At 63.3% G+C, this 57,348-nt stretch carries 49 protein-coding genes and 1 pseudogene (1 of these 50 only partly in view); 27 read left to right on the forward strand and 23 right to left on the reverse strand.

Going from position 1 to position 57,348, the window contains the following annotated elements; genetic code table 11:
* Window positions 1-504: 504 nt before the first annotated feature.
* Window positions 505-1,704: a tyrosine--tRNA ligase gene (tyrS, locus tag PSEMO_RS02415; protein WP_075801568.1), complete on the reverse strand. Its 1,200-nt coding sequence runs from the start codon at window positions 1,702-1,704 to the stop codon at window positions 505-507.
* A 210-nt stretch (window positions 1,705-1,914) separates the two neighbouring features.
* Between tyrS and PSEMO_RS02420 the strand changes: the two genes are divergently transcribed.
* Both PSEMO_RS02420 and PSEMO_RS02425 read left to right on the forward strand, forming a co-directional pair.
* Window positions 1,915-3,342: a peptidoglycan DD-metalloendopeptidase family protein gene (locus tag PSEMO_RS02420; RefSeq protein WP_075801569.1), complete on the forward strand. Its 1,428-nt coding sequence runs from the start codon at window positions 1,915-1,917 to the stop codon at window positions 3,340-3,342.
* A 3-nt stretch (window positions 3,343-3,345) separates the two neighbouring features.
* Window positions 3,346-4,437 carry an anhydro-N-acetylmuramic acid kinase gene (locus PSEMO_RS02425; RefSeq protein ID WP_075801570.1) on the forward strand — a complete coding sequence of 364 codons (1,092 nt, stop codon included), beginning with the start codon at window positions 3,346-3,348 and terminating at the stop codon, window positions 4,435-4,437.
* Window positions 4,438-4,511: 74 nt separating this feature from the next.
* Here PSEMO_RS02425 and erpA read toward each other — a convergent pair whose 3' ends face one another.
* Entirely contained in the window at window positions 4,512-4,862 is a 351-nt protein-coding gene (gene erpA, locus PSEMO_RS02430) for an iron-sulfur cluster insertion protein ErpA (RefSeq protein ID WP_075801571.1), read from the reverse strand.
* Window positions 4,863-5,006: 144 nt separating this feature from the next.
* Window positions 5,007-6,041 (reverse strand): N-acetyl-gamma-glutamyl-phosphate reductase, encoded by a 1,035-nt coding sequence (gene argC, locus PSEMO_RS02435; RefSeq protein ID WP_075801572.1) that lies wholly within the window; start codon window positions 6,039-6,041, stop codon window positions 5,007-5,009.
* 141 nt (window positions 6,042-6,182) lie between these two features.
* Between argC and hemJ the strand changes: the two genes are divergently transcribed.
* The 6 genes from hemJ (at window position 6,183) to PSEMO_RS02465 (ending at window position 10,586) form a co-directional block, all read left to right on the forward strand.
* Complete coding sequence (gene hemJ / locus PSEMO_RS02440; protein WP_178391957.1) at window positions 6,183-6,605, forward strand: protoporphyrinogen oxidase HemJ; 423 nt, start codon at window positions 6,183-6,185, stop codon at window positions 6,603-6,605.
* Window positions 6,606-6,634: 29 nt separating this feature from the next.
* The gene (locus tag PSEMO_RS02445) at window positions 6,635-7,591 is read left to right on the forward strand and encodes an NAD(P)H-dependent flavin oxidoreductase (RefSeq protein WP_075801574.1); all 957 of its coding nucleotides are present in this window, start codon (window positions 6,635-6,637) and stop codon (window positions 7,589-7,591) included.
* A gap of 49 nt (window positions 7,592-7,640) precedes the next feature.
* The gene (locus tag PSEMO_RS02450) at window positions 7,641-8,414 is read left to right on the forward strand and encodes an SDR family NAD(P)-dependent oxidoreductase (RefSeq protein ID WP_075801575.1); all 774 of its coding nucleotides are present in this window, start codon (window positions 7,641-7,643) and stop codon (window positions 8,412-8,414) included.
* Between the two features lie 73 nt (window positions 8,415-8,487).
* The gene (locus tag PSEMO_RS02455; RefSeq protein WP_075801576.1) at window positions 8,488-8,826 is read left to right on the forward strand and encodes a histidine triad nucleotide-binding protein; all 339 of its coding nucleotides are present in this window, start codon (window positions 8,488-8,490) and stop codon (window positions 8,824-8,826) included.
* A gap of 65 nt (window positions 8,827-8,891) precedes the next feature.
* Entirely contained in the window at window positions 8,892-9,539 is a 648-nt protein-coding gene (gene coq7 / locus PSEMO_RS02460; RefSeq protein WP_075801577.1) for a 2-polyprenyl-3-methyl-6-methoxy-1,4-benzoquinone monooxygenase, read from the forward strand.
* A 6-nt stretch (window positions 9,540-9,545) separates the two neighbouring features.
* Window positions 9,546-10,586 carry a DUF2157 domain-containing protein gene (locus tag PSEMO_RS02465; protein WP_075801578.1) on the forward strand — a complete coding sequence of 347 codons (1,041 nt, stop codon included), beginning with the start codon at window positions 9,546-9,548 and terminating at the stop codon, window positions 10,584-10,586.
* A 4-nt stretch (window positions 10,587-10,590) separates the two neighbouring features.
* On the opposite strand, the gene PSEMO_RS02470 is transcribed toward PSEMO_RS02465, so the two are convergent.
* Window positions 10,591-11,013: an OsmC family protein gene (locus PSEMO_RS02470; protein ID WP_075801579.1), complete on the reverse strand. Its 423-nt coding sequence runs from the start codon at window positions 11,011-11,013 to the stop codon at window positions 10,591-10,593.
* A 191-nt stretch (window positions 11,014-11,204) separates the two neighbouring features.
* On the opposite strand from PSEMO_RS02470, the gene crp reads away from it, so the two are divergent.
* Window positions 11,205-11,849: a cAMP-activated global transcriptional regulator CRP gene (gene crp / locus PSEMO_RS02475; protein WP_075801580.1), complete on the forward strand. Its 645-nt coding sequence runs from the start codon at window positions 11,205-11,207 to the stop codon at window positions 11,847-11,849.
* On the opposite strand, the gene PSEMO_RS02480 is transcribed toward crp, so the two are convergent.
* The 4 genes from PSEMO_RS02480 to PSEMO_RS02495 form a co-directional block, all read right to left on the reverse strand.
* Complete coding sequence (locus PSEMO_RS02480; protein WP_075801581.1) at window positions 11,846-12,550, reverse strand: lipoate--protein ligase family protein; 705 nt, start codon at window positions 12,548-12,550, stop codon at window positions 11,846-11,848. The genes crp and PSEMO_RS02480 overlap by 4 nt on opposite strands.
* 161 nt (window positions 12,551-12,711) lie before the next feature.
* Window positions 12,712-13,527 carry an indole-3-glycerol phosphate synthase TrpC gene (gene trpC, locus PSEMO_RS02485; RefSeq protein WP_075801582.1) on the reverse strand — a complete coding sequence of 272 codons (816 nt, stop codon included), beginning with the start codon at window positions 13,525-13,527 and terminating at the stop codon, window positions 12,712-12,714.
* Entirely contained in the window at window positions 13,524-14,573 is a 1,050-nt protein-coding gene (gene trpD / locus PSEMO_RS02490; RefSeq protein ID WP_075801583.1) for an anthranilate phosphoribosyltransferase, read from the reverse strand. Before trpD ends, trpC begins: the two co-directional genes overlap by 4 nt.
* 9 nt (window positions 14,574-14,582) lie before the next feature.
* Entirely contained in the window at window positions 14,583-15,176 is a 594-nt protein-coding gene (locus tag PSEMO_RS02495) for an aminodeoxychorismate/anthranilate synthase component II (RefSeq protein ID WP_075801584.1), read from the reverse strand.
* 365 nt (window positions 15,177-15,541) lie between these two features.
* Here PSEMO_RS02495 and estP point away from each other — a divergent pair, with 365 nt between their 5' ends.
* Window positions 15,542-17,446, forward strand: a complete 1,905-nt coding sequence (gene estP / locus PSEMO_RS02500) for an esterase EstP (RefSeq protein WP_075801585.1) — start codon at window positions 15,542-15,544, stop codon at window positions 17,444-17,446.
* Window positions 17,447-17,561: 115 nt separating this feature from the next.
* Here estP and trpE read toward each other — a convergent pair whose 3' ends face one another.
* The 9 genes and pseudogenes from trpE to PSEMO_RS02545 all read right to left on the reverse strand — a co-directional run bounded on the left by trpE (window position 17,562) and on the right by PSEMO_RS02545 (window position 28,465).
* Window positions 17,562-19,043, reverse strand: coding sequence for an anthranilate synthase component I (gene trpE / locus PSEMO_RS02505; RefSeq protein WP_075801586.1), 1,482 nt, complete (start codon window positions 19,041-19,043; stop codon window positions 17,562-17,564).
* Window positions 19,044-19,115: 72 nt separating this feature from the next.
* Window positions 19,116-19,932 (reverse strand): annotated as a pseudogene (locus PSEMO_RS02510) (phosphoglycolate phosphatase).
* A complete protein-coding gene (gene rpe / locus PSEMO_RS02515) occupies window positions 19,929-20,603 on the reverse strand; it encodes a ribulose-phosphate 3-epimerase (protein WP_075801587.1) in 675 nt (224 codons plus the stop codon). The pseudogene PSEMO_RS02510 and the gene rpe overlap by 4 nt, the downstream one beginning before the upstream one ends.
* Window positions 20,604-20,801: 198 nt before the next feature.
* Window positions 20,802-21,629, reverse strand: coding sequence for an ABC transporter permease (locus tag PSEMO_RS02520; protein ID WP_075801588.1), 828 nt, complete (start codon window positions 21,627-21,629; stop codon window positions 20,802-20,804).
* Window positions 21,630-21,640: 11 nt separating this feature from the next.
* A complete protein-coding gene (locus PSEMO_RS02525; RefSeq protein WP_075801589.1) occupies window positions 21,641-22,888 on the reverse strand; it encodes an ABC transporter permease in 1,248 nt (415 codons plus the stop codon).
* Between the two features lie 66 nt (window positions 22,889-22,954).
* Window positions 22,955-23,989: an ABC transporter substrate-binding protein gene (locus PSEMO_RS02530; protein WP_075801590.1), complete on the reverse strand. Its 1,035-nt coding sequence runs from the start codon at window positions 23,987-23,989 to the stop codon at window positions 22,955-22,957.
* Between the two features lie 40 nt (window positions 23,990-24,029).
* On the reverse strand, window positions 24,030-25,154 hold the full coding sequence (locus PSEMO_RS02535; protein WP_009404264.1) for an ABC transporter ATP-binding protein: 1,125 nt from the start codon (window positions 25,152-25,154) through the stop codon (window positions 24,030-24,032).
* A 281-nt stretch (window positions 25,155-25,435) separates the two neighbouring features.
* Window positions 25,436-26,065: a response regulator gene (locus PSEMO_RS02540; protein ID WP_075801591.1), complete on the reverse strand. Its 630-nt coding sequence runs from the start codon at window positions 26,063-26,065 to the stop codon at window positions 25,436-25,438.
* A gap of 15 nt (window positions 26,066-26,080) precedes the next feature.
* A complete protein-coding gene (locus tag PSEMO_RS02545) occupies window positions 26,081-28,465 on the reverse strand; it encodes a PAS domain-containing sensor histidine kinase (protein ID WP_075801592.1) in 2,385 nt (794 codons plus the stop codon).
* A 95-nt stretch (window positions 28,466-28,560) separates the two neighbouring features.
* On the opposite strand from PSEMO_RS02545, the gene PSEMO_RS02550 reads away from it, so the two are divergent.
* Entirely contained in the window at window positions 28,561-29,553 is a 993-nt protein-coding gene (locus PSEMO_RS02550) for an alpha/beta hydrolase family protein (protein WP_075801593.1), read from the forward strand.
* Here PSEMO_RS02550 and PSEMO_RS02555 read toward each other — a convergent pair.
* The 3 genes from PSEMO_RS02555 to PSEMO_RS02565 are packed head-to-tail and all read right to left on the reverse strand — an operon-like array spanning window position 29,550 to window position 31,994.
* Window positions 29,550-30,311, reverse strand: a complete 762-nt coding sequence (locus tag PSEMO_RS02555) for a TerB family tellurite resistance protein (protein WP_075801594.1) — start codon at window positions 30,309-30,311, stop codon at window positions 29,550-29,552. The genes PSEMO_RS02550 and PSEMO_RS02555 overlap by 4 nt on opposite strands.
* Before the next feature lies 1 nt (window position 30,312).
* On the reverse strand, window positions 30,313-30,984 hold the full coding sequence (gene murU / locus PSEMO_RS02560; protein ID WP_075801595.1) for an N-acetylmuramate alpha-1-phosphate uridylyltransferase MurU: 672 nt from the start codon (window positions 30,982-30,984) through the stop codon (window positions 30,313-30,315).
* A complete protein-coding gene (locus PSEMO_RS02565) occupies window positions 30,981-31,994 on the reverse strand; it encodes an aminoglycoside phosphotransferase family protein (protein WP_075801596.1) in 1,014 nt (337 codons plus the stop codon). Before PSEMO_RS02565 ends, murU begins: the two co-directional genes overlap by 4 nt.
* 250 nt (window positions 31,995-32,244) lie before the next feature.
* Here PSEMO_RS02565 and PSEMO_RS02570 point away from each other — a divergent pair, with 250 nt between their 5' ends.
* From PSEMO_RS02570 to PSEMO_RS02620, 11 genes are all read left to right on the forward strand, one after another.
* Window positions 32,245-35,067 (forward strand): LPS-assembly protein LptD, encoded by a 2,823-nt coding sequence (locus tag PSEMO_RS02570; protein ID WP_075801597.1) that lies wholly within the window; start codon window positions 32,245-32,247, stop codon window positions 35,065-35,067.
* A complete protein-coding gene (gene surA, locus PSEMO_RS02575; protein ID WP_075801598.1) occupies window positions 35,048-36,364 on the forward strand; it encodes a peptidylprolyl isomerase SurA in 1,317 nt (438 codons plus the stop codon). The genes PSEMO_RS02570 and surA overlap by 20 nt, the downstream gene beginning before the upstream one ends.
* Window positions 36,361-37,350 (forward strand): 4-hydroxythreonine-4-phosphate dehydrogenase PdxA, encoded by a 990-nt coding sequence (gene pdxA / locus PSEMO_RS02580; protein WP_075801599.1) that lies wholly within the window; start codon window positions 36,361-36,363, stop codon window positions 37,348-37,350. The genes surA and pdxA overlap by 4 nt, the downstream gene beginning before the upstream one ends.
* The gene (gene rsmA, locus PSEMO_RS02585; RefSeq protein ID WP_075801600.1) at window positions 37,347-38,153 is read left to right on the forward strand and encodes a 16S rRNA (adenine(1518)-N(6)/adenine(1519)-N(6))-dimethyltransferase RsmA; all 807 of its coding nucleotides are present in this window, start codon (window positions 37,347-37,349) and stop codon (window positions 38,151-38,153) included. The genes pdxA and rsmA overlap by 4 nt, the downstream gene beginning before the upstream one ends.
* Window positions 38,154-38,255: 102 nt before the next feature.
* Window positions 38,256-38,636: a Co2+/Mg2+ efflux protein ApaG gene (gene apaG / locus PSEMO_RS02590; RefSeq protein ID WP_075801601.1), complete on the forward strand. Its 381-nt coding sequence runs from the start codon at window positions 38,256-38,258 to the stop codon at window positions 38,634-38,636.
* Window positions 38,636-39,496 carry a symmetrical bis(5'-nucleosyl)-tetraphosphatase gene (locus tag PSEMO_RS02595; protein WP_075801602.1) on the forward strand — a complete coding sequence of 287 codons (861 nt, stop codon included), beginning with the start codon at window positions 38,636-38,638 and terminating at the stop codon, window positions 39,494-39,496. The genes apaG and PSEMO_RS02595 overlap by 1 nt, the downstream gene beginning before the upstream one ends.
* 32 nt (window positions 39,497-39,528) lie before the next feature.
* Window positions 39,529-39,858 carry a thiosulfate sulfurtransferase GlpE gene (glpE, locus tag PSEMO_RS02600; protein WP_075801603.1) on the forward strand — a complete coding sequence of 110 codons (330 nt, stop codon included), beginning with the start codon at window positions 39,529-39,531 and terminating at the stop codon, window positions 39,856-39,858.
* Window positions 39,859-40,139: 281 nt separating this feature from the next.
* A complete protein-coding gene (locus PSEMO_RS02605; protein WP_075801604.1) occupies window positions 40,140-42,062 on the forward strand; it encodes a PrkA family serine protein kinase in 1,923 nt (640 codons plus the stop codon).
* 141 nt (window positions 42,063-42,203) lie between these two features.
* The gene (locus PSEMO_RS02610) at window positions 42,204-43,478 is read left to right on the forward strand and encodes a YeaH/YhbH family protein (RefSeq protein WP_075801605.1); all 1,275 of its coding nucleotides are present in this window, start codon (window positions 42,204-42,206) and stop codon (window positions 43,476-43,478) included.
* Window positions 43,475-45,037 carry a SpoVR family protein gene (locus PSEMO_RS02615; protein WP_075801606.1) on the forward strand — a complete coding sequence of 521 codons (1,563 nt, stop codon included), beginning with the start codon at window positions 43,475-43,477 and terminating at the stop codon, window positions 45,035-45,037. Before PSEMO_RS02610 ends, PSEMO_RS02615 begins: the two co-directional genes overlap by 4 nt.
* A gap of 60 nt (window positions 45,038-45,097) precedes the next feature.
* Window positions 45,098-46,327, forward strand: coding sequence for a multifunctional CCA addition/repair protein (locus PSEMO_RS02620; protein WP_075801607.1), 1,230 nt, complete (start codon window positions 45,098-45,100; stop codon window positions 46,325-46,327).
* A gap of 73 nt (window positions 46,328-46,400) precedes the next feature.
* Here PSEMO_RS02620 and folK read toward each other — a convergent pair whose 3' ends face one another.
* Together folK and folB are read right to left on the reverse strand one after the other, a co-directional pair.
* Complete coding sequence (gene folK, locus PSEMO_RS02625) at window positions 46,401-46,916, reverse strand: 2-amino-4-hydroxy-6-hydroxymethyldihydropteridine diphosphokinase (protein WP_075801608.1); 516 nt, start codon at window positions 46,914-46,916, stop codon at window positions 46,401-46,403.
* Window positions 46,907-47,263: a dihydroneopterin aldolase gene (folB, locus tag PSEMO_RS02630; protein WP_075801609.1), complete on the reverse strand. Its 357-nt coding sequence runs from the start codon at window positions 47,261-47,263 to the stop codon at window positions 46,907-46,909. The genes folK and folB overlap by 10 nt, the downstream gene beginning before the upstream one ends.
* A gap of 75 nt (window positions 47,264-47,338) precedes the next feature.
* Between folB and plsY the strand changes: the two genes are divergently transcribed.
* Window positions 47,339-47,908, forward strand: a complete 570-nt coding sequence (gene plsY, locus PSEMO_RS02635; protein ID WP_075801610.1) for a glycerol-3-phosphate 1-O-acyltransferase PlsY — start codon at window positions 47,339-47,341, stop codon at window positions 47,906-47,908.
* Here plsY and tsaD read toward each other — a convergent pair.
* Window positions 47,905-48,930 carry a tRNA (adenosine(37)-N6)-threonylcarbamoyltransferase complex transferase subunit TsaD gene (tsaD, locus tag PSEMO_RS02640; RefSeq protein ID WP_075801611.1) on the reverse strand — a complete coding sequence of 342 codons (1,026 nt, stop codon included), beginning with the start codon at window positions 48,928-48,930 and terminating at the stop codon, window positions 47,905-47,907. The two genes, plsY and tsaD, sit on opposite strands and share 4 nt — an antisense overlap.
* A 202-nt stretch (window positions 48,931-49,132) precedes the next feature.
* Between tsaD and rpsU the strand changes: the two genes are divergently transcribed.
* From rpsU to PSEMO_RS02660, 4 genes are all read left to right on the forward strand, one after another.
* A complete protein-coding gene (rpsU, locus tag PSEMO_RS02645) occupies window positions 49,133-49,348 on the forward strand; it encodes a 30S ribosomal protein S21 (protein WP_002551877.1) in 216 nt (71 codons plus the stop codon).
* A gap of 323 nt (window positions 49,349-49,671) precedes the next feature.
* Window positions 49,672-51,666, forward strand: coding sequence for a DNA primase (gene dnaG / locus PSEMO_RS02650; RefSeq protein WP_075801612.1), 1,995 nt, complete (start codon window positions 49,672-49,674; stop codon window positions 51,664-51,666).
* Between the two features lie 67 nt (window positions 51,667-51,733).
* Window positions 51,734-53,581, forward strand: a complete 1,848-nt coding sequence (gene rpoD, locus PSEMO_RS02655) for an RNA polymerase sigma factor RpoD (protein WP_075801613.1) — start codon at window positions 51,734-51,736, stop codon at window positions 53,579-53,581.
* A gap of 125 nt (window positions 53,582-53,706) precedes the next feature.
* Window positions 53,707-57,348: the 5' portion of a bifunctional diguanylate cyclase/phosphodiesterase gene (locus tag PSEMO_RS02660; protein WP_075801614.1), read on the forward strand. It continues 102 nt past the right edge of the window; 3,642 of the gene's 3,744 nt are visible here — the first part of the coding sequence; it begins with the start codon at window positions 53,707-53,709; its stop codon lies beyond the right edge, outside the window.

Consider the following 57,348-nt stretch of genomic DNA (forward strand, 5'->3'; position numbering starts at 1 on the left):
ACTATTTCGATTTCTCGTATAGTCACTTGTGATGCTGATAATCTTTCTGACTATCAGTCCATTATCACAAGCACCCACACGAATTGCTTGATTCAGTTGTTAAAGAGCGGTGGTTGAAGTCTTTCGCCTCAACCGAGGCGCGCATTCTACGCTTTCCTCAGATCCTGTCAAGCGTTTATTTTGAAGTTTTTCAGAATTTCTCGTTCAACTTCAACCACTTGACTCGCTGCGATCTCTCGTTAGCGGGAGGCGAATTCTACAGCGTTACAACCTGCTGTCAACCACCTTTTTCAACCGCTTTCGGAGAAGACCGAAACACTTCCTACACTCTCCAGAACATCTAACTCATTGAATCTCAAGGAGTTTTCCGTTCCGACTGCGCCGGAAGTGGGGCGAATTATAGAGAGATAAAACGGGGCGTCAAGGGCTGATTTGAAACTTTTTCAAAACAGCCCTGAAACACGCCTGAAACAGCACTGACACCTATATAAGGAAAAGGCTTCCTTATTCAGCCTTCAGGGTGATCCGCGCAAAGGCCTTCTTGCCTGCCTGGCAGACGTGAGTCTTGCCAATAGCGAAGACGAAGCCACGATCGACAACTTCGCCGTCGACGCGAACACCACCGGACGCCAGCAGGTCACGCGCCGCTGCGGAGTTCTTCACCAGGCCCGCCTTGTTCAGCACCGCCGAGATCGGCATGTCTTCCGCGGCAACCACCTCGACCTCTGGCAGGTCTTCCGGCAGCTCGCCTTCCTTCATACGGTTACCGGCCGCACGGTGCGCATTGGCCGCTGCGTCTTCACCATGGAAGCGAGCAACGATCTCCTCGGCCAGCTTGATCTTGATGTCGCGGGGGTTGGCACCGGCAGCCACCTCGGCGCGGAAGCCATCGATCTCTTCCATGGAGCGGAAGCTGAGCAGCTCGAAGTAACGCCACATCAGCGTGTCAGGAATCGACACCAGCTTGCTGTACATCACACCCGGTGCTTCTTGGATGCCGACGTAGTTGCCCAGGGACTTGGACATCTTCTTCACGCCATCCAGGCCTTCCAGCAGCGGCATGGTCACGATGTTCTGCGCTTCCTGGCCATAGCTGCGCTGCAGCTCGCGCCCCATCAGCAGGTTGAACTTCTGGTCGGTACCGCCCAGCTCGACATCCGCCTTCAGCGCCACCGAGTCGTAGCCCTGCACCAGCGGGTAGAGGAACTCGTGGATGGCGATCGGCTGGTTGGTGGTGTAGCGCTTGTCGAAGTCATCACGCTCGAGCATGCGCGCCACGGTGTACTGCGACGCCAGGCGAATGAAGTCGGCCGGGGTCAGCTTGTCCATCCAGGTGGAGTTGAAAGCGACCTCGGTCTTGGCCGGGTCGAGAATCTTGAAGACCTGCTGTTTATAGGTCTCGGCGTTATCCAGCACCTGCTCGCGGGTCAGCGGCGGACGAGTCGCGCTCTTGCCGCTCGGGTCGCCGATCATGCCGGTGAAGTCACCGATCAGGAAGATCACCTGGTGCCCCAGATCCTGGAACTGACGCAGCTTGTTGATCAGCACCGTGTGCCCCAGGTGCAGGTCAGGCGCGGTCGGATCGAAACCCGCCTTGATGCGCAGCGGCTGGCCACGCTTGAGTTTCTCGACCAGTTCGGACTCGACCAGTACCTCTTCCGCACCACGCTTGATCAGCGCTAGCTGCTCTTCAACCGACTTCATACACAGACCCGCAGGCTCAGATTCAAAGGGCCCCAACCATACAAGATCAGCCATCAATTACAAGATCCGGGGCCGGATGTGACCCATGACCGGGTTGATGACGTCTGCGCGCTTGCTTTGAAGGGGATTTGGTTATATTTTATACAGTTATTTCATCTTCATCATGTCATTCATCTTTTCCTTTTCATCCTTTTCAAAGTTATTTCATCCATGACCAACGAACCGACTAAAGCGCCTCCGCTTTATCCGAAGAGCCACCTGTTGGCCGCGAGCGGCATTGCCGCCCTCCTCAGCCTGGCCTTGCTGGTATTCCCTTCCAGCGAAGTAGAAGCCAAACGAACCACCCTCAACCTCGAACTGGAAACCCCGGCCGAGCAGCTCAAGGCCGAACCGGAACAGCCACTGGCAGCAGAAGAAAACACTGCTTCGCCATTCGCCCAGATCGACAACGCCGAACCTCAGTCCGAGGGCACTGCCAAGACCGAACCTGCCGAGAAGGCAGCCGAAGTCGCCGAAGCCGAGCCGGCCAAGCAGCCCGGTCATCGCGAAGTGGTAGTTGCCAAGGGCGATACCCTGTCCACCCTCTTCGCCAAGCTCGGCCTGCCCGCCAGTGCCGTGCACGAAGTACTGGCCAGTAACAAGCAGGCCAAACAGTTCAGCCAGTTGAAGAACGGCCAGGTACTGCAGATCGAACTGGACAAGGACGGCCAACTGGCCAGCCTGCACAGCAAGGTCAGCGACCTGGAGACCATCCGCCTGACCAAGGCCGCCAGCGGCTACGCCTTCAACCGCGAAGTGACCAAGCCAGTCACCCGCTCCGCCTACGTGCACGGCGTGATCAAGAGTTCGCTGTCGGCCTCGGCCCAGCGCGCCGGCATGTCCCACAGCATGACCATGGACATGGCCAATATCTTCGGCTACGACATCGACTTCGCCCAGGACATCCGCCAGGGTGACGAATTCGACGTGATCTACGAGCAGAAGATGGTCGACGGCAAGGTGGTCGGCACCGGCAATATCCTCTCGGCACGCTTCACCAACCGCGGCAAGACCTACAGCGCGGTGCGCTACACCAACAAGGCCGGCAGCACCAGCTACTACACCGCCGACGGCAACAGCATGCGCAAGGCGTTCATCCGTACCCCGGTGGACTTCGCCCGCATCAGCTCGCGCTTCTCCGCCGGCCGCAAGCACCCGATCCTGAACAAGATCCGCGCACACAAGGGCGTGGACTACGCGGCACCACGCGGTACGCCGATCAAGGCCGCCGGTGACGGCAAGGTCCTGCTCGCCGGACGTCGCGGTGGCTACGGCAACACCGTGATCATCCAGCACGGCAGCACCTACCAGACCCTCTACGGGCACATGCAGGGCTTCGCCAAGGGCGTGAAGACCGGCAGCACCGTTAAGCAAGGCCAGGTCATCGGCTATATCGGTACCACCGGCCTGTCCACCGGCCCACACCTGCACTACGAGTTCCAGGTCAACGGTGTGCACGTCGATCCGTTGGGCCAGAAACTGCCAATGGCCGACCCGATCGCCAAGGCCGAACGCCAGCGCTTCATGCAGCTCAGCCAGCCACTGGTTGCGCGCATGGACCAGGAAAAGGCCACCATGCTGGCCTCGAACAAGCGCTGACCCATGGCCCTTTACCTGGGTGTGATGTCCGGTACCAGCCTCGATGGGCTGGACATCGCCTTGATCGACAACGAGCCGCGAGTCTCTCTACTCGCTTCCCACTACATTCCCATGCCCGAAGCGCTGCGCCTGGCCATGCTCGGCCTGTGCGCCAGCGGTCCGGACGAGATCGCCCGGGCCGCCCTGGCGGAAGCCGAATGGGTTCGCCTCGCGGCGCAGGGTATCCAGCAGTTGCTCGACACCCAGGGCCTTCGCTCTGAACACATCCGCGCCATCGGCAGCCACGGCCAGACCATCCGCCACGAACCCACTCGCGGCTTCACCGTGCAGATTGGCAACCCGGCCCTGCTTGCCGAGCTGACGGGCATTACCGTGGTCGGTGATTTCCGCCGTCGCGATGTCGCTGCGGGTGGCCAGGGCGCACCGCTGGTGCCGGCCTTCCATGACGCGCTGTTCAACGCCGAGGGCGAGCGCCTCGCCGTGCTTAACGTCGGCGGATTCAGCAATCTCAGCCTGATCGAGCAGGACAAGCCGGTCGCCGGCTTCGACTGCGGCCCGGGCAACGTGCTGCTGGATGCATGGATCAATGAGAAGCAGGGCCGCGGCTACGATGCCAATGGCGCCTGGGCCGCCAGCGGCAAGGTGCTGCCGACGCTGCTGGGCAGTCTGCTCAGCGATCCGTTCTTCGCCGGCACCGGCCCCAAGAGCACCGGGCGCGAACTGTTCAACCTGCCCTGGCTGCAGCATCACCTGAGCACCCAGCCGGCCTGCGCCGACGAGGATGTCCAGGCCACCCTGCTGGAACTGACCGCCCTGAGTATCGTCGACTCGCTGAAGAAGGCCCAGGAAGACACCCAGGTTCTGCTGGTCTGCGGCGGTGGCGCCCACAACGGCACGTTGATGGCGCGACTGGCCAGCCTGCTGCCCGGCGCACGGGTCAGCAGCACCATGGCGCTTGGCGTCGATCCGGACTGGGTCGAAGCCATGGCCTTCGCCTGGTTGGCACACTGCTGCCTCGAAGGCATCGCCGGCAATCGCCCCAGCGTCACCGGCGCCCGCGGCCTGCGGGTGCTGGGCGCCATCTACCCGGCATAAACCGCAGAAAGCAGAACGCCGCGCATAAGCGCGGCGTTTTGTTTAAAGCCCTTTCTCGAGAAAGGTGTGACGAATCAGATCGAGAACGAGGAACCGCAACCACAAGTGGTCGTGGCATTCGGGTTCTTGATCACGAAACGCGAACCTTCCAGGCCTTCCTGGTAATCCACTTCGGCTCCTGCCAGGTACTGGTAGCTCATCGGATCGACCACCAGGGCGACGCCTTCGCGTTCGACGATGGTGTCGTCTTCCGCGATGTCTTCATCGAAGGTGAAGCCGTACTGGAAGCCCGAGCAGCCACCGCCCGTCACGAAAACCCGCAACTTCAGGCGATCATTGCCCTCTTCGTCAACCAGGGTCTTCACCTTGTGCGCGGCGTTGTGCGTGAACTGCAGGGCCGAAGGGGTGAAGGATTCGACGCTCATGCTGAATATCTCCCGGCGCTATACCGCCATCGTGCGTGATGGCGCGCATTATCCGCTTCCCCGAGAAAATCGGTCAACTATAGAAGCGGTATCAGGCTACAAGCGGAAAGTATAAGTCCCGCTTGCAGCCTGACAGGCCGGTGCTTACGGCAGCAGGCCGGCGTGGGACAGGCCCAGGCGCTCGTCCAGGCCGAAGAGGATGTTGAGGTTCTGTACCGCCTGGCCGGACGCGCCCTTCACCAGGTTGTCGATAACCGACAGCACCACCACCAGATCACCGCCCTGTGGACGGTGCACGGCGATACGGCAGACGTTGGCACCACGCACGCTGCGGGTTTCCGGGTGACTACCAGCCGGCATAACGTCCACGAACGGCTCGTTGGCGTAGCGCTTCTCGAACAGCGCCTGCAGGTCGACCGAGGTGTCGGCGACGGTCGCGTACAGCGTCGAGTGGATGCCACGGATCATCGGGGTCAGGTGCGGCACGAAGGTCAGGCCGACGTCGCCACCGGCGGCGCGGCGCAGGCCCTGGCGGATTTCCGGCAGGTGACGGTGACCTTTGACGGCATAGGCCTTCATGCTCTCGCCCGCTTCGCAGAACAGCGAACCGACGCTGGCACCACGACCGGCACCGCTGACGCCGGACTTGCAGTCGGCGATCAGGCGCGAGTTATCGGCGATACCCGCTTCCAGCAGCGGCAGGAAGCCCAGCTGGGTGGCAGTCGGGTAGCAACCCGGCACGGCGATCAGGCGCGCCTGGCGGATCTGCTCGCGATTGACTTCCGGCAGGCCGTAGACCGCGTCCTTCAGCAGCTCGGGAGCGCCGTGCGGCTGGCCGTACCACTTGGCCCACTCATCGGCGTCCTGCAGGCGGAAGTCGGCGGACAGGTCGATGACCTTGGTGCCGGCAGCCAGCAACTCGCCGGCCAGGGCGTGGGCAACGCCGTGCGGGGTGGCGAAGAACACCACGTCGCAGGCGGCCAGGGTCTTGGTGTCCGGCACGCTGAAGGCGAGGTTGTCGTAGTGGCCTCGCAGGTTCGGGTACATGTCGGCTACAGGCAGGCCCGCTTCCGAGCGCGAAGTGATGACTGCGACTTCAGCCTGAGGATGCTGTGCCAGCAGACGCAGCAACTCGACACCGGTGTAACCCGTGCCGCCAACGATACCGACCTTGACCATTAACTGCCCCCTATCAACGAACCGACTGGAAAACCAGTGATGATAGGGGCCTGTGGTTACAGCTACAACCGTTGAGATGACGGTGGCGGCGCCTAACCACTACTATCTGACGACCGTGAACCGCCAAGGACTAAAAACATGCTGTATCTCTGGATCAAAGCCCTGCATATCGTCAGCGTCGTCTGCTGGTTTGCCGGCCTCTTCTACCTGCCGCGCCTGTTCGTCTATCACGCCGACAGCAAGGACCAGATCAGCCGCGACCGCTTCGTGATCATGGAGCGCAAGCTGTACCGCTTCATCATGGGCCCGGCGATGATCGCCGCGTTCGTCTTCGGTATCTGGATGCTCTACCTGACCCCCGGCTGGCTGAGCCAGGGCTGGCTGCACGCCAAGCTGACCCTGGTCTTCCTGCTCACCGGCTACCATCACATGTGCGGCGCCAACGTGAAACGCTTCGCCCGCGGCGAGAACAACCGCAGCCATACCTACTTCCGCTGGTTCAACGAAGTGCCGGTGCTGTTCCTGCTGCTCATCGTAATTCTGGTGGTGGTCAAACCGTTCTGATCGTAAACCCGTCAACGCGAGAATCCGTCATGTCATTGCCCGAACTGCTTGAACGACGCTTGCGCCTGCCCGTGGTGGCAGCGCCGATGTTCCTGATCTCGAACCCGCAACTGGTCCTGGCCTGTTGCCGCAATGGCGTGATGGGCAGCTTCCCCGCGCTGAACCAGCGCGACACCGCAGGCTTCAAGGCCTGGCTGGAGGAAATCGAGACCGGCCTGGCCGATCTGGCCAATCCTGCGCCCTATGCGGTGAACCTGATCGTCCACCAGAGCAATCCACGCCTGCAGGCCGACCTTGCGGTCTGCATCGAGCACAAGGTACCGGTGGTGATCACCAGCCTCGGCGCGGTGAAGGAAGTGGTGGACGCCGTGCACAGCTACGGTGGCCTGGTGTTCCATGATGTCACCACCCGCCGGCATGCCGAGAAAGCCGCCCAGGCCGGGGTCGATGGTCTGATCGCGGTAGCAGCCGGCGCCGGCGGCCACGCCGGGACCTGGAGCCCGTTCGCCCTGGTCGCCGAGATCCGCCAGTTCTTCGACAAGACCCTACTCCTCGCCGGCTGCCTCAACCGCGGCCATGAGATTGTCGCCGCGCAACTGCTCGGCGCCGACCTCGCCTATCTCGGCACCCATTTCATCGCCAGCCTGGAAAGCCAGGCTTCCCCCGAATACAAAGCCATGCTGCTGGAGGCCAAGGCAGCCGATATCGTCCATACCCCGGTAGTCTCCGGCGTTCCCGCCAGCTTCATGCGCCAGAGTCTGGAAAAGGCCGGCTACGACCTGGCCAGCCTGGCGAAGGGCGGCGAGATCCAGCTCAAGCCGATCCACGAGGAAGCCAAGGCCTGGAAAACCGTGTGGTCGGCCGGCCAGGGCGTGGGCGCCATCGACCAGCAATTGCCGGTGGAGCAACTGATCGCCCGCCTCGACGCGGAATACCGCGAGGCCCTGAAAAAAGCCGGCCAACTGGGCAGCCACTGGCCCCGCTAACCAGTAGACTAGGCGCCCTTTCGAACCCTCCCCGCCATTGGAGACGCGCATGACCCGTTACGCCATGATCACCGGTGCCTCCAGCGGTCTGGGCCTGGCACTGGCCGAAGCATTGGCACGGCGGGGACGCAACCTGATCCTGGTGGCCCGCCAGCGCGAAATGCTGGAGCCGGTCGCCATCGAACTGACCCAGCGCTTCGGCGTGGAAGTCCTGTTCCGCGCCTGCGATCTCGGCGAGCCGCTGCGCTTGTCCGGCTTCCTGCTGGAACTGGAAGAAGGCGAGCGGCAGATCGACCTGCTGGTGAACTGCGCCGGGATCCGTTCCTACGGACACTTCCTCGCCCAGGAATGGGGCGACGAGCAGGACCTTATCGAAGTCAACATCCTCGCCCTCACCCGCCTCTGCCATGCTCTGGGCAATGCCATGGCGGTGCAGGGCGGCGGGCAGATCCTCAATGTCGCCTCGCTGGCCGCCTTCGCACCGGGCCCGTGGATGAGCAGCTATGCCGCGAGCAAGGCCTACGTCCTGCATTTCTCCGAAGGCCTGCGCGAAGAACTCAAGCAGACCGGCATCAAGGTCTCGGTACTCTGCCCTGGCCCGGTGCGCTCGGCCAACCGGCGCATCCCGCGCCTGGAAAAGGGCAAGCGCTGCCTGAGCCCGGAAGAAGTCGCGCTCTATACGGTCCGCGCCCTGGACCGCAACAGGGCGATCATCATCCCCGGCCGGCGCAACCGCTGGCTGGCCCGCGCGCCGCGCCTGCTGACCCGCTGGATCAGCCGCAAGCTGGCCGGCGCCATCAACCGCGCCTACTGCCCGCGCTGAATCGAATCGCCACTGGGCGGCGGCGTGCCGGCTGAGTACACTCAGGCCCGACCACCACCATGGAGCAAGCGTTGTGGAGACTATTTTCACCAAGATCATCAACCGGGAAATCCCGGCGAAGATCATCTACGAAGACGACCAGGTCCTGGCGTTCCACGATATCGCCCCCCAGGCACCGGTACATTTCCTGGTCATCCCGAAAAAACCGATCCGCACCCTCAACGACCTCGCCGAGGAAGACAAGGGCCTGGCCGGACATATCCTGTTCACCGCCCAGCGCCTGGCCAAGGAACTGGGTTGCGAGGACGGCTTCCGCGTCGTGATGAACTGCAACGAGCTGGGCGGCCAGACCGTGTACCACATCCATATGCACGTGCTCGGCCAGCGTCAGATGAACTGGCCACCGGGCTGATCCAGCGCAAGCCCTGTCACGGGGTTTGAGTTAAACTGTCGGGCACATTCTTGCGGAGGTGCCCGATGGCTACCGAACGTCAATACTCGCCGCTCGACCGCTTGTTGCTGCAGGCCGACACCGCCATGCGCACCTTGCTGCCCTTCAGTGGCCAGCCTACCCGTCCTTCCCCTGCGATCATCCAGCCCGAAGCCGAGCTCGACGACAAGCAGACCCGCCATATCGCCGGCCTGATGCGTATCAACCACACCGGTGAAGTCTGCGCCCAGGCGCTCTACCAAGGTCAGGCCCTGACCGCCAAGCTGCCGGAAGTGCGCAAGGCGATGGAACAGGCCGCCGATGAAGAGATCGACCATCTGGTCTGGTGCGAACAGCGCATCCGCCAGTTGGGCAGTTCGCCAAGCGTGCTGAATCCGCTGTTCTACGGCATGTCCTTCGGGATCGGCGCGGTGGCTGGGCTGATCAGCGACAAGGTCAGCCTGGGCTTCGTCGCCGCCACCGAGCATCAGGTGTGCAAGCACCTCGACGAGCACCTGGAGCAGATCCCGCCGGAAGACGAGAAGTCCCGGGCGATCCTCGAGCAGATGCGCATCGACGAAGAGCATCACGCCGACATGGCCCTGGAGGCTGGCGGCTTCCGCTTCCCGGCGCCGGTCAAGTTCGGCATGAGCCTGATGGCGAAGGTCATGACCAAAAGTACCTACCGCATCTGACCTGCCATGACCGGGCGCTTCGAAGCCAGGGACCTGGCCCGCGCAGTTGACGCGGGCCTGCTGACTGCCGAGCAGGAACAGGCGCTCCTTCAGTTTTTGCGCGAGCAACCGGCACAGCGCCCGAGCTTCCAGCTTGCCCATGTCGCTTTCTACCTCGGCGCCTTGCTGATCATGGGCGCCATGGGCTGGCTGCTCAGCGAAGCCTGGATGCGGATCGGCGACACCGCGTTGCTGGTGGTCGCCCTCGCCTACATCACCCTGCTGACCTTCGCCGGCCTGGCCATGCAGCGCCGTGGCCAGTTGATTCCCGGCGGTGTACTGGCCGCGGTGGCGGTGAGCATCGTGCCATTGGCGGTGTTCGCCCTCGAGCGCCTGACCGGCCTCTGGCCGCTGGACGACAGCCAGGGCGACTACCACGACTATTACCGCTACGTGCAGGGCGGCTGGTTGTTGATGGAAGTGGCGACGGTCTGCGCCGGCCTGCTGATGCTGCGCCTGATTCCCTTCCCGTTCATCGTCATGCCGATCGCCGTGGCGCTGTGGTTCATGTCCATGGACCTGAGCGAGTGGTTCCACGGCGACACCTTCACCTGGGAGCAACGCCAGGAGGTCTCGTTGTGGTTCGGGCTGGGGCTGTTGCTGGTGGTCCTGCTGATCGACGGCCGTACCCGCGAGGACTATGCGTTCTGGGGTTATCTGGCCGGACTGCTGGCGTTCTGGGGCGGGCTGACCTCGATGAACAGCGACAGCGAACTGGGCAAGGCCCTGTACTGCCTGATCAACGTCGGCCTGATGCTGGTGGCGGTGTTGCTGCGCCGACCGATGTTCATGGTCTTCGGTGCGCTGGGTGTGGCGGCCTATCTCGGCTACCTGTCATACGAGGTGTTCGCCGAGTCGCTGCTGTTCCCGGTGGTTCTGAGCCTGATCGGCCTGGCGGTGATCGGCCTCGGCCTGCTCTACCAGAAACACCGTGAACACCTCAGCGACCGACTGCGCGCCGCACTGCCGGCCAGCCTGACGGACTGGCTGCCGGCACTACGGCGCTGAGGGATCAGCCGAGCTCGACGATCTCGTAGTCGTGGGTGATTTCCACACCGGCACGGCCCAGCATGATCGAGGCCGAGCAGTACTTCTCCGCCGACAGTTCGACCGCCCGCTTGACCTGGGCTTCCTTCAGGCCACGCCCCTTGACCACGAAGTGCAGGTGGATCTTGGTGAACACCTTCGGATCTTCGTTGGCGCGCTCGGCTTCAAGGAAGGCCTCGCAGCTTTCAACGGCCTGACGGGATTTGCGCAGGATGCTGACCACGTCGAAGTTGCTGCAGCCACCCAGGCCCAGCAAGAGCATTTCCATCGGGCGAACACCCAGGTTGCGGCCACCGGCCTCGGGCGGGCCGTCCATCACCACGACGTGGCCGCTACCCGACTCACCCAGGAACATCGCCTCGCCGGCCCACTGAATACGCGCCTTCATAACCGGTTTCCCCTCGCTAGAAAAAATGGCTGCCAGCTTAGTCCCTACGGGCGAAAGCGAAAAGGCTTAAGCGCTTGAGTAAATATGCCGATAACCCTGCATCGTCTGATAAACTGACGCCAATTTGATGGCGTTTTGCACCCATCCCAAAACTATAAATACTCACGGACCGCGTATTTCGGGGCTTAACCATGGTTGCCGCAACACTTCCAGCCAAGATCAAGAACGTCGACAAGCTGCTCGCGCATTGCCAGCGCCGCCGCTTCCCGGCCAAGAGCAACATTCTCAGTGCCGGCGATACCGCCGAAACCCTGTCGTTCATCGTCAAGGGCTCGGTGACCATCCTGATCGAAGGCGACGATGGTCGGGAAATGATCATCGCCTACCTCAACAGCGGCGATTTCTTCGGTGAACTCGGACTCTTCGAACCTGCCGGCAAGGAACAGCAGCGCAGCGCCTGGGTGCGGGCGAAGAGCGAATGTGAAGTGGCGGAAATCAGCTACGAGAAATTCCGCGAACTGGCACGCCAGGACCAGGACATTCTCTATGCCCTCGGCAGCCAGATGGCCCAGCGCCTGCGCAACACCACACGCAAGGTCGGCGACCTGGCCTTCTTCGACGTGACTGGCCGGGTGGCCCGCTGCCTGCTGGAGCTGTGCAAGCAGCCGGACGCCATGACCCACCCGGACGGCATGCAGATCAAGATCACCCGTCAGGAAATCGGGCGTATCGTCGGTTGTTCGCGGGAGATGGTCGGTCGCGTTCTCAAGGATCTCGAAGAACGCAACCTGGTGCACGTGAAGGGCAAGACCATGGTGGTCTTCGGCACCCGTTAATCCTTCGGAATGGCCTCGATGGTCCGGGCGTAGGCCTGGGCCAGACGCTCCAGCAGCGGCGCCTCGGGCACCACCTCGTGCAGCGCGATATGGCTGTCGGCCAGGCAACGCTGCTCCAGTTCGCAGCATTCGTTGAAACGGTTGACTGCCGCGACCATCGACTCGCGCTCGTTATCCAGCAGCAGCGCGCCATGCACCAATACCACCGGACGCTTGCCACCCAGGCCCTGGCGCCAGCGCTGGGCGGTGCCGACCAGTTTGCGGCCATTGAGATTGACGTTGTAGCGGCCGTCGCAGAAGGCGCCTTCGATTTCGCCTACCGAGGCCATTCCACCCCATTCCTTCAGTACATCGCACAAGGGCAGGCACAGGCGCTCGTAGGCGTTTTCGATACGGCTGTGGTCGCCTTCGCTGCGAGGGGCGACGTAGACCAGAGCGATGTTGATCACTGCCGGGGATTGCGGGACGGGCTCGCCGCCGGTTTCGCGCAACAGGATTGGCCAGCCGCCGATCGCCAGTTCGCCACAGGCGGCTTCGAAGCCTTCCAGGCGACTCATGCGGCGGGGCATTACCAACGCCCGGTCGGTGGGGCGCCAGAACAGCAGGCCATGTTCCTGTTCGCCCTTGCACACGGCCGCCAGCAGATCCTGCTCGGCATGCAGGCCGGCTTCGACGGTAACGGCTACGGGTTGTTCGCTCATGTGGTTTCCCTTTCTGATGGCCTCATCGCTGGCAAGCCAGCTCCCACAGGTACGGTGCATGCAGTACCTGTGGGAGCTGGCTTGCCAGCGATGAGGCCGAAACAGACAACATCATTGTCCAGCCTGAAATAAAAAGCCGGCAAACGCCGGCTTCGAATCGATCAGTCGGGCACGCCCCCGGGGAAGAACAGGCGCTGCAGCTCCACACCCGGCTCCTCGGCACGCATGAACGCTTCGCCAACGAGGAAAGAATAGACCTCGTTGATTTCCATCAGCTCGACATCCGCCCGATTGAGGATGCCGCTTTCGGTGATTGCCAGACGATCGCGAGGAATGCGCGGCAGCAGGTCGAGTGTGGTTTCCAGGCTGACTTCGAAAGTGTGCAGGTTGCGGTTGTTGACCCCGACCAGCGGCGTATCGAGCGTTTTCAGCGCACGCTCCAGTTCGTCGCCGTCGTGCACTTCCACCAGCACGTCGAGACCGACGCTCTTGGCGGTTGCCGCCAGCTCGGCCATCTTCACGTCGTCCAGGGCGGAGACAATCAGCAGCACGCAGTCGGCGCCCAGGGCACGGGCTTCGACGATCTGGTACGGATCGATCATGAAGTCCTTGCGGATCACCGGCAGCTTCACCGCCGCCCGGGCCTGCTGCAGGTAGGCATCCGCGCCCTGGAAGTAATCGACGTCGGTCAGCACCGACAGGCAGGTCGCACCACCCTTTTCGTAGCTGACGGCGATTTCCGCCGGCACGAAGTTCTCGCGGATCACGCCCTTGCTCGGCGACGCCTTCTTGATCTCGGCAATCACCGCCGGCTGCTTGCGCCTGGCCTGCTCGATCAGCGCATTGGCAAAGCCACGCGGCGCATCGGCGGCAGCCGCCAGACGCTCCAGCTCGGCAAGGCTGACCCGGGCGCTGCGCTCGGCGACTTCCTCGACCTTGCGGGCGAGGATCTTTTCCAGAACCGTCGGAACACTCATCCTTCATTCTCCAGCTTGAATACCGCAGTAAAGGCGCCCAGCTCTTCCATCTTTTCCCGAGCAAGGCCGGTGTGCAACGCGTCATGGGCCAGCTCGACACCTTGCTTGAGGCTCATGGCCAGGTCCGCCGCGTAGAGCGCAGCACCCGCATTGAGGACGATCATCTCGGCCGCCTTCTGCCCGTTCTCGGTCTTGCGCCGGCCGATGGCATCGCGGATCAGCGCCAGCGATTCCTCCGGACCGTTGACTGCCAGGCCATGCAGGCTCTGGCTCTTCATGCCGAGGTCTTCCGGCTCGACCCAGTACTCGGTGATCTCGCCGTTCTTCAGTTCGGCAACGAAGGTCGGCGCGGCGAGACTGAATTCGTCGAGGCCATCCTTGGAGTGCACCACCAGCACATGCTTGCTGCCCAGGCGCTGCAGCACTTCCGCCAACGGACGGCACAGGGCCTGGGTGAACACGCCGACGACCTGGTGCTTTACACCAGCCGGATTCGTAAGCGGGCCGAGCATGTTGAACAGGGTCCGCAGACCCAGGTCGCGGCGCGGGCCGGCAGCGTATTTCATGGCGCGGTGGTGGGTCTGGGCGAACATGAAGCCGATGCCCACGCTGTCGATGCAGCGGGCAACCTGGACCGGCGTCAGGTTCAGGTAGATGCCGGCCGCTTCCAAAAGGTCGGCACTGCCGCTCTTGCCGGATACCGCGCGGTTGCCATGCTTGGCCACGGTGCAGCCAGCCGCCGCGACGACGAAGGCCGAGCCAGTGGAGACGTTGAAGATATTGGCGCCGTCGCCGCCGGTGCCGACGATGTCGACCACGCCGTCGAGGGTATTGAGTTCGACCTTGTCCGCCAGCTCACGCATGACCGACACCGCACCGGTGATCTCGTCGATGCTCTCGCTCTTCATGCGCATGCCCATCAGGAAGGCGCCGATCTGCGCCTCCGTGCACTGACCGGTCATGATCTCGCGCATCACGTCGCGCATTTCCTCGGTGGACAGGTCCAGGTGGCCGACGATCCGGCCCAGGGCAGTCTTGATATCCATGCTCAGTCCTTAACGGCGGCCGCCGGTCTGCTTGAGGAAGTTGGCGAACAGCGCGTGGCCCTGCTCGGTGAGGATCGACTCGGGGTGGAACTGTACACCTTCGATGTTCAGGGTCTTGTGACGCAGGCCCATGATTTCGTCGACGGAACCGTCCTCGAAGGCGGTCCAGGCGGTCATTTCCAGGCAATCCGGCAGGGTTTCGCGCTTGACCACCAGGGAGTGGTAGCGGGTCACGGTCAGCGGATTTTTGAGGCCGGCGAACACGCCTTTGTCTTCGTGGACGACCGGGCTGGTCTTGCCGTGCATCACCTGGCGGGCACGCACGACGTCACCGCCGAAGGCCTGGCCAATGGACTGGTGGCCCAGGCACACGCCGAGGATCGGCAGCTTGCCGGCGAAATGGTGGATGGCAGCGATGGACACGCCGGCTTCGGTCGGGGTGCACGGGCCCGGGGAGACGACAATGCGCTCCGGCTGCAGGGCTTCGATCTGTTCGATGGTCAGTTCGTCGTTGCGAATGACCTTGACCTCTGCACCCAGCTCGCCGAAGTACTGGACGACGTTGTAGGTGAAGGAATCGTAGTTGTCGATCATCAGTAACATCTGGGCTCAACCTCTTGAATACTGACTTTGAATGGTCGCCTTCCCGACTGCTGACAGGCAGTTCCACCCCCGCCAGTCGTTTCGAACTGTTGCAGAGGTATGTGGAAACGTTTCAGAAAGGCAAAAAACAACGGGCCGGAAAACCGGCGGAGATAAAGTCAGGCGCGCCAACGCCAACGGGCGTGGGCCTTGATAACGCGCATCAAGAGTTTGCTGACGATCAACACGGGGTAGGTCTCGTTCATACGTTTCGGCACAGTAGCTTACGGAAACAATCACTGCAATATGGGCAGGTCAGTAAGCGATGGATTTGCTACCTTCAATCGGCGCAATGCCCAAAAACAACGACAAGAAGGACTCTTGCGATGAGAAAACGCCGTTATCTACGTCAATCGGCCGCGTGCCTGCTGGCTATCGCCTGCTCCAGTGCCATGGCTGCTCCCTCGCCCTACTCCACCATGATCGTCTTCGGCGACAGCCTCGCTGACGCCGGGCAGTTCCCCGACCCGACCACCCCCGGATCAAGCCAGCGCTACACCAACCGCAACGCGGATGGCAGCTTCGCCCCGGTGTCCTCGATGATTCTCGGTGGCTACCTGGGCGTTCCCGCGGACCAGTTGAACGCCTCCACTTCGGCAGTGAATGCCGCGCTCGGAATCCCTGATGGCAACAACTGGGCGACCGGGGGCTACCGGACCGACCAGGTCTTCGAATCCATCACCGGTGAGTCTCTGGTGGTGATCCCACCCGGCAATCCCGGTGCTGGCACCGTGCTGCGCAAGCGCCCGGGTTACCTGGCCGGCGGGCGCATGGCCGACCCGAACGCGCTCTACTACCTCACCGGGGGCGGCAACGATTTTCTCCAGGGACTGGTGACCTCACCTGCCGCCGCCGCAACCTCGGCCACCCAGCTGGCCGCCAGCGCCCAGGCCCTGCAACAGGCCGGTGCGCGCTACATCATGGTCTGGCTGCTGCCCGACCTCGGCCTGACCCCGGCGCTCAATGGCACGCCGCTGCAAGGTCCGAGCTCGCAGCTCAGCGCGGTCTTCAACCAGACCCTGGTCAGCCAGCTGGCGCAGATCGATGCCGAAATCATTCCGCTGAACATTCCCCTGCTGTTCAACGAAGCGCTGGCAGCGCCGACCCAGTTCGGCCTGGCCGCCGACCAGAACCTGCTGCAGACCTGCTACAGCGGCAACGGCTGCACGCAAAACCCGGTGTATGGCGCCAACGGCACCAACCCGGACGCCAGCAAGCTGCTGTTCAACGACTCGGTGCACCCGACCATCGCCGGCCAGCGGATGATCGCCGACTACGGCTATTCCATCCTCTCCGCACCGTGGGAACTGACCCTGTTGCCGGAAATGGCCTACGGCACCCTGAACGCCCACCAAAGCGAACTGCGCAACCAGTGGCAGGCCGACTGGCAAGCCGTCGGGCAATGGCAGGCGATTGTCGCGGCCAGCGGCCAGAATCTGGATTTCGACAGCCAGAGCGGCTCGGCCAGCGCCGACGGCCACGGCTACAGCCTGACGGTGGGCGGCAGCTATCGTCTTGACGAGAACTGGCGTGTCGGTATCGCCGGCGGCTTCTACCGGCAGAAGCTGGAAGCCGGCCTGCAGGACTCCGACTACCGCCTGAACAGCTACCTCGCCACCCTCTTCGCCCAGTTCAACCACGGCCGCTGGTGGGCCGACGCCGCGCTGACTGGCGGCAAGCTCGACTATGACGACCTGCAGCGCACCTTCGCCCTCGGGCCGAACGACCGCAGCGAGAAAGGCGACACCGATGGCGACCTGGTCGCCGTATCCGCGCGTCTTGGCTTCGACCTGGCGGAACCGGGCAGCCCGTGGCATCTGTCGCCATTTGTCAGCGCCGATTACGCACGGATCAGGGTGGATGGCTACAGCGAGGAAGGCTCACGCGCCACGGCGCTGACCTTCGATGACCAGACGCGTGATTCGCGGCGACTGGGCCTGGGTCTGCAGGGGAAATTCCAGGTGACGCCAGCGACGCTTGCGTTCGGCGAGGTGGCCAAGGAGCACGAGTTCGAGGATGACCGGCAGGACCTGACCCTGCATCTCAACAGCCTGCCGGGGAATGAGTTCACCCTGACCGGGTATACGCCGCATAGCAGCCTGACACGGATGAGTGTGGGGGTCAGCCATGAGCTGGCGCCGGGACTGGCATTGCGCGGGAGCTACAACCGGGTCACCAGTGACGAGCTGACCCAGCAGGGGGTCAATCTGGCCTTGAGCCTGGAGTTCTAGGCTGAAGAGGCCATGTTGTAGCTGATGGCCTCATCGCTGGCAAGCCAGCTCCCACAGGGTTCAGCGGCGTCGCGAACACTGTGGGAGCTGGCTTGCCAGCGATCAGGGCCAACACTTATTTCTGTGGGGTCTGCTCAGCCAGCGCCACTGCCCGGAACATGGCCCGGCGCTTGTTGATGGTTTCTTCCCACTCCAGCGCCGGCACCGAGTCGGCGACAATGCCGCCACCGGCCTGCACATGCAGCTCGCCGTCCTTGATCACCGCGGTACGGATGGCAATCGCGGTGTCTATGTTGCCGTTCCAGGCGAAGTAACCCACCGCCCCACCGTAGACCCCACGCTTGACCGGCTCGAGCTCGTCGATGATCTCCATCGCGCGAATCTTCGGCGCACCCGACAGGGTGCCCGCCGGCAGGATGGCGCGCAGGGCGTCCATCGCGGTCAGGCCGCTCTTCAGTTGCCCGGTGACGTTGGAAACGATGTGCATGACGTTGGAATAACGCTCGATCACCATCTTCTCGGTGAGCTTCACCGAGCCCACTTCCGAGACCCGACCGGTGTCGTTGCGGCCCAGGTCGATCAGCATCAGGTGCTCGGCGATCTCTTTCTCGTCCGAGAGCAGGTCTTCTTCCAGCGCCCGGTCGGCTTCCTCGGTAGCACCACGCGGCCGGGTACCGGCGATCGGCCTTACGGTGACCAGGTTGTCCTCGACCCGCACCAGCACTTCCGGCGAACTGCCCACCACGTGGAAGTCACCGAAGTTGAAGAAGTACATGTACGGCGTCGGATTGAAGCAGCGCAGGGCACGGTACAGGTCGATCGGCGCCGCCTTGAAGTCGATGGACATGCGCTGCGACGGGACCACCTGCATGCAGTCACCGGCGAGGATGTACTCCTTGATGGTGTCCACCGCACGCTCGTAGTCCGCCTGGGTGAAACTGGAGCGGAACGCCGGCTCGGCAGCCTGCAGGCCGGTGAAGTCGAGACCGCGGCGCGGGGTGATCGGCTGGCGCAGTTGCTCCAGCAGGTCCTGCAGGCGGGCCTGGCCTTGCTCGTAGGCATTGTCCTGCGCCGGGTCGGCGAGAACGATGGCGTGCATCTTGCCGGCCAGGTTGTCGAACACCACCACGGCGTCGGACACCATCAGCAGGATATCCGGCACGCCCAGCGGATCCGGGTTCGGGCACTTGCCGAGGCGCTTCTCGACGTAGCGCACGCAGTCGTAGCCGAAGTAACCGACCAGGCCACCGTTGAAGCGCGGCAGACCGGCGATGGTCGGCACCTTGTAGCGCTCCTTGAAGGTCTCGACGAAGGCCAGCGGGTCTTCCACGTCATGGCACTCGGTCTCGACGCCGTCGACGGTGATCCGTACCTGATGATCATGCACCCGCAGCACGGTGCGGCATGGCAGGCCGATGATCGAGTAACGCCCCCACTTCTCGCCGCCCTGCACGGACTCGAGCAGGTAGGAGTTGGGCTGGTCGGCCAGTTTCAGGTAGATCGACAGCGGCGTGTCGAAGTCGGCCAGGGTTTCGCAGGCCAGGGGAATGCGGTTGTAGCCTTCAGCGGCCAGGCGCAGGAATTCTTCGCGGGTCATGATTGCCTCGTGGCAGTAGGGCAAGAAAGAACAAATGGCAAACGTGCCGGATCGGAGCCGGCCGGAGAGAAGTCAGGCGCGCCAACGCCAACGGGCCAGGGCCTTGATGACTTTCATCCAGAGTTTGCCAGGTGCTACCACGATGGAATCTCTACCGGGGGGAAGGTTGAAGGGCTCAACGTTAGCTCAGTGGCTGCACCGAAGCAACCGGGAGCAAGGCGCGCAGGTCGTCGATCACCAGCGCCGGGGATTCCTCGCTGATCGGCCGGCCATGGTTATAGCCGTAGGTCAGGCCCACGCACTTCACCCCCGCCGCCTTCGCCGCCTGCACATCGCTGCGCGAGTCGCCGACGAACAGTGCTTCGTCCGGCTGCACGCCGGCCATCTGCATCACATGCAGCAGCGCCGCCGGATCCGGTTTCTTCTGCGGCAGGGTGTCGCCACCGATGATCCAGCGGAAATACGGGCCGATCTGCATCTGGTCCAGCAACGGGCCGACGAAACGCTCCGGCTTGTTGGTGATCAGGGCCATTTCCACGTCCTGCTCCTGCAGCCAGCGCAGAGTGTCACGCACGCCCGGGTAGATCACGGTCAGGTCGTGACTCTCGGCATAGGCGCGCATGAAGATGTCCAGGCCGTGCTCGGCTTCCCGGTCGTCCACCGCCGAATGCTCGATGCCACCGGCCAGGGCCCGGCGCACCAGCACCGGGGCACCGTTGCCGACCCACTGGCGCACCGCGGCGACACCCGCGGGCGGGCGATCCATTTCGAGCAGCATGCGGTCCACTGCCGCCGCCAGGTCCGGGACCGAATCGATCAGGGTGCCGTCCAGGTCGAACATCACCAACCGGGGCAGACGCTGCGGGAACAGCTGCTCGAAGCCGCTCATGGGCGGGCCAGGGCCAGTTCGGCGCGCATCTGGTCGATGACCGCCTTGTAGTCCGGGGCGTTGAAGATCGCCGAGCCGGCCACGAAGGTGTCGGCGCCAGCGGCGGCGATCTCGCGGATGTTCTGCACGTTCACGCCGCCGTCGATTTCCAGGCGGATATCACGACCGCTGGCATCGATCAGGGCGCGGGCCTCACGCAGCTTGTCGAGGGTGCCGGGGATGAACTTCTGCCCGCCGAAGCCCGGGTTGACGCTCATCAGCAGGACCATGTCGACCTTGTCCATCACGTACTTCAGGGCGTCCAGGCTGGTGGCCGGGTTGAACACCAGGCCGGCCTTGCAGCCGCCGTCGCGGATCAGTTGCAGGGAGCGGTCGATGTGCTGGGAGGCTTCCGGGTGGAAGGTGATGTAGGTTGCGCCGGCTTCGATGAAGTCGCCGATGATGCGGTCGACCGGGCTGACCATCAGGTGCACGTCGATCGGCGCGGTCACGCCGTACTTGCGCAGGGCCGAGCAGACCATCGGGCCGATGGTCAGGTTGGGCACGTAATGGTTGTCCATCACGTCGAAGTGGACGATATCGGCGCCGGCGGCGAGCACAGCATCCACGTCCGGGCCCAGGCGGGCGAAATCAGCGGAAAGGATCGAGGGGGCAATAGCGAAGGGCTGCATGGCGCACCTTTTGGGCGAATTCACGGTGGCGCGCATTGTACATCAGGGAAAAGCAGATGATGGATGAATGGAGATTTCCTGAGCACTGCAAAACCCCTGTGGGAGCTGGCTTGCCAGCGATTGGGCCGGCAATGACAAAGATGTTGTCAGGTCGGGCCAAATCGCTGGCAAGCCAGCTCCCACAGGGGCCAGTCAAGCTCAAGAAGGCTGCTGGGTCCGCAGTTTTTCGCTGCGCCCGCGCAGCCATTCCAGGGTCAGCAACAACACCACCGAAAAGGCGATCAGCAAGGTCGCGGCCGCCGCAATGGTCGGGCTGAGGTTCTCGCGAATCCCGCTGAACATCTGCCGTGGCAGGGTCGCTTGCTCGGGGCCAGCAAGAAACAGCGTCACCACCACCTCATCGAACGAGGTCGCAAAGGCGAACAGCGCTCCCGAAATCACCCCCGGCGCAATCAGCGGCAGGGTCACCCGGCGGAAGGCGGTAATCGGCGAAGCGCCCAGGCTCGCCGCTGCCCGCACCAGGTTGTGGTTGAAGCCCTGCAAGGTCGCCGACACCGTGATGATCACGAATGGCACGCCCAGCACCGCATGCACCAGGATCAGCGAGATGAAGCTGTTGCCCAGCCCCAGCGGGGCGAAGAACAGGTAGCTGGCCACACCGATGATCACCACCGGCACCACCATCGGCGAAATCACCAGGGCCATGACCAGCGACTTGCCAGGGAAGTCCCCGCGGGTCAGGCCGATCGAGGCCAGGGTGCCGAAGACCATCGCCAGTACCGTGGCCGCCGGGGCGACGATGATGCTGTTCTTCAGGGCGCGCATCCACTCATCGGAGGCGAAGAAGTTGTGGTACCACTGCAGCGAGAAGCCCTGCAGCGGGTAGACCAGGAAGCTGCCGGAGTTGAACGACAGCGGGATGATCACCAGCACCGGCAACACCAGGAACAGCAGGATCAGCCCGCAGAGAATGCGCAAGGTGTAGAACCAGACCCGCTCGACGGGCGACATGTACGGACTCAGCATGACTTCGCTCCTCAGCTCAGACGCAGGCGGCTGGAGCCGACCAGCCAGCTATAGATCAGGTACAGCAGCACGGTGGCCAGCAGCAGCAGGCCGCCGAGCGCGGTCGCCATGCCCCAGTTGATGCTGGTGTTGGTGTAGAAGGCCACGAAGTAGCTGACCATCTGGTCGTTCGGGCTGCCGAGCAACGCCGGGGTGATGTAGTAACCGATGGCCATGATGAACACCAGCAGGCACCCGGCGCCCACGCCGGCGTAGGTCTGCGGGAAGTACACGCGCCAGAAGCTGGTGAACGGATGGCAGCCCAGGGAGATCGCCGCCCGCATGTAGGTCGGCGAGATGCCTTTCATCACGCTGTAGATCGGCAGGATCATGAACGGCAGCAGGATGTGGACCATGGAGATGTACACGCCGGTGCGGTTGAACACCAGCTCCAGCGGCTTGTCGATGATGCCGATGGCCATCAGCGCGCTGTTGATCAGGCCGCCGGACTGCAGGAGCACGATCCACGCCGCCACCCGCACCAGGATCGAGGTCCAGAACGGCAGCAGCACGAGGATCATCAGCAGGTTGCTCTGCCGGGTCGGCAGGTTGGCCAGCAGGTACGCCAGCGGGTAGGCCAGCACCAGGCAGATGGCGGTGATGACGAAGCCCATCCACAGGGTACGGGTGAAGATATCCAGGTAGATGGCCTGGTCCGGGGTGGCCTGGGCGACTTCACCCAGATCGTCGATACGGTGGTCCAGGGCCGCCAGCAGGTAGAACGGGGTCACGCTGCTGGTGTTGCGGCGGATTGCCTGCCAGTAGGCCGGGTCGCCCCAGCGCTCGTCCAGCTCCTGCAGTGCTTCTTTATAGGACGCCGGCTCGGTCTTGAACGGCAGGGCCCGGGCGGTTTTCGCCAGCAGGCTGCGGTAGCCGGCCAGTTCCATGTTGAGACGCTTGGACAGGTCGCCCAGGGTCTGGTTCTTGCGCGATTCGGCGAGGTCTTCGCTCAGCGCCTTGTAAACGGGCTCGCCCGGCAGGCTCTTGCCATCCCACTCGGCCACGGCGACCACGGTGCGCGGCAGGCCGCTGACCACCTCGGGGTTGCCCACGCTCTTGTACAGCAGCGCGGCGATCGGCACGAGAAACACCAGCAGCAGGAACAGCGCCAGCGGCGCGATCAACGCCTGCGCCTTGAAGCGGTTGACCCGCTCGGCACGCGCCAGACGCTGCTTGAGGGTTGGACCTGCGCCTTCTTTGAGGGGCACTGCGATGGCCATAGCGAACTCCGGAAATCTTGGAAAACGGGGAGCGCCGGCTTGCCACCGGCGCTCCATCGGGACGACTTACTTGGCCGCCCAGGCGTTGAAACGTTGTTCCAGCTGTTCGCTGTTGTCAGCCCAGAAGGCCACGTCGATCTGCACCTGGTTGGCGATGTTTTCCGGGGTGGTCGGCATGTCTTTCTTGATCTCGTCGGACAGCAGCGCGACCGCCTTGGAGTTGGCCGGGCCGTAGGCGATGTTTTCCGAGTAGATCTTCTGCTGCTCAGGCTGTACCGAGTAGGCGATGAACTTCTTGGCCTCTTCGGTATTCTTCGCGCCCTTCGGAATGGCCCAGGCGTCGAAGTCGTAGATGCCGCCGTTCCACACTACTTTCAGGTTGCTTTCTTTCTGCACCGCGGCGATCCGGCCGTTGTAGGCCGAGCTCATCACCACGTCACCGGAAGCGAGGTACTGCGGCGGCTGGGCGCCGGCTTCCCACCACTGGATGCTCGGCTTCAGCTCGTCGAGCTTCTTGAACGCACGGTCCTGGCCCTCTTTGGTAGCCAGCACTTTGTAGACTTCCTTCGGCGCAACGCCGTCGGCCATCAGGGCGAATTCCAGGGTGTACTTGGCGCCCTTGCGCAGGCCGCGCTTGCCTGGGAAGGTCTTGGTGTCCCAGAAGTCTTTCCAGCTGGTCGGCGCGGTCTTCAGCTTGTCGGCGTTGTAGGCCATAACCGTGGACCATACGAAGAAGCCTACGCCGCAGGGCTGGATGGCGCCCGGAACGTAGTCGGACTCGTTGCCGAACAGTGCAGGATCCAGCTCTTCGAACATGCCTTCGTCGCAGCCGCGCGCCAGCTCCGGCGATTCGACCTCTACCAGGTTCCAGGACACGCTCTTGGTGTCGACCATGGCTTTGACCTTGGCCATTTCACCGTTGTATTCGCCCGCGACGATCTTGCCCTTGCCCGCCTTTTCCCATGGCTCGTAGAACGCCTTGACCTGCGCCGCCTTGTTGGCGCCGCCGAAGGAAATCACGGTGAGATCGCTTGCCGCCATTGCGTGGGTCGCAGTGCACAGACCCAATGCCAGCGCGGTCAACTTCAAGTGTTTGAGCATTCTTATTCTCTCCACAGTGCAGGGTGTTGGTTAGCAAACCTCAGTGGGCTTCCAGGATAGGATCGAGGGCGCGTGCGTGCTCGACCTCCCAGCCCAGCGGTACCACGTCGCCCACGGCCAGGGCCGGGTCGAGTTCGGCGATCGGCTGCTTCACGAAGAAGTCGGCCTTGCCGCAGACCTCCAGACGGACCCGCACGTGGTCGCCCAGATAGATGAATTCGGCCACGCGGCCGGAGAAGCGGTTGACGCAGCTTTCGCTGTGGCCGTTCAGGCGCACGCGCTCCGGACGCACCGACAGGGTCACCGGCTCGCCCGGCTGGCCGACGTTGACCGCCAGAGCCTCGACCTTCTCGCCACGGGCCAGGGCCACCAGGCAGCGCTCGCCGTCGCTGCTGAGCAGGCGGCCGTTGATGCGGTTGTTCTCGCCGATGAAGTTGGCGACGAAGGTGTTCTTCGGCTCTTCGTAGAGGGTGCGCGGATCGGCGATCTGCTGGATCTCGCCCTGGTGGAACACCGCCACGCGGTCGGACATGGTCAGCGCTTCGCCCTGGTCGTGGGTCACGTAGACCACGGTGACGCCCAGGCGCTGGTGCAGGTGCTTGATCTCCATCTGCATGTGTTCGCGCAGTTGCTTGTCGAGGGCGCCGAGGGGTTCGTCCATCAGGACCAGTTGCGGCTCGAACACCAGCGCCCGGGCCAGGGCCACACGCTGCTGCTGGCCGCCGGAGAGCTGGCCGGGGTAACGCTGGGCGAAGGCATCCAGCTGGACCATGTTCAGCACGCGCTTGACCCGCTCGCTGATGTCGGTCTTGCTCAGGTTGCGCACGCTGAGGGGGAAGGCCAGGTTCTCGGCCACGGTCATGTGCGGGAACAGCGCGTAGTTCTGGAACACCATGCCGATGTCGCGCTTGTGCGGCGGCACATTGTTGATCGAACGACCGGCCAGCTTGATCTCGCCGGCGGTCGGCGTCTCGAAGCCGGCCAGCATCATCAGGCTGGTGGTCTTGCCCGAGCCGGAAGGGCCGAGCAGGGTAAGAAACTCGCCCTTGCGGATGTCCAGGTTGAGGTCTTTGACGATCAGCGACTCGCCGTCGTAGCTCTTCTGCACACCACGGAAGCTGACCAGGATCTCGCCGGACGCAGCGTTCGAACTGACCTCACTCATACCTGCACCTTTTTGTTGGATGACTGCTGTGATCCAAGCGTAGGGAAAGGTCGGGGCGGCGCAAATCGGGGGTACTGAGAGATTGATATCAGCCGGGTGGAAGGCTGGTTGTAGGGATTGCCCTACAAAGATGACGGGTTTAGATATGCCTTGAGGACCTCATCGCTGGCAAGCCAGCTCCCACAGTGTCTGCGGCGCCGCCGAACCTTGTGGGAGCTGGCTTGCCAGCGATGAGGCCGGCACAAACGACATCACTCTTTCAGAGGTCGCTTTCAGAACACTCAGAGCAGCTTGTGCTCCATCGCATACTTCACCAGTTCCGCCAGCGACGTGACATTCAGCTTCTGCATCAGCCGCGCCTTGTGGGTACTGATGGTCTTGTTGCTCAGCGCCAGTTGCTGGGCGATGTCGTTGACGTTGGCGCCCTGGGCCAGGCGCTCGAACACCGAGAACTCGCGCTCCGACAGCAGCGAATGCAGCGGCCGGGTATCGGTCAGCCCCACCTCGAAGACCATGCGGTCGGCCAACTCCGGATCGATATAGCGCCCGCCCCCGGCTACCCGGCGAATCGCCGTCAGCAGCAATGCCGGATCACTGTCCTTGGTCGCATAACCCGCAGCCCCGACCTTCAGGGCCCGGGCCGCCATCTGCGCCTCGTCGTGCATCGACAGCACGAGGATCGCCGGCGGCGCATTCAGCGCGCGGATCCGCGGAATCGCCTCCAGGCCATTGACCCCGGGCATGGAGATATCCAGCAACACCACCTCGCACGGCGTATGCCGCAGCGCTTCGAGCAACTGCTCGCCGTTGCCCGCCTCGCCCACCACCTGCATGTCCTTGGCCAGGCCGATCAACTGCTTGATGCCCTCGCGTACGATGGTGTGGTCTTCGGCCACCAATACTCGAATCACTGCCCCGCTCCTGTTTCAGTCCAGAGGAATACGCACGCTCAGGCTGGTGCCCTCGCCCGCTTCACTTTCCAGATGCATCTCGCCGCCCAGCATCAGCACCCGTTCCCGCATGCCGACCAGCCCAAAGGAACTTGGCCGACTGTCACCTACGACGAATCCCACGCCGTCATCGCTGACCGAAAGACACAGCATAGGTCCCTCCAGCGTCAGGTTGATCTCCACCGTATGCGCGTGGGCATGGCGCATGACGTTGGTCAACACCTCCTGCAACACCCGGAACAGCCCGGTGGCCTTGGCATCGCTCAACGGCGGCAGATGCTCGGGCACCTGCACCAGGCAAGGGATCTGCGTCCGCGCTTCGAAACGCCGGGCCTGCCATTCGATCGCCGAGGCAATGCCGGCATCGAGAATCGGCGGCCGCAGCGCCGTGGCCACATCGCGCACCAGTTGGAAGAGCTGGGCGATCAGGCGTTTCATGCTGGCCAGACGCTCATTCAGCCCCGGGTCGAGATCGGCGTAGGCCAGTTCGCACATGGAGGTTTCCAGCTTCAGCACGGTCAACATCTGACCCAGTTCGTCGTGCACTTCCCGGGCAATCCGCGCCTTTTCCTCTTCCCGCACGCTTTCCAGATGGGCTGCAAGGTCGCGCAGATGCTCGCGGGAGCTTTCCAGTTCCAGCTCGACCTGCTTGCTCTGGGTGATGTCCCAGACGATGCCGTCCCACACCACCCGACCATTGCTCAGGGTACGTGCGCTGGCCTTGATATCGGCCCAGCGCTGCTCGCCTTGACGGGTGAGGATGCGCCCCTGCCACGACCAGTCGCTGTCCGTGGCCAGGGCCTGGTCCTGGACCCGGTGATAGTCGGCGCGGTCATCGGCATGCACCAGGTTGCGCAGGCCCATTTGCGGGTGCTGGATTTCCGTCGGCGCATAGCCGACCAAAGCCTCGCTGCCTTCGCTGATATAGGGGAACTCCAGTTCGTCGATCCCCGGGTCGCGCTCCAGGCGGAATACCAGGCCGGGGACGTTGGCGGCAATCCCCTTGAGCCGCGCTTCGCTCTCCCGCTGGGCGGCCTGGGCGCGACGGCGCTCGCTGACGTCGGTGAGGTAGACCACCAGGTACTCGGCATCGCGAAAGCGCAGGAAACTCAGGGACACATCCACCGGCAGGAACGCGCCATCAGCCCGCAGCCATTGGGTCTCGAAGCGCTGCGCCGACTCGTCGCTGGCCCGCGCACGCTTCCACAGGTCGAGCCAGCGATCCATATGCAACTGCGGCTCGAAGTCGATCAGCGGCCGCTCCACCACCGCACCCGGCTCGTAGCCCAGCATGGCTTCGGCAGCGTGGTTGGCGTAGCGCACATGGCTGTCCCAGTGCACCCAGAGGATGCCCACGGTGCTCTGGTCGAGGGAAAACTGACTAAGGCGCAGCGCTTCTTCGCGCCCGAGCCGCTCGGCAAGGTCTTCCCGCGCCGCCAGCAGGTTGTGTTCGAGGAAACTCTGCTGACGGCGCTGCCAGATAATGATCGCCACACCGCTGAAGAACAGCGCAGCAAACAGCAGCGCGAGGTTCTGCCAGAACCCGGGGGATTCGCTCAGGCGCGGATACTTCGGTTGCAACCAGCGGTTGTGCAATTCCTCCAGGTCCCGCGCCGGGATCGCCTGCAGGCCGCGCTCGAGCACATCGGCGAGCAGCGGCCAGTCCCGCCGCGACGCCACCCGTAGCAGTTGCGGGAAACCGATATCACCCACCACCGCCAACTCGCTGAATTCGCTCTCGCGGGATAAACGGCTGAGCTGCGCCTCGTCCACCACCGCATAGCGCGCCTGGTCGCTGACCACCAGTTGCAGGGCCTGACGGTCGCCGGGAACGCCTTGCAGATTGAGGTTGGAATAGGTTGCGCGCAGGTGATCGGCCACCGCGCTGGGCATGCGCACGGCGACACGCTCGAGCTCGCCGATTTTCTCCACGTCCACCGCCACTGCGCCGTTGCGCTGGCCGACGATCAGCTGCGGGACGCGCATGTAGGGGTCGCTGAACAGCCACAGACGCAGGCCGGCGGGAGTCTGGGTCAGGCCCGGGACCAGATCGATCTCGCCACCGGCCAGGGCATGCTCGAGTTCGCCCTGGTCGGCGAAGTTGCGCCAGGTCAGGTCCAGGCCAAGGTTGCGTGCCAGCAGGTTCATCAGCTCGACGTTGACCCCGGACAACTGCTGCAGGCGCCGGTCGAACTGGGCGAACGGCGCCTGCAGGACCATGCCGACACGCAGGCTGCGATGCTGCTCCAGCCACTCCCGTTGCGCCGGGTCGAGTTGCACCGGGGAAGGCGCCGGAGCGGCCCAGGCGATCAAGGGCAGGAACAAACAGCCGATAACCCACAGACGGCGCAAACCAATCATCTTGAATCTCGTCATATAGAAGGATGGCCACCCGGCGTGGCCGTCCCGGACAAATACCTTTAGGCTGCCGGTATATTTCTGGCCAGGATCGATCAATGTTCTCACTTTATCGCACGACGCTTCCTGCGTTATGCCTGACCTTGATACTACCTTGCAGCGTCCATGCCGAGGATGGCAAAACGCCAGAAAGCAAAGCGGACGCCGCGGTACAACGCCCTGCCCTGGTCGAGCGCACTCAGGAGGACGCCCTGGCCCTGGAGCGTCAGGTGCCCAAGGAAGAACAACAGAACCTGCAAGCCGGCAGCGACGGCTTTCTCGCCTTGTGGAAACCGGCCAACAACCCGACACCCCAGGGCGTGCTGGTTATCCTTGCCGGTGCCGGGGAAACCGCCGACTGGCCGAAGACCGTCGGCCCGCTGCGGCGCAAGTTCCCCGATGCGGACTGGGGCACCCTGAGCCTTGCCCTGCCCGACCTGCTCACCGACAGCCCGGTGGCGCGCAGCGAAAGCCCGGCCCCGGCGCCCAAGGCCGAAGACACCAGCAAGGCGGCGCCGGCCAAGGACACTCCGGCCGACGCCAACGCCAATATCGCCCAGGCCACGGCGCCGGAGACTGACACCGAAACCAGCAAAAGCGCACCGGCCGACGCGAGCAGCGACAACACCGACGCCGAGCGTATCTTCGCCCGCCTCGATGCCGCCGTAGCCTATGCCCAGCAGCAGAATGCGCGCAGCGTGGTCGTCCTCGGCAGCGGCACCGGCGCCTACTGGGCAGCACGCTACATGAGCGAACGTCAGCCGGCGCAGGTGCAGAAACTGGTGATGGTCTCGGCGCAGACGCCGATCAAGGCCGAGCACAGCCTGGACAGCCTGACCCCGACCCTGAAAGTGCCGACCGCCGACTTCTACTACAACGATCAGGGCGCGGCCCGACAGGCAGCGCAGCAACGTCTGCAAGCCAGCAAGCGCCTGAAGGACAGCAACTACAGGCAGGTCGCCCTGACCGCGATGCCCGGCAACCGCTCTGCGGAGCAGGAGCAGTTGTTCAGGCGGATTCGCGGCTGGCTGAGTCCGAGCGAGGTTGATTAGAAGTCGCGGCGCTTGCGAATGATCGCGTAGGCCTGATGCAGTTCACGGGTGCGTTCGGTCGCCTCGCGTACCCTGGCCGGACTGGCGCCGCTGCCCTGCAGTTTGTCCGGATGATGACGGCTGACCAGGCGACGATAGGCCTGCTTGATCTCGCCCTGTTCGGTATCGGGGCCGACACCCAGCAGGCGCAAGGCTTCGGCATAGCTGCCCGTTCCATCCAGTGCCGGCTTGCGCGGCTCGTAGTCACCCGCCAGGGCCTGGACCTTGGCTGCTGACCAGCCCAATTGCCGACCCCATTGCAACAACAACTCGCGCTCGTCACGCCCGGCGCGGCCATCGGCCCAGGCCATTCGGCAGCATGCTCGCAGTACACCTTCGGCGGCATTGGGCTGCGCCTTCAGCCGTTGCAGGTGCCCCTCGACCTTCTCCCGTCCGACCTTGCCCAGGTTGAACGCGGCAATCGCCCGCTTGCGCGCATCATCGTCCATTTCCAGGCGCTGCATTTCCTGACGGGCCTGCTGGATATGACCTTCCACCACCCGGCCATCGCTCTTGGCCATGCGCCCGAGCAGGACGAACAGCACCTCGTCATCGCGCAGGACCGGACGACCACCGAGCCTTTCCCGCAGGTGCGCCCAACTGTGCAACTGCAAACGGCGGTCCATCGCCTGCCCGAGCAGGGCTCCCAACAGCGCGCCAGGAATGCTGGCGACGGCGAAGCCGGCTCCGGCGCCTATCACTGTGCTCGGCCACAACATGTCAGCGGTGCTCGGCGAGCAGGCGCTCGACTTCGGCAAGACGCTCCAGGGTGCCCACGTCCACCCAGTGGCCGCGGAAATGCTCGCCACTGACCCGACCTTGGGCCATAGCAGCGCGCAGCAGCGGCGCCAGCTTGAAGGCACCGGCCTGGCAGCCGTCGAACAATGCCGGATCCAGCACGGAGATGCCGCTGAAGGTCAGGGTATCGTCGGCGCCGCCACCATCCTCGACCAGCCCTCCGGCCAGGCGGAAGTCGCCAGCACCGTGATGGCCGGGGTTATCCACCAGCACCAGATGGGCCAGCCCTTGCAACGGCTGGCGCAGGCCGGCGAAGTCGTAGTCGGTCCAGATATCGCCATTGACCAGCAGGAACGGTTCGTCCCCCAGCAGCGGCAGCGCCTTGAAGATCCCGCCGCCGGTTTCCAGCGGCTCGCCTTCGGCGGAGAAACGGATGCCCAGGCCGAAGCGCGAGCCGTCACCGAGATGATCCTCGATCTGCTGGCCGAGCCAGGCGTGATTGATCACGACCTCCGTGAAGCCAGCCGCGGCCAGGGCCCGCAGGTGGTACTCGATCAGCGGTACGCCGGCGACAGGCACCAGCGGCTTCGGTGTATGCAGGGTCAGCGGGCGCATGCGCTCGCCCTTGCCGGCGGCGAGGATCATCGCCTTCATGGACGCACTCCCAGGCTGGCGATCAGCTCGCCCAGTTCGGCCAGTTCCGGCCGACGGGAAATCACTTCATCTATATAGGCAAAGAAACGCGGCACGTCCGCCAGGTAGCGAGGCTTGCCGTCGCGGTGGCAGATACGGGCGAAGATACCAATGACCTTGAGGTGACGCTGCACCCCCATCAGGTCACTGGCGCGGTGGAAGTCCTCGAAGTCAGGCTGCACCGGGATACCCGCGGCACGCGCGCGCTCCCAGTAATCCCGCAGCCATCCGGCGACCCGCGCCTGCGGCCAGCTGAGGAACGCGTCCTTGAACAGGCAGGTAATGTCGTAGGTGACCGGGCCATACACCGCGTCCTGGAAATCCAGCACGCCCGGATTCGGCACGCTGCGCATCAGGTTGCGCGGCATGTAGTCGCGGTGCACCAGCAACTTGGGCTGGGCCAGGGCGCTGTCGATCAGCAGGGTGCTGGCCCGTTGCCAGAGGGCGGCTTGGTGTTCATCGAAGGTCTTGCCCAGTTCACGACCGACGTACCACTCGGGGAACAGCTCGACCTCGCGACGCAGCAGGGCCACGTCATAGCTCGGCAGGGGCGCGTCCATCGGCAGGCGCTGGAAGGCCAGCAAGGCATCGATGGCATCGTTGAACAGGGCGTCGGCGTTATCGGCGTCGATCACATCGAGGTAGGTCTGGTTGCCCAGGTCACTCAGCAGCAGGAAACCGCGCTCGAGATCCTCGGCGTGGATCACCGGCACATTGACCCCGGCGCTGGCCAGCAGGCGCGCCATATCGACGAAGGGTCGGCAGTTTTCCTGGGGTGGCGGCGCATCCATGATGATGAAGCTGCGGCCATCGGCCTGCCAGCGGAAGTAGCGGCGGAAACTGGCATCGCTGCTCGCGGCGGTCAGGCTGCCTGCGGGAACCGCTCCCCAGCCCTGGACTCGAAACAGGTTCGCCAGTTGCTCATCGAGCCAGACGGTCAGGTGTTGCAGGCGTACATCGTGATCGGGCATTGCAAGGGTCTCCGAGGGCCCCGGGTACTGGCCAGGCGCGGCGAGAACGGGCAAGGAAGCGGAGTTTACTGGTTGTAAATGCGCATTCCGAGCCCGTTTTCGATGCGGCATGTGCAAGCGGGATGCATTTCTTACAGAGCCTAGCCGTCAAGCGGGGCATGCTTTATCATCCAGCATCTTTTTCAGACCATCGAGAGGCGTGCGGCCCCACACGCGGGCAGATGGCACGCAGGAAGCCCGGACTAATAAGATGGCATTGAAATCCCCCGCGTTTCGTAAAAAATTCCCGCTGCTGGTTACCGGCAGCCTGCTGGCATTGCAGCCTCTGGCGACCTCTTATGTCGTCGCGGCCGAGCAGTTCGACTGCCAGGTTTCCGCTTCCGGCGGATGGGACTGCAAGCCCAAGACCAGCGCCACCCAGTTGCCGCCTCGCCCTGTGCATGACGGTGCTGCGGTCAGTTCGGCCAATGCTGGCCCGGGACAGTCCGCTGATGACGGCGCCGTCGAGGACCGCGGTCCCAAGCCTGTTCTGGTCACCGAATCCAAGGGCCGTGGTCTGAAATCCCGCAGCGCCGACTACAGCCACCTGGACTGGGTACCGCGCGAGAAACTGACTGCCGCCCAACTGGCCGAGACCGGCCCGTACTGCTCCGGTGCCTACATCGAGCCGATTCGCCCGGGCATGAACGACAGCACGCCGAAGGACGAGTCGCCGACCTTCCTCGGTGCCAAGGTTTCCCGCTACCAGCAGGAACAGCAGATCGCCACCCTCGCCGGTGACGTGGTCATGCGCCAGGGCAGCATGCAGGCCGAGGCCGACGAAGCCAACCTCTACCAGGCCGAGAACCGCGGCGAGCTGACCGGCAACGTGAAGATCCGCGACAACGGCTCGCTGGTCGTCGGCGACCGTGCCGAGATCCAGCTGGATACCGGCGAAGCCCAGGTCGACAACGCCGAATACGTGATGCACAAGTCGCGCATTCGCGGTAACGCCCTGTACGCCAAGCGTTCCGAGAACGCCATCATCCGCCTGAAGGATGGTACCTACACCACCTGTGAGCCGAACAGCAACGCCTGGCAGCTCAAGGGCAACAACATCACCCTGAACCCGGCCACCGGTTTCGGTACCGCGACCAACGTCACCCTGCGGGTCAAGGATATTCCGGTGCTCTACACACCGTATATCTACTTCCCGATCGACGACCGTCGCCAGTCCGGCTTCCTACCGCCGTCTTTCAGCACCAGCAGCGATACCGGCTTCATGCTGGTCACGCCGTACTACTTCAACCTCGCGCCGAACTACGACGCCACGCTGTATCCACGCTACATGGCCAAGCGCGGCCTGTTGATGGAAGGCGAGTTCCGTTACCTGACGCCGAGCAGCGAAGGGCAGTTCGGTGGTGCCTGGTTGAATGACGAAGACGACGATCGCAAGAAGCAGACCGACTACACCGACAAGCGCTGGATGGTCAACTGGCAGCACAAGGGCGGTCTTGATTCGCGCCTGATGACCGAGATCGACTACACCGACATCAGCGACCCGTTCTACTTCCAGGACCTGGAAACCGACCAGATCGGTGTCGAAAATCGCGATTACCTGAACCAGCGCGCCGCCATGACATATCGTGGCGACAGCTACACCGCGCAACTGGCTGTCCACGCCTATGAAATGGCTTCGATTTCCAATATCACGCCTTACGACAGGCTGCCACAGCTGATCCTCACCGGCATGCTGCCTTATCATCCAGGCGGCCTTGAGTTCAGCTATGAAGCCGACGCGACCCGCTTTGAGCGAGATCTGCAAGACGGTGTGGTGCTGGACAAAGACGGCGTTCCGGATCCAGCCACTGGCGGCAGACGCCTCGATGACAACGTTCTCGGCATTGCCCGAGCAAACGGTACCCGTCTGAACGCGGCACCGAAGATCAGCCTGCCGCTGTCCAATACCTACGGCTATCTGACCCCATCCCTCAAGTACGTTACCACCCAGTACGATCTTGATCTGGACGGCAAGGGCAAAAGCAACATCGCCGACTACACCGCCGATCAGTTGCGGGTCAATGGCGACTACAAGAGCAGCCAGAACCGCAACATCCCGGTTGTCAGCGTCGACAGCGGCCTGTACTTCGACCGCGATACCCAGTGGTTCGGCAAGAACTACCGCCAGACCCTCGAACCACGCCTGTACTACCTCTATGTACCGTACAAGGATCAGGCGGATATCCCGATCTTCGACTCAGGCGAGACCTCGTTCAACTACGCCTCGCTGTTCCGCGACAACCGCTTCGTCGGCGGCGACCGCATCGGCGACGAGAACAAGCTCTCGCTGGGCGTGACCAACCGCTGGATCGAGGAAAACGGCTTCGAACGCCAGCGCTTCAGCATTGGCCAGGCCCTTTACTTCAAAGACCGCAAGGTTCAGTTGCCAGGCATCGACTGGAAAGACCGCGACGACGCTCAGGCCGATGTTTCGCCATACGCGCTGGAGTACGAGTACCGCTTCAACCGCGACTGGCGCTTCAATTCCGACTTCAACTGGGACCCAGACAGCCGCAGCACCCGGTCGGGCAGCGCGATGTTCCACTTCCAGCCTGAGGACAACGTCAACAAGATCGTCAACCTCGGTTATCGCTATCGTAACGACATGGTTCGCTACGACAACATCACCGGCAAGTGGTCCGTGGGTGGTGGCGACTATGGCACGCCGGGCCAGCCTGGCTATGTGAAGGACTACTACAAGATCCAGCAACATGACTTCTCGGTCATGTGGCCGATCGTCCCGCAATGGACCGCGATTGCCCGCTGGCAGCACGACTACAACCGCAACCGTACCCTCGAAGCGATGGGCGGTTTCGAATATGACAACTGCTGCTGGAAGCTGCGCCTGGTCAACCGCTATTGGGTTGATTACGACGAATACAGCCAGGCCGCTCCGGAAAACGAAAAAGGCGACCACGGTGTCTTCCTGCAGATCGTGCTGAAAGGCCTCGGTGGCGTGGTTGGCAACAAGGTCGAGACGTTCCTCGACAAAGGCATTCAAGGTTACCGTGCACGTGAAGACCAAGCTTATTGATTGTCTGCGCCCGCTGATGCTGGGCGCTGTATTGCTGAGCAGCACCGCCCACGCGGCGGTGCAGACCCTGGACAAGATCGTCGCCATCGTCGACAACGACGTGGTCATGCAGAGCCAGCTGGACCAGCGTGTCCATGAGGTGCAGCAGACCATCGCCAAGCGTGGCGGCGCAGTGCCACCGGCCAGCGTTCTGGACCAGCAGGTCCTGGAACGCCTGATCGTCGAAAACCTGCAACTGCAGATCGGCGAACGCTCCGGCATCCGCATCACCGACGAAGAACTGAACCAGGCCATCGGCACCATCGCCCAGCGCAACAACATGAGCCTGGAGCAGTTCCGTGCTGCCCTGGCCCATGACGGCCTGTCCTTCAATGACGCTCGCGAGCAGGTTCGTCGCGAGATGATCATCAGTCGCGTGCGTCAGCGTCGTGTTGCCGAGCGCATTCAGGTTTCCGAGCAGGAAGTGAAAAACTTCCTCGCTTCCGACCTGGGCAAGATGCAGCTGTCGGAAGAGTTCCGCCTGGCCAACATCCTGATCCCGACCCCGGAAAGCGCCAGCTCCACGGCTATCCAGGCCGCGGCTCAGCAGGCTGGCCAGGTCTACCAGCAGCTCAAGCAAGGCGCCGACTTCGCCCAGTTGGCCATCGCCCGCTCCGCCAGCGAAACCGCACTGGAAGGCGGCGAGATGGGCTGGCGCAAGGCGGCCCAGTTGCCACCTCCGTTTGACCGCATGCTGAGCACCATGGCGGTGGGCGATGTCACCGAGCCGGTACGTACCCCGGGCGGCTTCATCATCCTCAAGCTGCAGGAGAAACGCGGCGGCCAGACCCAACTGCGTGACGAAGTGCATGTTCGCCACATCCTGATCAAGCCAAGCGAGATCCGCAGCGAAGCCGAGACCAAGATCCTCGCGCAACGCCTGTACGACCGCATCCAGGCCGGCGAAGACTTCGCCGAACTGGCGAAGAGCTTCTCGGAAGACCCGGGTTCCGCCCTCAACGGCGGCGACCTGAACTGGGTCGACCCGAACAACCTGGTTCCGGAATTCCGCGAAGTCATGGCCAACGCTCCACAAGGCCAGGTATCCAAGCCCTTCCAGACCCAATACGGCTGGCACGTCCTGGAAGTCCTTGGCCGCCGCGCCACCGACAGCACCGCCCAGGCTCGCGAGCAACAAGCGATGACCGTACTGCGCAACCGCAAGTACGATGAAGAACTGCAAACCTGGTTGCGTCAGATCCGCGACGAAGCCTACGTTGAAATCAAGCTTCCTGGCGCCGAACAGGCCGCCCAGTGAAACCGCAGCGCTTCGCCCTCACCCCCGGCGAACCCGCAGGCATAGGTCCCGACCTGTGCCTGCTGCTCGCCTCGCAAGCCCAGCCTCATCCTCTGATCGCCATTACCAGCCGTGACCTGCTCGCCGAGCGGGCCACGCAGCTGGGCGTGGCCGTCGAGCTGCTCCCCGTCAGCCCCGATGCCCTCCCCGACCAGCCGGCCAAGGCCGGCAGCCTGTATGTCTGGGACACACCGCTGGCCAATCCGGCAGTGGCGGGCACCCTGGACAAGGCCAATGCCGCCTTCGTCCTGGAAACCCTGACCCGCGCCGGACAAGGCTGCCTCGACGGGCACTTTGCCGGCATGATCACCGCCCCGGTACACAAGGGCGTGATCAACGAGAGCGGCATTCCGTTCTCCGGACACACCGAATTCCTCGCCGAGCTGACCCACACCGCCCAGGTGGTGATGATGCTCGCCACCCGCGGCCTGCGCGTGGCCCTGGTCACCACCCACCTGCCCCTGCGCGACGTGGCCGATGCCATCACCGTCGAACGCCTGGAGCGGGTCACGCGGATCCTGCATGCCGACCTGCAACAGAAATTCGGCATCGCCCGGCCGCGCATCCTGGTCTGCGGCCTGAACCCGCACGCCGGTGAAGGTGGTCACCTGGGCCGCGAGGAAATCGACATCATCGAGCCGACGCTGGAACGTCTGCGCACCGAAGGCATGGACCTGCGTGGCCCGCTGCCGGCCGACACCCTGTTTACCCCCAAATATCTGGAGCACTGCGACGCAGTGCTGGCGATGTACCACGACCAGGGCCTGCCCGTGCTCAAGTTCAAGGGCTTTGGCGCGGCGCTCAATGTCACCCTCGGCCTGCCGATCATCCGCACCTCGGTGGATCACGGCACCGCCCTGGACCTGGCCGGCACCGGCAAGGTCGACACCGGCAGCCTGCAGGTCGCCCTGGAAACCGCCTACCAGATGGCCGAGACCCGACTATGACCGAGCAATACCAACACCGGGCGCGCAAGCGCTTCGGCCAGAACTTCCTGCACGACGCTGGCGTGATCGACCGCATCCTGCGGGCCATCAACGCCAAGGCCGGCGAGCACATCCTCGAAATCGGCCCGGGCCAGGGCGCCCTGACCGAAGGTGTACTGGGCAGCGGCGCGCAACTGGATGTGGTCGAGCTGGACAAGGACCTGGTACCGATCCTCAACCAACAGTTCGCCAGCCGTGATAATTTCCGCCTGCACCAGGGCGATGCGCTGAAGTTCGACTTCACCACCCTGGGTGCCGCCCCGCGCTCGCTGCGGGTGGTGGGCAACCTGCCGTACAACATCTCCACGCCGCTGATTTTCCACCTGCTGGACAACGCCCAGCTGATCCGCGACATGCACTTCATGCTGCAGAAGGAAGTGGTCGAGCGCCTGGCCGCAGGCCCTGGCGGTGGTGATTGGGGCCGCCTGTCGATCATGGTCCAGTATCACTGCCGCGTGGAACACCTGTTCAACGTCGGCCCCGGCGCGTTCAACCCGCCACCGAAGGTGGATTCGGCCATCGTGCGCCTGGTGCCTCATGAAACCCTGCCGTTCCCGGCCAAGGATCATCGCCTGCTCGAGCGCATCGTCCGCGAAGCGTTCAACCAGCGCCGCAAGACCCTGCGCAACACCCTGAAGGCCCTGCTCAGCAGCGACGCCATCGAGGCTGCCGGTGTGGACGGCAGCCTGCGCCCCGAGCAACTCGACCTGGCCGCCTTCGTCCGCCTCGCGGACAAGCTGGCCGAACAGTCCGCCGCCAAGTGATTCACCGCCCGGCCGGCCTCATCGCGAGGCTGGCCGGTTGCCACGCCCATGGCCTAGACTGACCCTCCATCGCCGCATCCGTTCGTCTTGAAGGCTCCCCGCATGTCCGATCCCCTGTACCAGGTCGACGTCAGCGTCGTCACCCGCTTCCTCCCGGAACAGTCGCAACCCGAAGCGAACCGCTTCGCCTTTGCCTATACCATCACCGTGAGCAACAACGGCAGCGTCGCCGCCAAGCTGATGTCCCGTCACTGGCTGATCACCGACGGCAATGGCAAGGTCGAAGAAGTCCGCGGCGACGGCGTCGTCGGTGAACAACCACTGATTGCACCGGGTCAAAGCCATACCTACAGCAGCGGCGCAGTGATCGCCACCAAGGTTGGCACCATGCAAGGCAGTTACCAGATGTTTGCCCAGGACGGTAAGCGCTTCGACGCCGTGATCGCGCCGTTCCGCCTCGCCATGCCCGGGGCCCTGCACTGATGGCAACCTATGCCGTCGGCGACCTCCAGGGCTGCCTCGAACCGCTCAAGTGCCTGCTTGAGCGGGTCAGGTTCGATCCGGCCGTCGACCGCCTGTGGCTGGTCGGAGACCTGGTCAACCGCGGGCCGCAGTCTCTAGAAACCCTGCGTTACCTCTACGCCATGCGCGACTCGCTGGTCTGCGTGCTGGGCAACCACGACCTGCACCTGCTGGCGGTCTGGCACAACATCGAGCGCCTGAAGAAAAGCGACACCCTGCGCGAGATCGTCGAGGCGCCGGACGCGGCGGACCTGCTCGACTGGCTGCGGCGGCAGAAGCTGCTGCATTTCGACGAGACCCGCGGCACCGTGCTGGTCCACGCCGGCATCCCGCCGCAATGGACCCTGGGCAAGGCCCTGGAGCTGGCGTCGGAGGTCGAGGACGCGCTGCGCGACGATCTGCGCATCAAGCAGTACCTCGACGGCATGTACGGCAATGACCCGGCCAAATGGAACAAGGACCTCACCGGCGTCCCCCGCCTGCGGGTGATCACCAACTATTTCACGCGCATGCGCTTCTGCACCGCCGAGGGCAAGCTCGACCTCAAGGGCAAGGAAGGCGCCGACACCGCGCCGCCCGGCTACAAGCCCTGGTTTGCGCACAAGGAGCGGCGCTCGCGGCACGTGAAGATCATCTTCGGTCACTGGGCCGCCCTCGAAGGACGCTGCAACGCGCCTGGCGTGTTCGCCCTCGACACCGGCTGCGTCTGGGGCGGCGCCATGACCCTGATGAACGTCGACAGCGGCGAGCTGCACCGCTGCGAGTGCAAGGCCAAGGACGACGACCCGTCCCTGCCTTCCCCACCGGCTACAAACGGCTAGAATGGCCCGTCATCGTTGAAGGAAACCGCCCCATGAGCGAATTCAAACGCATCCCTCCGGAACAGGCCCAGGCCCTGCGCGAACAAGGTGCGGTCGTGGTCGATATTCGCGACCCGCAGAGCTATGCAAACGGTCACATCGCCGGCTCCAGCCATCTGGACAACCATTCGGTGGCCGACTTCATCCGCAATGCCGACCTCGACGCCCCTACCGTGGTGGTCTGCTATCACGGCAATTCCAGCCAGAGCGCGGCGGCCTACCTGGTCAGCCAAGGCTTCTCCGACGTGTATAGCCTCGACGGCGGCTTCGAGCTATGGCGCGGCACCTTCCCGGCGGAAACCGCCCAGGGAAACCCCGAATAATTTTTTTCCAGCCCCGCAGCCCGCGTCCCGCGCGGGCTAGCGCCTGACCGGACGAACGGTCATGGCGAACTTATCCGCCCTCCGCCCTTGACCTCCCCGAGAACCAACTATCCTTAAGCCCAGGCCATCCAAAAAAGGGGAGAGCCGGTACACCGGCGTGCGGGTCATCGGTAGCGATTTCGGGTGTTCTGGGGGGTATACAGCAGTCGTTCAACGCGATTGCATGCCAGCATCAGCTGACTGATCCGGCGTCGGCCTCACGTATCGAGCGAGGTGACGTCATGAGTATTTTTAGCCACTTCCAACAACGCTTCGAGTCCACCCGCCAGGAGGAGCTCTCGCTACAGGAGTACCTGGAGCTCTGCAAGAACGACCGCAGCGCCTATGCTTCGGCGGCCGAGCGCCTGCTCATGGCCATCGGCGAGCCGGAACTGGTCGACACCTCCAGCAACTCCAGGCTGTCGCGAATCTTCTCCAACAAGGTGATCCGCCGCTATCCGGCCTTTGCCGACTTCCATGGCATGGAAGAGTGCATCGACCAGATCGTCTCCTACTTCCGCCATGCCGCCCAAGGCCTGGAAGAGAAGAAACAGATCCTCTATCTGCTCGGCCCGGTGGGTGGCGGTAAGTCGTCCCTGGCGGAAAAACTGAAGCAGCTGATGGAAAAAGTGCCCTTCTACGCGATCAAGGGCTCGCCGGTGTTCGAGTCGCCCCTGGGGCTGTTCAACGCCGCCGAAGACGGCGCCATCCTCGAGGAAGACTTCGGCATTCCACGGCGCTACCTGAACACCATCATGTCGCCCTGGGCGACCAAGCGCCTGGCCGAGTTCGGCGGCGACATCAGCCAGTTCAAGGTGGTCAAGCTGTACCCGTCGATCCTCAACCAGATCGCCGTGGCCAAGACCGAACCGGGCGACGAGAACAACCAGGACATCTCGGCCCTCGTCGGCAAGGTGGATATCCGCAAGCTGGAGGAATTCCCGCAGAACGACGCGGACGCCTACAGCTACTCGGGCGCGCTGTGCCGGGCCAACCAGGGCCTGATGGAATTCGTCGAGATGTTCAAGGCGCCGATCAAGGTCCTGCATCCGTTGCTCACCGCCACCCAGGAAGGCAACTACAACAGCACCGAAGGCCTGGGCGCGATCCCCTACTCCGGCATCCTGCTGGCCCACTCCAACGAATCGGAATGGCACAGCTTCCGCAACAACAAGAACAACGAGGCCTTCATCGACCGGATCTACATCGTCAAGGTGCCGTACTGCCTGCGCGTCAGCGACGAGATCAAGATCTACGACAAGCTGCTGTTCAACAGCTCCCTGGCCAAGGCCCATTGCGCACCTGACACCCTGAAGATGCTGGCCCAGTTCACCGTGCTCTCGCGCCTGAAAGAGCCGGAGAACTCCAACATCTACTCGAAGATGCGCGTGTACGACGGCGAGAACCTCAAGGACACCGATCCGAAGGCCAAGTCGATCCAGGAATACCGCGACTCCGCCGGCGTCGACGAGGGCATGAACGGCCTGTCGACCCGCTTCGCCTTCAAGATCCTGTCCAAGGTCTTCAACTTCGACCCGCATGAAGTGGCGGCCAACCCGGTCCACCTGCTCTATGTGCTGGAACAGCAGATCGAGCAGGAACAGTTCCCGGCCGAGGTGCGCGAGCGCTACCTGCGCTACCTGAAGGAATACCTGGCACCACGCTATATCGAGTTCATCGGCAAGGAAATCCAGACTGCCTACCTCGAGTCCTACAGCGAATACGGCCAGAATATCTTCGACCGCTACGTGCTGTACGCCGACTTCTGGATCCAGGACCAGGAATACCGCGACCCGGAAACCGGCGAGATCCTCAACCGCATCGCCCTCAACGAAGAACTGGAAAAGATCGAGAAACCGGCCGGCATCAGCAATCCGAAGGATTTCCGCAACGAGATCGTCAACTTCGTCCTGCGCGCCCGGGCCAACAACAACGGCAAGAACCCCACCTGGCTCAGCTACGAGAAGCTGCGGGTGGTCATCGAGAAGAAAATGTTCTCCAACACCGAGGACCTGCTGCCGGTCATCAGCTTCAACGCCAAGGCCAGCAAGGAAGATCAACAGAAGCACAACGACTTCGTTACGCGCATGGTGGAACGCGGCTACACCGACAAACAGGTTCGCCTGCTTTCGGAATGGTACCTGCGGGTCAGAAAGTCCCAGTAGCAGCTGCAAGCTGTAAGCCACAAGCCGTAAGCCATCCGCGGTGTGTACAGACACACCGCACGGCCAACGGCTGTGGCGAATGCTCTTTCTTGCAGCTTGTAGCTTGAAGCTTGCAGCTGTTTCCCAGCTACCGGAGGGCCCATGAGCTACGTCATCGACCGACGCCTGAACGGCAAGAACAAGAGCACGGTCAACCGCCAGCGCTTCCTGCGGCGTTACCGTGACCACATCAAGAAAGCCGTCGAGGAAGCCGTGAGTCGTCGCTCCATCACCGACATGGAGCACGGCGAACAGATCAGCATCCCCGGCCGCGATATCGACGAACCCGTGCTGCACCATGGCCGTGGCGGCAAGCAGACCGTCGTCCACCCGGGCAACAAGGAATTCACCGCCGGCGAACATATCGCCCGGCCGCAAGGCGGCAGCGGGGGCGGCGCAGGCCGCGGCAAGGCGGGCAACTCCGGCGAAGGCATGGACGAGTTCGTCTTCCAGATCACCCAGGAAGAATTCCTCGAGTTCATGTTCGAGGACCTCGAACTGCCCAACCTGGTCAAGCGCCACCTGACCGGCACCGACACCTTCAAGACCGTCCGCGCGGGTATCAGCAACGAGGGCAACCCGTCCCGGATCAACATCATCCGCACCCTGCGCTCGGCCCATGCGCGGCGTATCGCCCTGTCCGGCAGCAGCCGCGCCAAACTGCGCGAGGCAAAAGAGGAACTGGCGCGGCTGAAACGGGAAGAACCGGACAACTTCGGCGATATCCAGGAAATCGAGGCGGAAATCGAGCGCCTGAGCGCACGCATTCACCGCATCCCGTTCCTCGATACCTTCGACCTCAAGTACAACCTGCTGGTCAAGCATCCCAATCCCAGCTCCAAGGCGGTGATGTTCTGCCTGATGGACGTCTCCGGCTCCATGACCCAGGCTACCAAGGACATCGCCAAGCGCTTCTTCATCCTCCTGTACCTGTTCCTCAAGCGGAATTACGAACGCATCGAAGTGGTCTTCATCCGCCACCACACCAGCGCCCGCGAAGTGGACGAGGAAGAGTTCTTCTACTCCCGGGAAACCGGCGGCACCATCGTCTCCAGCGCCCTGAAACTGATGCAGGAGGTCATGGCCGAGCGCTATCCCGCCAACGAGTGGAACATCTATGCCGCCCAGGCCTCGGACGGCGACAACTGGAACGACGACTCGCCGATCTGCCGCGAGATCCTCAGCAAGCAGATCATGCCGTTCGTCCAGTACTACACTTACGTCGAGATCACCCCCCGCGAACATCAGGCATTGTGGTTCGAATACGAACGCATCGGCGAAGCCTTCCCCGATACGTTCGCCCAGCAGCAGCTGGTGTCGGCCGGCGATATCTACCCGGTCTTCCGTGAACTCTTCCAGCGCAGGTTAGTGACATGACCGCCAGAGAGCAGAAACGCCAACCCCTTTCCACCGGGTCCGAGTGGACGTTCGAGCTCATCCAGGCCTATGACCGCGAGATCAGCCGCCTGGCCGAGCGCTACGCCCTGGATACCTATCCCAACCAGATCGAAGTGATCACCGCCGAGCAGATGATGGACGCCTACGCCTCGGTGGGCATGCCGCTGGGCTATCACCACTGGTCCTACGGCAAGCACTTCCTCAGCACCGAAAAGTCCTACAGCCGCGGTCAGATGGGCCTGGCCTACGAGATCGTGATCAACTCCGATCCGTGCATCGCCTACCTGATGGAAGAGAACACCATCTGCATGCAGGCGCTGGTGGTGGCTCACGCCTGCTATGGGCACAACAGCTTCTTCAAGGGCAACTACCTGTTCCGCACCTGGACCGATGCCAGCTCGATCATCGATTACCTGGTGTTCGCCAAGCAGTACATCACCCAGTGCGAGGAACGCCACGGCATCGACGCCGTGGAGGACCTGCTCGACTCCTGCCATGCCCTGATGAACTACGGTGTCGATCGCTACAAACGGCCCTACCCCATCTCCGCCGAGGAAGAGCGCCGGCGGCAGAAGGACCGGGAAGAGCACCTGCAGAAGCAGATCAACGATCTGTGGCGAACCATCCCGAAAAGTGCGGACAAGGCCAGCGAAAAGGACACCGCGCGCTTCCCTGCCGAGCCACAGGAAAACATCCTCTACTTCATCGAGAAGCATGCCCCGCTGCTGGAACCCTGGCAGCGCGAGATCGTGCGCATCGTGCGCAAGATCGCCCAGTACTTCTATCCACAGCGCCAGACCCAGGTGATGAACGAAGGCTGGGCCACCTTCTGGCACTACACCCTGATGAACGACCTGTACGACGAAGGCCTGGTCACCGACGGTTTCATCCTGGAGTTTCTCCAGTCCCACACCAGCGTGGTGTTCCAGCCGGGCTTCGACAGCCCTTACTACAGCGGCATCAACCCCTATGCCCTGGGGTTCGCCATGTACACCGACATCCGCCGCATGTGCGAGCACCCCACGGAGGAAGATCGCCGCTGGTTCCCGGAAATCGCCGGCAGCGACTGGCTGTCCGCCGTGAAGTTCGCCATGAGCAGCTTCAAGGATGAGAGCTTCATCCTGCAGTACCTGTCACCCAAGGTGATCCGCGACCTGAAGCTGTTCAGCATCATGGACGATGACCAGCGCGACGACCTGCTGGTCCCGGCCATCCACGACGAAAGCGGCTACCGGGTGATCCGCGAAACCCTCGCGGCGCAGTACAACCTCGGCAACCGCGAGCCCAACGTACAGATCTGGAGCATCGACCGGCGCGGCGACCGCTCCCTCACCCTTCGCCACCAGCAGCATGACCGCAAGCCGCTGGGCGACTCCACCGAGGAAGTGCTCAAGCACCTGCACCGCCTGTGGGGCTTCGATATCCATCTGGAAACCCTGCAGGGCGACCAGATCATGAAGACCCACCACGTCCCCCCAAAGGGTGAACACGGCGACGGCGATCATGGCCGTCTCGACCTCGCCGTGGTGCACCTGTAACACCGACCGCCTCCGGGATGTCACACGGGTTATCCTGTGGGGCATCTACGGAGGTTTTTAATGCAGATCTACAAAGTCGGCGGCGCCGTGCGCGACCGCCTGCTCGGCCGGCCGGTCACCGACCACGACTGGGTGGTGGTCGGCGCCAGTGCCGAACAGATGCTGGCCCTGGGGTATCGCCCGGTAGGCACGGATTTCCCGGTATTCCTGCACCCGGACAGCGGCGAGGAGTACGCCCTGGCCCGCACCGAACGCAAAAGCGGCGTCGGCTACGGCGGCTTCACCTTCCACGCCAGCCCCGAGGTCACCCTCGAAGAGGACCTGATCCGCCGGGACCTGACCATCAATGCCATGGCCGAGGACGATCATGGCAATCTGACCGATCCTTATCATGGCAAACAGGACCTGGATAACCGCCTGTTGCGCCACGTTTCCCCGGCATTCGCCGAAGATCCCCTGCGCGTGCTGCGGGTCGCCCGCTTTGCCGCGCGCTTTGCCGGGTTGGGCTTCAGCGTCGCCCCTGAAACCCTCGAACTGATGCGCCAGCTCAGCGATTCAGGCGAACTTCAGGCCCTGACGCCGGAGCGTAGCTGGAAGGAAATTTCCCGGGCGCTGATGGAAGATCACCCGCAGGTGTTCATCCAGGTCCTGCGCGATTGTGGCGCGCTGCAACAGCTGATGCCGGAAGTGGGCGCCCTGTTCGGGGTTCCGCAGCCACCGGCCCATCATCCGGAAATCGATACCGGCGCCCATACGCTGGCCGTCCTGGAACAGTCGGCGAAGCATGCGCAGCCGCTGACGGTGCGCTGGGCCTGCCTGCTGCATGACCTGGGCAAGGGCACCACACCTGAAGCCGAGTGGCCACGGCACATCGCCCATGAGCATCGCGGGCTGAAGCTGATCGACAAGGTCAACAAACGCTTCAAGGTCCCGCGTGAATGCCAGGAGCTGGCGTTGCTGGTGGGCGAATACCACACCCATGGACACCGGGCGCTGGAATTGAAGCCCTCGACCCTGCTGGAGCTGCTGCAACGCTTCGACGTGTACCGACGGCCGCAGCGCTTCGAGGAATTCATCGTGGCCTGCGAGATGGATGCCCGGGGGCGGCTGGGGCTGGAAGATCGCCAGTATCCGCAGGCGGATTACCTGCGCGGCGCGGCGGAGGCGGCGAGGAAGGTGGCGGTGCAGCCGCTGGTTGAACAGGGCTACACCGGACAGGCATTGGGCGAGGCGCTGAAAAAGGCTCGCCTGAATGCGCTGAAGGCCTACAAGGAAAGCGCTGCAGGCTGACTTGTGCTGGCCTTGACGGCCTCATCGCTGGCAAGCCAGCTCCCACAGGGTCCGCGGCGCCTGCGATGAGGCCTCAGGTATTGGAATTTGTCAGTTGCCGCTCATGCCAGAGAAAAGGCACTGCAGCCAGAACCTGATCGATCTGCGCCTCATCCCACAGCTGCGCCATGCGCTTGCCCACACCAGGATGCAGCAACTGCGGCGCGATCAACGACAGCGGCCAGAGCACGAAGGCATTCTTGAGGATTTCGGCGCGAGGCAGGACCAGCCCGTCGAAGTTGCCATGCAGGTCGCCGTACATCAGCACGTCGATATCCAGCGGCAACCCCTTGCGCTCCGGGGCATAGCGGCCGTTGTCGGCCTCGATGAACTTCAGTCGGCGATCCAGTTCGATCAGCGGCAGGTCGGTCAGGCCGGTAACCACCAGATTGAAGAACGGACCGCTCTTGATCCCCACCGCCTGGCTCTCGAAGACCGGCGAGCACTCCATCTGCTGGAGGAAGCCGGCCAGCGCATCGAGGCCGGCAGTCAGGTGCCGCTCACGCTCGACATTGCTGCCAAGGCCCAGGTAAACCCGTGTCAGAGGCATCCGCGCTCGATCTCCACGCCGACGCCACCGGTAGCCGCAGGCACCGCGCCAGGCTTGGTCAGCTTCAGGCTCAGCCAGGGAATATTGAATTCCTCCATCAGCACCTGCGCCAGGCGTTCGGCGAAGGTTTCCACCAACTGGAACTGCGCCTGCTCGGCAAAGGCCTGGATGCGCGCAGATACGCTGGCATAGTCCAGCGCCAGGGTCAGGTCGTCACCCGCCGCTGCCGGGCGATTGTCCCAGGCAAACCGCAGGTCCAGACGCAGGCACTGGCGAATGCCACGCTCCCAGTCGTAGGCGCCGATCACGGTGTCGACTTCCAGCCCTTCGATGAACACTCTGTCCAAGCACTTCTCTCCACAGCACGACAAGGGCGCCTTGCGCCGTTAGAATCAGGGGCGTCCTTGCCCGGAATAGTTAGCATGTTTTGGTTACTGGCGATGTTCGCCTACCTGCTCGGCTCTCTGTCCTTCGCCATCGTCCTCAGCCGCCTGAACGGCAGCCCCGACCCGCGCATGAGCGGCTCGGGCAATGCCGGCGCCACCAATATGCTGCGCCTGGCGGGGCGGAAACTGGCGATCCTGACCCTGCTCGGCGACCTGTGCAAGGGCCTGATGCCGGTACTGCTCGCCCAACTGGCTGGTCTGGACCAGCAACAACAGGCCTGGATCGGCCTGTGCGCGGTACTCGGCCATCTGTTTCCGCTGTACTTCCGCTTCCGCGGCGGCAAGGGCGTCGCCACTGCCGCCGGCGTGCTGCTCGGCCTGTATCCGCCGGCCGCTCTGCTCGCCGTCATCAGTTGGCTGCTGACCTTCTACCTCACCCGCACCAGCTCGCTGGCGGCACTGATCGCCACGCCCCTGACCCTGCCATTGCTGGCCTGGCGCGAGCCGGAAGCCCTGGTGCCGATGGCCCTGCTGACCCTGCTCATCGTCTGGCGTCACCGCGGCAACCTGCGCGATCTGTTCGCCGGACGCGAGCGACATTTCTAGATCGCCTGCAAGGTTTCCATCGGCCAGCGTGCCTGCACGCTGATCGCCAGGGTTTCCTGCTGGCCGGCGGCAAGCCGCTGGCAACCGGCGTAGGCGATCATCGCGCCGTTGTCGGTGCAGAATTGCGGACGGGCGTAGAAGACATTGCCCTTGAGCCCGGCGGTCATTTCCTCCAGCGAAACCCGTAACGCCTTGTTCGCACTCACGCCACCGGCGATCACCAGACGGTTCAGACCGGTCTGCTTGAGGGCACGGCGGCACTTGATGGTGAGAGTCTCCACGACTGCCTGCTGGAAGGCCAGCGAGATGTCGCAACGAGTCTGTTCGCCGTCGTCCCCAGCCCTTTGGCACTGCTGCCAGGTGTTCAGGGCGAAGGTTTTCAGGCCGCTGAAGCTGAAATCCAGGCCCGGGCGATCGGTCATCGGCCGCGGGAAGACGAAGCGGCCCGGCACACCCTGGGTGGCCAGGCGGGCAATTTCCGGACCGCCGGGGTAATTCAGGCCGATCAGCTTGGCGGTCTTGTCGAAGGCTTCGCCGGCGGCGTCGTCCAGCGACTCGCCGAGCAGCTCGTAGCGCCCGATGCCATCGACGCGAACCAGTTGCGTGTGACCACCGGAAACCAGCAAGGCGACGAACGGAAACTCCGGTGGCTGCTCCTCGAGCATTGGCGCCAGCAGGTGACCTTCCATATGATGCACGCCCAGCGCCGGGATGCCCCAGGCAAAGGCCAGGGCCTGGGCGCAGGACGCCCCGACCAGCAGCGCCCCGACCAGGCCGGGACCGGCGGTGTAGGCGATGGCATCGATATCGGTGGCGACGCAGTCGGCCTCGGTCAGGACCTGGCGGATCAGCGGCAGCATGCGCTTGACGTGATCGCGGGAGGCGAGCTCCGGCACCACGCCGCCGTAGACGCGGTGCAGGTCGATCTGGCTGAACAGCGCGTCGGCCAGCAGGCCGCGCTCGCTGTCGTAGAGGGCGACGCCGGTTTCATCGCAGGATGTTTCCAATCCCAGTACTAGCATGGGTTCTTGCCTTGTTGAGGCTGAATTCGAAGGCGCGCATGATAGTCCTCGCTCCCCATGCCGACCAGCGGTTTTCGATCAGAGGCTTTGCATTCCGGCTGGGTAAGGGTTAACATCCGCAACCCTTAAAAACCGACGTACTCCAGTGCACATTTTCTGCCACGAGTTCGTTGACCCCGGTAATGAATGAAGGTAGCTCTGGATGCCAGCCGTCAAAGTTAAAGAGAACGAACCCTTCGACGTAGCTCTGCGTCGTTTCAAGCGCTCCTGCGAAAAAGCCGGTGTACTGGCTGAAGTTCGTAGCCGCGAATTTTACGAGAAGCCGACTTCCGAGCGTAAGCGCAAAGCAGCTGCTGCTGTTAAGCGTCACGCCAAGAAAGTTCAGCGCGAACAGCGCCGCGCCGTTCGTCTGTACTAATACAGACGTTCGTCGCAAGCTTCTGCCTCGCCCGGCCCAAAGCCGGGCTGCCGGCAGTTGATTGAGCTGTTCACTCCAGCCACGACACCTGTCGTATCGCCGGAGACGCCCAGACTGGTTCCCAGCCCGGGCAGCCTGCCCCAATCGTCAGAACTGGCTTTATCGCCAGCCGTGCACGTCACACTGACGGGCCCTCACGGGTTATCGACGAGCACATCTTCTTTTCCGTTTTCTTGCGTCTGCCATTCGACCTGGTTTCGAATGCACCGTCGTTCCCGCAGCATTAGCGATAGACTTGATTATCGCCTGATGACGAGAGAGCCATGGCCGGGCTGATTCCCCAGAGTTTCATTGACGACCTTCTCAACCGCACCGACATCGTCGACGTGGTGAGTTCGCGCGTGCAACTGAAAAAGGCCGGCAAGAACCTCACCGCCTGCTGCCCGTTCCACAAGGAAAAGACCCCGTCGTTCAGCGTCAGCCCGGACAAGCAGTTCTACTACTGCTTCGGTTGCGGCGCTGGCGGCAACGCCCTCGGCTTCATCATGGACCACGACAACCTGGACTTTCCCCAGGCGGTCGAGGAACTGGCGAAAGCCGCCGGCATGGAAATCCCCCGGGAAGAAAGCGGGCGCGGACACAAGCCACGCCAGCCGGTGGATTCACCGCTCTACCCGCTGCTCACCGCCGCTGCCGAGTTCTATCGCCAGGCCCTGAAGAGCCACCCGACCCGCAAGGCTGCGGTGGAATATCTCAAGGGCCGCGGCCTGTCCGGCGAGATCGCCCGCGACTTCGGCCTCGGCTTCGCCCCGCCGGGCTGGGACAACCTGTTCAAGCACCTGAGCAGCGACAACCTGCAGCAGAAAGCCATGATCGACGCCGGCCTGCTGATCGAGAACGCCGAGAGCGGCAAACGCTACGACCGCTTCCGCGACCGGGTGATGTTCCCGATCCGCGACAGCCGCGGCCGGGTCATCGCCTTTGGTGGGCGGGTACTGGGCGACGACAAGCCCAAGTACCTCAACTCCCCGGAAACCCCGGTGTTCCACAAGGGCCAGGAGCTGTACGGGCTGTACGAGGCGCGCAAGTTCAACCGCAACCTCGACGAAATCATCGTCGTCGAAGGCTACATGGACGTCATCGCCCTGGCCCAGCAAGGCCTGCGCAACGCGGTGGCGACCCTGGGCACGGCGACCAGCGAGGAGCACCTCAAGCGCCTGTTCCGCGTAGTGCCCAGCGTGCTGTTCTGCTTCGACGGCGACCAGGCCGGCCGCAACGCCGCCTGGCGCGCGTTGGAAGCCACGCTGTCGAGCCTGCAGGACGGGCGCAAGGCGCGCTTCCTGTTCCTGCCCGAAGGTGAAGACCCGGACACCCTGGTCCGCGCCGAAGGCACCGACGCCTTCCGCGCCCGGATCAACCAGCATGCGCAGCCGCTGGCCGATTATTTCTTCCAGCAGCTGACCGAGGAAGCCGACCCGCGCTCGCTCGAGGGCAAGGCCCATATGGCCACCCTTGCCGCGCCGCTGATCGACAAGGTACCGGGCGCCAATTTGCGTGCGCTGATGCGCAATCGTCTGAAGGAAATCACCGGCCTGGACAACCAGCAGGTCGAGCAGCTTGCGCAGAGCGCGCCGCGGGAAACCCCGCCGCCGGCCTATGACCCGGGCATCGACTACGATGCTATCCCCGACTACAGCCCGGACTACAGCGACTTCCACCACGCCGAGCATTTCCAGGCGCAGCCACAACAACAGTGGACACCCAACCAGGGCGGCGGGCAGAAGAAGAAATGGGACGGCAAGCCGTGGGACAAGAAGGGCGGGAAGGGCAAGCCCTGGGACCGCAACGGCCAGCAACAGAATCATCCGCCGCGCACGCCGACCTCGGTCGAGCCGCCGACGCTCAGCGCCCTGCGCACCCTGCTCCACCACCCGGCGCTGGCGCGCAAGGTCGAGGACGCCAGCCACATTGCCGACGAAGAACACGTCTACGCGCAGTTGCTGGTGGCACTGCTGGAAGCGCTGCAAAAGAATCCTGAGCTACGCTCACTACAGCTGATCGCGCGCTGGCACGGCACCGAACAAGGGCGCCTGCTGCGGGCACTGGCGGAAAAGGAATGGTTGATCGATGCCGACAACCTTGAACAACAGTTTTTCGACACTATAACTAGCTTGTCCGCTCGCCAACGCGAGCGCAGCCTGGAACATCTGCTCCGGAAAGCACGTCAAAGCGAATTGAGCGCAGAGGAAAAAAATCAGCTGCGCGACCTCCTGAGTCGCAATGTTCCCGCACAAACCCCGACCTCAACTGGCGCGTGAGGTCCATGCTCGGGTATAATCCTCGGCTTGTTTTTTGCCCGCCAAGACCTTCAGTGGATAGGGTGTTATGTCCGGAAAAGCGCAACAGCAGTCTCGCATCAAAGAGTTGATCACCCGCGGTCGTGAGCAGGGCTACCTGACTTACGCGGAGGTCAACGACCACCTGCCGGAGGATATTTCAGATCCGGAACAGGTGGAAGACATCATCCGCATGATCAACGACATGGGGATCAACGTATTCGAGAGTGCTCCGGATGCGGATGCCCTTTTGTTGGCCGAAGCCGACACCGACGAAGCCGCGGCCGAAGAAGCCGCTGCTGCGCTGGCGGCTGTGGAAACCGACATCGGTCGCACCACCGACCCGGTGCGCATGTACATGCGCGAAATGGGTACCGTCGAACTCCTGACCCGTGAAGGCGAAATCGAAATCGCCAAGCGGATCGAGGAAGGTATCCGTGAAGTGATGAGCGCTATCGCCCACTTCCCCGGCACCGTCGAATACATCCTCGGCGAATACGATCGCGTCACCGCGGAAGGCGGCCGTCTGTCGGACGTCCTCAGCGGCTATATCGATCCTGACGACAGCATCGCGGCGCCGTCCGAGATGCCACCTCCCGTCGACAAGGCCGCTGCGGCCGAAGAGAGCGACGACGAGGACGAGGAAAAGGACGAGAACAGCGACGAAGAGGAAGAGACCGAGAGCGGTCCCGATCCTGAAGTCGCCCGCCAGCGTTTCGGCGCCGTTGCCGAGCAGCTGGAAGCCACCGTCAAGATCCTCAAGAAGCATGGTCGCGGCAGCAAGCAAGGCGTTGCCGAGCTGCTGGCCCTGGCCGAGCTGTTCATGCCGATCAAGCTGGTACCGAAGCAATTCGAAGTGCTGGTCGAGCGCGTTCGTGGTGCCCTGGACCGCCTGCGTGCCCAGGAACGCGCGATCATGCAGCTGTGCGTCCGTGACGCCCGCATGCCGCGTGCCGACTTCCTGCGTCTGTTCCCGAGCAACGAAGTCGACATGACCTGGAGCGGCGACCTCTCCAAGCGCAGCACCAAATGGGCCGAAGCCCTGGGCCGCCTGGACGCCGACATCGTGCGTTGCCAGCAGAAGCTGGTCGACCTCGAGGCCGAGACCGGCCTGACCATCGCCGAGATCAAGGACATCAACCGTCGCATGTCGATCGGTGAAGCCAAGGCTCGTCGTGCCAAGAAGGAAATGGTCGAGGCCAACCTGCGTCTGGTGATCTCGATCGCCAAGAAGTACACCAACCGCGGCCTGCAATTCCTCGACCTGATCCAGGAAGGCAACATCGGCCTGATGAAGGCGGTGGACAAGTTCGAATACCGTCGCGGCTACAAGTTCTCGACCTACGCCACCTGGTGGATTCGCCAGGCGATCACCCGTTCGATCGCCGACCAGGCACGCACCATCCGTATCCCGGTGCACATGATCGAGACGATCAACAAGCTCAACCGTATTTCCCGGCAGATGCTCCAGGAAATGGGTCGCGAACCGACCCCGGAAGAGCTGGGTGAGCGCATGGAAATGCCTGAGGACAAGATCCGCAAGGTACTGAAGATCGCCAAAGAACCGATCTCCATGGAAACCCCGATCGGTGACGATGAAGACTCGCATCTGGGCGACTTCATCGAGGACTCGACCATGCAGTCGCCAATCGATGTGGCCACTGTCGAAAGCCTCAAGGAAGCCACCCGTGACGTGCTCTCGGGCCTGACCGCACGCGAAGCCAAGGTGCTGCGCATGCGTTTCGGTATCGACATGAACACCGATCACACCCTCGAAGAAGTCGGCAAGCAGTTCGACGTGACCCGCGAGCGGATCCGTCAGATCGAAGCCAAGGCGCTGCGCAAGCTGCGTCACCCGACGCGAAGCGAGCATCTGCGCTCCTTCCTCGACGAGTAACAAGACGAACCCCGGCCACCGCCGGGGTTTTTCTTTTGGGCGACGAACAGCGGTCCGTCGTCCGCGTACTGAAGGCAAAATGCCCGTCTACACTCGAATCTATCCATTCGTTCGACGAGGCCGCTATGCCGAGATTGCCGGCCCTTCTGCTGTCGCTCCTGGCCCTCTGGAGCACTGCGGCCGGCGCCTTGACCCTGACCGATGAAGAGCAGGCCTGGCTCGATGCCCATCCCAGCCTGCGCCTCGGCATTGACGCTTCGTGGCTACCCTTCGAATACCGGGACCAGGAAGGCCGCTACCAGGGACTGGCCGCCGACTACATCGCCGTGATCCGCGAGCGCCTGGGGATCAACTTCACCCTGGGCGCGCCGGCGAACTGGACTCAGGTCCTCGAACAGTCCCGCAACGGACAGATCGACCTGATGCCCGGGATCATGTCGACGCCCGAACGCCAGGATTACCTGTCGTTCACCCGCCCCTACCTGGATTTCCCCATCGTCATCCTTGCCCACGAAGGCGGGCCGCACCCCAACGCACTCAAGGACCTGTACGGCCTGAAGATCGCCGTGGTGGAAAACTACGCACCCCATGAACTGCTGCGCGCCCACTACCCGGATCTCAATCTGGTGGCCATGCCCAATGTCAGTTCAGCCTTGCAAGCGCTGGCCACCGATGAGGTCGATGCGGTGGTCGGCGACCTTGCCTCCAGCGTCTGGGCCCTGCGCGAACTCAAGCTGGAAGGCCTCTACGTCAGCGGCGAAACGCCTTATCGCTATCAACTGGCCATGGGCACGCCGCGGGAGAACAAGATCCTGGTCGGCATCCTCGACAAGGTGCTGGCAGACATGACGCCCGAAGAAGTTGCCGGCATCCAGGAGCGCTGGGTCGGCAAAGTGCTCGAGCAACGTCCGCTGTGGCGTGACCTGCTGCTCTACGGTCTGCCGGGAGTGCTGTTCCTGGTCGCGATCCTGGCGGCGGTGATTCGCGTCAATCGCCGCCTCAGCTCGGAAATTTCCCGACGCATCGCCCTCGAGCAGGAACTGCGCAGCAGCGAGTACCACTATCGCGGGCTGGTCGAGAGCCTGTCGGCGATTGCCTGGGAAGCCGATGCCAACGACTTCACCTACAACTACGTCTCGCCCCACGCCGAGGACCTGCTCGGCTATCCGCTGAGCGACTGGCTCACCCCCGGCTTCTGGCGCTCGATCCTGCACCCCGAGGACGCGCTGTGGGCCCAGGCCTACTGCGACGCAGAAAGCGCCGCCGGCCGCGATCACAGCCTGGATTACCGGGTGATCCGTGCAGACGGCCGGACCCTGTGGATCCGCGACATCGTCAGTCTTATCGAACATGGCCACAAACCGGTGATGCGCGGCCTGATGATCGATATCAGCGAAGCCAAGCACACCGAGCAGGCCCTGCGCCTGTCGGAACAGAAGTTCGCCTCGGTGTTCCATCAATGCCCGGACATCCTGGTGATCGCCCGCCTCAGCGACGGCTGCCTGCTGGAAATCAACGAAACCTTCGAGGAGCAGATCGGCCTCACCCCTGCCCAGGTCGTCGGCCGCACCGCTACCGAACTGAATATCTGGGGCGTCGAGGGCATCGGCCCGAGCCTGCTGCAGCGCCTGCAACGGGGTAGCGTGCGCAATCTGGAAATGACCTTCCGGCGCAGCAATGGCCAGTTGTTCACCGGACTGATCTCGGCGGAATCCTTCGACCTGGAGAGCACGCCGGCGCTGGTGGTGGCGGTACGCGATATCAGCCAGCTCAAGGAAACCCAGGAACAGTTGCAGATTTCCGAAGAGAAATTCGCCAAGGCCTTCCACGCCTCTCCAGACGGCATGTTGCTGTCGCGGCAGAGCGACGGCATGCTGCTGGAGGTGAATGAAGGCTTCTGCCGCCTGACCGGGTTCGACATGCAGACATCCCTCGACCGCACGGCTATCGACCTGGGCATCTGGGTCGACCTCAACGAACGCCGGGAAATGCTCGAGCTGCTGAAAAAGGACGGTTTCGTGCGTGACTACAGCTGCAACCTGCGCCGTTCCGATGGCGAGGTCCGGCTCTGCGAACTGTCGTCCCGCCCCCTGCCTATCGGCGGCACCGATTGCATGCTGACCATCGCCCGCGACATCACCGACCGCCACCAGATGCAGGAAAAGCTGCAACTGGCCGCGACAGTCTTTGAAAACACCGCCGAAGGCGTGCTGATCACCGATACCGACCAGCGCATCAGCGCGGTCAACCGCGCCTTCAGCGAAATCACCGGCTACAGCGAAGGTGAAACCCTCGGTCGCACACCGCGCCTGCTCGCCTCCGGCCAGCATGACAGCGCGTTCTATGCGGCCATGTGGCACCAGCTCAGCGCAGATGGCCATTGGCAAGGAGAGATTCTCAACCGGCGCAAGAACGGGGAGCTCTACCCTGCCTGGCTGACCATCAGCGCCGTGCGCAATCCCGAGCTGGGCACCACCCATTTCGTCGCGGTGTTCGCCGATATCTCCAGCCTCAAGCACGCCCAGGCCAAGCTCGACTATCAGGCCCACCATGACCCGCTCACCGGCCTGCCCAATCGCACCCTGTTCGAAAACCGCCTGCTGGCCGCGCTGAGTTGCCCACAGGCATCGAGCCGCCAGGGTGCGGTGCTGTTCCTCGACCTGGACCGCTTCAAGCACATCAACGACAGTCTCGGCCATCCGGTCGGCGACCTGCTGCTCAAGGCCATCGCCCACCGCCTGAAGGAACAGGTCCGCGATATAGACACCGTGGCCCGCCTGGGTGGCGACGAATTCATCATCCTCCTGCCCGGCCTGCACCAGGCCAGCGACGCCGAGCATATCGCGCAAAAGGTGCTGGCCTGCTTCAACGCACCGTTCCAGGCGGGCGACCACGAGTTCTTTTCCAGCGCCAGCATCGGTATTAGCCTCTATCCGCAGGACGGCACCGACGTCGCCTCGCTGATCCGCAACGCCGACGCGGCCATGTACCGCTCCAAGGCCAAGGGCCGTAATCGGGTCGAGGCCTACACCCGCGACCTCACGGCCCAGGCCAGCGAACGCATCGCCCTCGAACACGAACTGCGCCGGGCCATCGAGCGCAACGAACTGAGCCTGTACTTCCAGCCCAAGCTGAGCCTCAAGACCCAGCGTCTGGTCGGCGCCGAAGCGCTGATCCGCTGGACCAACCCGACCTTTGGCGACGTCCCGCCCGAGCGCTTCATTCCGCTGGCGGAAGAGAACGGCATGATCCTGCAACTCGGTGACTGGGTGCTGGAGCACGCCTGTCGGCAGATGCAGGCCTGGAAGCGCCAGTACCAGGCCTTCGGCCCGCTCTCGGTCAACCTCGCCGGCGCCCAGTTGCGCCAGCCGGGACTGGTACGGCGCATCGAACAACTGCTCAAGAGCTACCAGCTCAAGGCAGGTGAGTTGCAACTGGAAATTACCGAGAACTTCATCATGAGCCAGGCCGAGGAAGGCCTGGCCATCCTGCATCAGCTCAAGCGTCTGGGTGTGCAACTGGCGATTGACGACTTCGGCACCGGCTACTCGTCCCTGAGTTACCTCAAGCGCCTGCCGCTGGACATCCTCAAGATCGACCAATCCTTCATCCGCGGCCTGCCTGACGACCCCAACGACGCCGCCATCGCCCGCGCCATCATCGCCCTCGGCCGCAGCCTGCAGCTCACGGTGATTGCCGAGGGCGTGGAAACCCAGGCGCAGCAGCAATTCCTCACCCGGGAGGGCTGCGAACAGATCCAGGGCTAC

The sequence above is a fragment of the Pseudomonas putida genome (assembly GCF_001941965.1).
GTDB lineage: Bacteria > Pseudomonadota > Gammaproteobacteria > Pseudomonadales > Pseudomonadaceae > Aquipseudomonas > Aquipseudomonas putida_L.

Excerpts from the sequence above, each read along its gene's own strand:
- tyrS (WP_075801568.1), bottom strand. The coding sequence starts at position 1,704 with ATGAAGTCGGTTGAAGAGCAGCTAGCGCTGATCAAGCGTGGTGCGGAA.
- PSEMO_RS02420 (WP_075801569.1), top strand. The coding sequence starts at position 1,915 with ATGACCAACGAACCGACTAAAGCGCCTCCGCTTTATCCGAAGAGCCAC.
- PSEMO_RS02425 (WP_075801570.1), top strand. The coding sequence starts at position 3,346 with ATGGCCCTTTACCTGGGTGTGATGTCCGGTACCAGCCTCGATGGGCTG.
- erpA (WP_075801571.1), bottom strand. The coding sequence starts at position 4,862 with ATGAGCGTCGAATCCTTCACCCCTTCGGCCCTGCAGTTCACGCACAAC.
- argC (WP_075801572.1), bottom strand. The coding sequence starts at position 6,041 with ATGGTCAAGGTCGGTATCGTTGGCGGCACGGGTTACACCGGTGTCGAG.
- PSEMO_RS02445 (WP_075801574.1), top strand. The coding sequence starts at position 6,635 with ATGTCATTGCCCGAACTGCTTGAACGACGCTTGCGCCTGCCCGTGGTG.
- PSEMO_RS02450 (WP_075801575.1), top strand. The coding sequence starts at position 7,641 with ATGACCCGTTACGCCATGATCACCGGTGCCTCCAGCGGTCTGGGCCTG.
- coq7 (WP_075801577.1), top strand. The coding sequence starts at position 8,892 with ATGGCTACCGAACGTCAATACTCGCCGCTCGACCGCTTGTTGCTGCAG.
- PSEMO_RS02465 (WP_075801578.1), top strand. The coding sequence starts at position 9,546 with ATGACCGGGCGCTTCGAAGCCAGGGACCTGGCCCGCGCAGTTGACGCG.
- PSEMO_RS02470 (WP_075801579.1), bottom strand. The coding sequence starts at position 11,013 with ATGAAGGCGCGTATTCAGTGGGCCGGCGAGGCGATGTTCCTGGGTGAG.
- crp (WP_075801580.1), top strand. The coding sequence starts at position 11,205 with ATGGTTGCCGCAACACTTCCAGCCAAGATCAAGAACGTCGACAAGCTG.
- PSEMO_RS02480 (WP_075801581.1), bottom strand. The coding sequence starts at position 12,550 with ATGAGCGAACAACCCGTAGCCGTTACCGTCGAAGCCGGCCTGCATGCC.
- trpC (WP_075801582.1), bottom strand. The coding sequence starts at position 13,527 with ATGAGTGTTCCGACGGTTCTGGAAAAGATCCTCGCCCGCAAGGTCGAG.
- trpD (WP_075801583.1), bottom strand. The coding sequence starts at position 14,573 with ATGGATATCAAGACTGCCCTGGGCCGGATCGTCGGCCACCTGGACCTG.
- PSEMO_RS02495 (WP_075801584.1), bottom strand. The coding sequence starts at position 15,176 with ATGTTACTGATGATCGACAACTACGATTCCTTCACCTACAACGTCGTC.
- estP (WP_075801585.1), top strand. The coding sequence starts at position 15,542 with ATGAGAAAACGCCGTTATCTACGTCAATCGGCCGCGTGCCTGCTGGCT.
- trpE (WP_075801586.1), bottom strand. The coding sequence starts at position 19,043 with ATGACCCGCGAAGAATTCCTGCGCCTGGCCGCTGAAGGCTACAACCGC.
- rpe (WP_075801587.1), bottom strand. The coding sequence starts at position 20,603 with ATGCAGCCCTTCGCTATTGCCCCCTCGATCCTTTCCGCTGATTTCGCC.
- PSEMO_RS02520 (WP_075801588.1), bottom strand. The coding sequence starts at position 21,629 with ATGCTGAGTCCGTACATGTCGCCCGTCGAGCGGGTCTGGTTCTACACC.
- PSEMO_RS02525 (WP_075801589.1), bottom strand. The coding sequence starts at position 22,888 with ATGGCCATCGCAGTGCCCCTCAAAGAAGGCGCAGGTCCAACCCTCAAG.
- PSEMO_RS02530 (WP_075801590.1), bottom strand. The coding sequence starts at position 23,989 with ATGCTCAAACACTTGAAGTTGACCGCGCTGGCATTGGGTCTGTGCACT.
- PSEMO_RS02535 (WP_009404264.1), bottom strand. The coding sequence starts at position 25,154 with ATGAGTGAGGTCAGTTCGAACGCTGCGTCCGGCGAGATCCTGGTCAGC.
- PSEMO_RS02545 (WP_075801592.1), bottom strand. The coding sequence starts at position 28,465 with ATGATTGGTTTGCGCCGTCTGTGGGTTATCGGCTGTTTGTTCCTGCCC.
- PSEMO_RS02550 (WP_075801593.1), top strand. The coding sequence starts at position 28,561 with ATGTTCTCACTTTATCGCACGACGCTTCCTGCGTTATGCCTGACCTTG.
- PSEMO_RS02555 (WP_075801594.1), bottom strand. The coding sequence starts at position 30,311 with ATGTTGTGGCCGAGCACAGTGATAGGCGCCGGAGCCGGCTTCGCCGTC.
- murU (WP_075801595.1), bottom strand. The coding sequence starts at position 30,984 with ATGAAGGCGATGATCCTCGCCGCCGGCAAGGGCGAGCGCATGCGCCCG.
- PSEMO_RS02565 (WP_075801596.1), bottom strand. The coding sequence starts at position 31,994 with ATGCCCGATCACGATGTACGCCTGCAACACCTGACCGTCTGGCTCGAT.
- PSEMO_RS02570 (WP_075801597.1), top strand. The coding sequence starts at position 32,245 with ATGGCATTGAAATCCCCCGCGTTTCGTAAAAAATTCCCGCTGCTGGTT.
- rsmA (WP_075801600.1), top strand. The coding sequence starts at position 37,347 with ATGACCGAGCAATACCAACACCGGGCGCGCAAGCGCTTCGGCCAGAAC.
- apaG (WP_075801601.1), top strand. The coding sequence starts at position 38,256 with ATGTCCGATCCCCTGTACCAGGTCGACGTCAGCGTCGTCACCCGCTTC.
- PSEMO_RS02595 (WP_075801602.1), top strand. The coding sequence starts at position 38,636 with ATGGCAACCTATGCCGTCGGCGACCTCCAGGGCTGCCTCGAACCGCTC.
- glpE (WP_075801603.1), top strand. The coding sequence starts at position 39,529 with ATGAGCGAATTCAAACGCATCCCTCCGGAACAGGCCCAGGCCCTGCGC.
- PSEMO_RS02605 (WP_075801604.1), top strand. The coding sequence starts at position 40,140 with ATGAGTATTTTTAGCCACTTCCAACAACGCTTCGAGTCCACCCGCCAG.
- PSEMO_RS02610 (WP_075801605.1), top strand. The coding sequence starts at position 42,204 with ATGAGCTACGTCATCGACCGACGCCTGAACGGCAAGAACAAGAGCACG.
- PSEMO_RS02615 (WP_075801606.1), top strand. The coding sequence starts at position 43,475 with ATGACCGCCAGAGAGCAGAAACGCCAACCCCTTTCCACCGGGTCCGAG.
- PSEMO_RS02620 (WP_075801607.1), top strand. The coding sequence starts at position 45,098 with ATGCAGATCTACAAAGTCGGCGGCGCCGTGCGCGACCGCCTGCTCGGC.
- folK (WP_075801608.1), bottom strand. The coding sequence starts at position 46,916 with ATGCCTCTGACACGGGTTTACCTGGGCCTTGGCAGCAATGTCGAGCGT.
- plsY (WP_075801610.1), top strand. The coding sequence starts at position 47,339 with ATGTTTTGGTTACTGGCGATGTTCGCCTACCTGCTCGGCTCTCTGTCC.
- tsaD (WP_075801611.1), bottom strand. The coding sequence starts at position 48,930 with ATGCTAGTACTGGGATTGGAAACATCCTGCGATGAAACCGGCGTCGCC.
- rpsU (WP_002551877.1), top strand. The coding sequence starts at position 49,133 with ATGCCAGCCGTCAAAGTTAAAGAGAACGAACCCTTCGACGTAGCTCTG.
- dnaG (WP_075801612.1), top strand. The coding sequence starts at position 49,672 with ATGGCCGGGCTGATTCCCCAGAGTTTCATTGACGACCTTCTCAACCGC.
- rpoD (WP_075801613.1), top strand. The coding sequence starts at position 51,734 with ATGTCCGGAAAAGCGCAACAGCAGTCTCGCATCAAAGAGTTGATCACC.